General features: G+C 39.6%; 62 protein-coding genes (2 of these 62 running past the window's edge). 37 read left to right on the top strand and 25 right to left on the bottom strand.

The features are described from left to right. Positions 1 to 634, top strand: partial view of an SOS response-associated peptidase gene (locus IEV27_RS12445; RefSeq protein ID WP_188377824.1) — the 3' portion only. 32 nt of this gene lie to the left of the window's left edge; the window shows 634 of its 666 coding nt (coding positions 33-666); its start codon lies beyond the left edge, outside the window; it ends in the stop codon at positions 632 to 634. A gap of 101 nt (positions 635 to 735) precedes the next feature. Then, positions 736 to 2,571, top strand: coding sequence for a putative bifunctional diguanylate cyclase/phosphodiesterase (locus IEV27_RS12440; protein ID WP_188377823.1), 1,836 nt, complete (start codon positions 736 to 738; stop codon positions 2,569 to 2,571). A gap of 39 nt (positions 2,572 to 2,610) precedes the next feature. On the opposite strand, the gene IEV27_RS12435 is transcribed toward IEV27_RS12440, so the two are convergent. Beyond that, the gene (locus IEV27_RS12435; RefSeq protein WP_188377822.1) at positions 2,611 to 3,990 is read right to left on the bottom strand and encodes an alanine/glycine:cation symporter family protein; all 1,380 of its coding nucleotides are present in this window, start codon (positions 3,988 to 3,990) and stop codon (positions 2,611 to 2,613) included. 243 nt (positions 3,991 to 4,233) lie between these two features. Between IEV27_RS12435 and IEV27_RS12430 the strand changes: the two genes are divergently transcribed. From IEV27_RS12430 to IEV27_RS12420, 3 genes are read left to right on the top strand one after another with little or no spacing between them, the layout of a single operon-like run. Next, entirely contained in the window at positions 4,234 to 4,698 is a 465-nt protein-coding gene (locus IEV27_RS12430; RefSeq protein WP_188377821.1) for a low molecular weight protein-tyrosine-phosphatase, read from the top strand. Between the two features lie 12 nt (positions 4,699 to 4,710). Then, positions 4,711 to 5,040 carry a YtxH domain-containing protein gene (locus tag IEV27_RS12425; RefSeq protein WP_188377820.1) on the top strand — a complete coding sequence of 110 codons (330 nt, stop codon included), beginning with the start codon at positions 4,711 to 4,713 and terminating at the stop codon, positions 5,038 to 5,040. A gap of 29 nt (positions 5,041 to 5,069) precedes the next feature. Beyond that, positions 5,070 to 5,891 carry a YihY/virulence factor BrkB family protein gene (locus IEV27_RS12420; protein WP_188377819.1) on the top strand — a complete coding sequence of 274 codons (822 nt, stop codon included), beginning with the start codon at positions 5,070 to 5,072 and terminating at the stop codon, positions 5,889 to 5,891. A gap of 726 nt (positions 5,892 to 6,617) precedes the next feature. On the opposite strand, the gene IEV27_RS12410 is transcribed toward IEV27_RS12420, so the two are convergent. Further along, entirely contained in the window at positions 6,618 to 8,528 is a 1,911-nt protein-coding gene (locus IEV27_RS12410; RefSeq protein ID WP_188377817.1) for a heavy metal translocating P-type ATPase, read from the bottom strand. A gap of 269 nt (positions 8,529 to 8,797) precedes the next feature. Between IEV27_RS12410 and IEV27_RS12405 the strand changes: the two genes are divergently transcribed. Together IEV27_RS12405 and IEV27_RS12400 are read left to right on the top strand one after the other, a co-directional pair. After that, the gene (locus tag IEV27_RS12405; RefSeq protein ID WP_188377816.1) at positions 8,798 to 9,673 is read left to right on the top strand and encodes a transporter substrate-binding domain-containing protein; all 876 of its coding nucleotides are present in this window, start codon (positions 8,798 to 8,800) and stop codon (positions 9,671 to 9,673) included. Between the two features lie 12 nt (positions 9,674 to 9,685). After that, positions 9,686 to 10,378, top strand: a complete 693-nt coding sequence (locus tag IEV27_RS12400; RefSeq protein ID WP_188377815.1) for an amino acid ABC transporter permease — start codon at positions 9,686 to 9,688, stop codon at positions 10,376 to 10,378. A gap of 44 nt (positions 10,379 to 10,422) precedes the next feature. Here IEV27_RS12400 and IEV27_RS12395 read toward each other — a convergent pair whose 3' ends face one another. Then, positions 10,423 to 11,310 carry a TIGR03943 family putative permease subunit gene (locus tag IEV27_RS12395; protein WP_188377814.1) on the bottom strand — a complete coding sequence of 296 codons (888 nt, stop codon included), beginning with the start codon at positions 11,308 to 11,310 and terminating at the stop codon, positions 10,423 to 10,425. An 11-nt stretch (positions 11,311 to 11,321) separates the two neighbouring features. After that, the gene (locus IEV27_RS12390) at positions 11,322 to 12,314 is read right to left on the bottom strand and encodes a permease (protein WP_229735267.1); all 993 of its coding nucleotides are present in this window, start codon (positions 12,312 to 12,314) and stop codon (positions 11,322 to 11,324) included. Between the two features lie 186 nt (positions 12,315 to 12,500). On the opposite strand from IEV27_RS12390, the gene IEV27_RS12385 reads away from it, so the two are divergent. The 4 genes from IEV27_RS12385 to IEV27_RS12370 all read left to right on the top strand — a co-directional run bounded on the left by IEV27_RS12385 (position 12,501) and on the right by IEV27_RS12370 (position 15,723). Beyond that, the gene (locus tag IEV27_RS12385) at positions 12,501 to 13,277 is read left to right on the top strand and encodes a metal ABC transporter ATP-binding protein (protein WP_188377813.1); all 777 of its coding nucleotides are present in this window, start codon (positions 12,501 to 12,503) and stop codon (positions 13,275 to 13,277) included. Beyond that, entirely contained in the window at positions 13,277 to 14,134 is an 858-nt protein-coding gene (locus tag IEV27_RS12380) for a metal ABC transporter permease (RefSeq protein ID WP_188377812.1), read from the top strand. Before IEV27_RS12385 ends, IEV27_RS12380 begins: the two co-directional genes overlap by 1 nt. After that, positions 14,131 to 14,541, top strand: a complete 411-nt coding sequence (locus tag IEV27_RS12375; RefSeq protein ID WP_188377811.1) for a Fur family transcriptional regulator — start codon at positions 14,131 to 14,133, stop codon at positions 14,539 to 14,541. Before IEV27_RS12380 ends, IEV27_RS12375 begins: the two co-directional genes overlap by 4 nt. A gap of 129 nt (positions 14,542 to 14,670) precedes the next feature. Then, positions 14,671 to 15,723 carry a metal ABC transporter solute-binding protein, Zn/Mn family gene (locus IEV27_RS12370; RefSeq protein WP_188377810.1) on the top strand — a complete coding sequence of 351 codons (1,053 nt, stop codon included), beginning with the start codon at positions 14,671 to 14,673 and terminating at the stop codon, positions 15,721 to 15,723. Positions 15,724 to 16,162: 439 nt separating this feature from the next. Here the strand turns inward: IEV27_RS12370 and IEV27_RS12365 are convergent, their stop codons facing one another. Beyond that, the gene (locus tag IEV27_RS12365) at positions 16,163 to 17,320 is read right to left on the bottom strand and encodes an MFS transporter (RefSeq protein ID WP_188377809.1); all 1,158 of its coding nucleotides are present in this window, start codon (positions 17,318 to 17,320) and stop codon (positions 16,163 to 16,165) included. 166 nt (positions 17,321 to 17,486) lie between these two features. On the opposite strand from IEV27_RS12365, the gene IEV27_RS12360 reads away from it, so the two are divergent. The 3 genes from IEV27_RS12360 to IEV27_RS12350 all read left to right on the top strand — a co-directional run bounded on the left by IEV27_RS12360 (position 17,487) and on the right by IEV27_RS12350 (position 19,431). Beyond that, the gene (locus IEV27_RS12360) at positions 17,487 to 17,879 is read left to right on the top strand and encodes an OsmC family protein (protein ID WP_188377808.1); all 393 of its coding nucleotides are present in this window, start codon (positions 17,487 to 17,489) and stop codon (positions 17,877 to 17,879) included. 87 nt (positions 17,880 to 17,966) lie between these two features. Further along, a complete protein-coding gene (locus IEV27_RS12355) occupies positions 17,967 to 18,581 on the top strand; it encodes a YczE/YyaS/YitT family protein (RefSeq protein WP_188377807.1) in 615 nt (204 codons plus the stop codon). A gap of 55 nt (positions 18,582 to 18,636) precedes the next feature. Further along, positions 18,637 to 19,431 carry a YfkD famly protein gene (locus IEV27_RS12350; protein WP_188377806.1) on the top strand — a complete coding sequence of 265 codons (795 nt, stop codon included), beginning with the start codon at positions 18,637 to 18,639 and terminating at the stop codon, positions 19,429 to 19,431. Here the strand turns inward: IEV27_RS12350 and IEV27_RS12345 are convergent. Beyond that, on the bottom strand, positions 19,423 to 20,283 hold the full coding sequence (locus IEV27_RS12345; RefSeq protein ID WP_229735265.1) for a mechanosensitive ion channel family protein: 861 nt from the start codon (positions 20,281 to 20,283) through the stop codon (positions 19,423 to 19,425). The two genes, IEV27_RS12350 and IEV27_RS12345, sit on opposite strands and share 9 nt — an antisense overlap. Positions 20,284 to 20,437: 154 nt before the next feature. Here IEV27_RS12345 and IEV27_RS12340 point away from each other — a divergent pair, with 154 nt between their 5' ends. The 10 genes from IEV27_RS12340 (at position 20,438) to IEV27_RS12295 (ending at position 30,414) form a co-directional block, all read left to right on the top strand. Further along, positions 20,438 to 20,584 (top strand): SE1561 family protein, encoded by a 147-nt coding sequence (locus tag IEV27_RS12340; RefSeq protein ID WP_188377805.1) that lies wholly within the window; start codon positions 20,438 to 20,440, stop codon positions 20,582 to 20,584. A 116-nt stretch (positions 20,585 to 20,700) separates the two neighbouring features. Continuing rightward, the gene (locus IEV27_RS12335; protein ID WP_188377804.1) at positions 20,701 to 22,017 is read left to right on the top strand and encodes a Na+/H+ antiporter family protein; all 1,317 of its coding nucleotides are present in this window, start codon (positions 20,701 to 20,703) and stop codon (positions 22,015 to 22,017) included. A gap of 89 nt (positions 22,018 to 22,106) precedes the next feature. After that, the gene (gene pdaA / locus IEV27_RS12330; protein WP_188377803.1) at positions 22,107 to 22,880 is read left to right on the top strand and encodes a delta-lactam-biosynthetic de-N-acetylase; all 774 of its coding nucleotides are present in this window, start codon (positions 22,107 to 22,109) and stop codon (positions 22,878 to 22,880) included. A 70-nt stretch (positions 22,881 to 22,950) separates the two neighbouring features. After that, positions 22,951 to 23,820: a DNA-3-methyladenine glycosylase family protein gene (locus IEV27_RS12325; RefSeq protein ID WP_188377802.1), complete on the top strand. Its 870-nt coding sequence runs from the start codon at positions 22,951 to 22,953 to the stop codon at positions 23,818 to 23,820. Between the two features lie 150 nt (positions 23,821 to 23,970). Continuing rightward, entirely contained in the window at positions 23,971 to 25,833 is a 1,863-nt protein-coding gene (locus IEV27_RS12320; RefSeq protein ID WP_229735364.1) for an ATP-binding protein, read from the top strand. A 261-nt stretch (positions 25,834 to 26,094) separates the two neighbouring features. After that, on the top strand, positions 26,095 to 26,943 hold the full coding sequence (locus IEV27_RS12315) for a YitT family protein (RefSeq protein WP_188377800.1): 849 nt from the start codon (positions 26,095 to 26,097) through the stop codon (positions 26,941 to 26,943). A 553-nt stretch (positions 26,944 to 27,496) separates the two neighbouring features. Next, entirely contained in the window at positions 27,497 to 29,071 is a 1,575-nt protein-coding gene (gene mbcS, locus IEV27_RS12310) for an acyl-CoA synthetase MbcS (RefSeq protein WP_188377799.1), read from the top strand. Positions 29,072 to 29,083: 12 nt separating this feature from the next. Then, positions 29,084 to 29,380 (top strand): GNAT family N-acetyltransferase, encoded by a 297-nt coding sequence (locus IEV27_RS12305; protein WP_188377798.1) that lies wholly within the window; start codon positions 29,084 to 29,086, stop codon positions 29,378 to 29,380. A gap of 258 nt (positions 29,381 to 29,638) precedes the next feature. Then, positions 29,639 to 30,064, top strand: a complete 426-nt coding sequence (locus IEV27_RS12300; protein WP_188377797.1) for a hypothetical protein — start codon at positions 29,639 to 29,641, stop codon at positions 30,062 to 30,064. A 92-nt stretch (positions 30,065 to 30,156) separates the two neighbouring features. Beyond that, entirely contained in the window at positions 30,157 to 30,414 is a 258-nt protein-coding gene (locus IEV27_RS12295; protein ID WP_188377796.1) for a hypothetical protein, read from the top strand. On the opposite strand, the gene IEV27_RS12290 is transcribed toward IEV27_RS12295, so the two are convergent. Further along, positions 30,411 to 30,683 carry a hypothetical protein gene (locus tag IEV27_RS12290; protein ID WP_188377795.1) on the bottom strand — a complete coding sequence of 91 codons (273 nt, stop codon included), beginning with the start codon at positions 30,681 to 30,683 and terminating at the stop codon, positions 30,411 to 30,413. The two genes, IEV27_RS12295 and IEV27_RS12290, sit on opposite strands and share 4 nt — an antisense overlap. Before the next feature lie 1,003 nt (positions 30,684 to 31,686). Between IEV27_RS12290 and IEV27_RS12285 the strand changes: the two genes are divergently transcribed. Beyond that, positions 31,687 to 33,312 (top strand): BCCT family transporter, encoded by a 1,626-nt coding sequence (locus IEV27_RS12285; protein ID WP_188377794.1) that lies wholly within the window; start codon positions 31,687 to 31,689, stop codon positions 33,310 to 33,312. A gap of 44 nt (positions 33,313 to 33,356) precedes the next feature. Here IEV27_RS12285 and IEV27_RS12280 read toward each other — a convergent pair whose 3' ends face one another. The 3 genes from IEV27_RS12280 to IEV27_RS12270 form a co-directional block, all read right to left on the bottom strand. Beyond that, a complete protein-coding gene (locus tag IEV27_RS12280; protein WP_188377793.1) occupies positions 33,357 to 34,055 on the bottom strand; it encodes a DUF5694 domain-containing protein in 699 nt (232 codons plus the stop codon). 19 nt (positions 34,056 to 34,074) lie between these two features. After that, entirely contained in the window at positions 34,075 to 35,016 is a 942-nt protein-coding gene (locus IEV27_RS12275; RefSeq protein WP_188377792.1) for a TIGR03571 family LLM class oxidoreductase, read from the bottom strand. Between the two features lie 559 nt (positions 35,017 to 35,575). Continuing rightward, entirely contained in the window at positions 35,576 to 35,935 is a 360-nt protein-coding gene (locus IEV27_RS12270) for a PilZ domain-containing protein (protein WP_188377791.1), read from the bottom strand. Between the two features lie 163 nt (positions 35,936 to 36,098). Here IEV27_RS12270 and IEV27_RS12265 point away from each other — a divergent pair, with 163 nt between their 5' ends. Next, a complete protein-coding gene (locus IEV27_RS12265; RefSeq protein ID WP_188377790.1) occupies positions 36,099 to 37,892 on the top strand; it encodes a M3 family oligoendopeptidase in 1,794 nt (597 codons plus the stop codon). A gap of 5 nt (positions 37,893 to 37,897) precedes the next feature. Further along, the gene (locus IEV27_RS12260) at positions 37,898 to 38,194 is read left to right on the top strand and encodes a 4a-hydroxytetrahydrobiopterin dehydratase (RefSeq protein ID WP_188377789.1); all 297 of its coding nucleotides are present in this window, start codon (positions 37,898 to 37,900) and stop codon (positions 38,192 to 38,194) included. A gap of 32 nt (positions 38,195 to 38,226) precedes the next feature. Here the strand turns inward: IEV27_RS12260 and IEV27_RS12255 are convergent, their stop codons facing one another. Genes IEV27_RS12255 through IEV27_RS12245 form a run of 3 tightly spaced genes read right to left on the bottom strand, consistent with a single transcriptional unit; the run spans position 38,227 to position 40,601 of the window. Next, positions 38,227 to 39,153: an RluA family pseudouridine synthase gene (locus IEV27_RS12255; protein ID WP_188377788.1), complete on the bottom strand. Its 927-nt coding sequence runs from the start codon at positions 39,151 to 39,153 to the stop codon at positions 38,227 to 38,229. A gap of 18 nt (positions 39,154 to 39,171) precedes the next feature. Further along, positions 39,172 to 39,798: a response regulator gene (locus IEV27_RS12250; protein ID WP_188377787.1), complete on the bottom strand. Its 627-nt coding sequence runs from the start codon at positions 39,796 to 39,798 to the stop codon at positions 39,172 to 39,174. Beyond that, positions 39,795 to 40,601 (bottom strand): sensor histidine kinase, encoded by an 807-nt coding sequence (locus IEV27_RS12245; protein ID WP_188377786.1) that lies wholly within the window; start codon positions 40,599 to 40,601, stop codon positions 39,795 to 39,797. The genes IEV27_RS12250 and IEV27_RS12245 overlap by 4 nt, the downstream gene beginning before the upstream one ends. Positions 40,602 to 40,810: 209 nt before the next feature. Between IEV27_RS12245 and typA the strand changes: the two genes are divergently transcribed. Beyond that, positions 40,811 to 42,652, top strand: coding sequence for a translational GTPase TypA (gene typA, locus IEV27_RS12240; RefSeq protein ID WP_188377785.1), 1,842 nt, complete (start codon positions 40,811 to 40,813; stop codon positions 42,650 to 42,652). 138 nt (positions 42,653 to 42,790) lie between these two features. On the opposite strand, the gene IEV27_RS12235 is transcribed toward typA, so the two are convergent. The 3 genes from IEV27_RS12235 to IEV27_RS12225 all read right to left on the bottom strand — a co-directional run bounded on the left by IEV27_RS12235 (position 42,791) and on the right by IEV27_RS12225 (position 45,394). Next, entirely contained in the window at positions 42,791 to 43,546 is a 756-nt protein-coding gene (locus IEV27_RS12235; RefSeq protein WP_188377784.1) for a FixH family protein, read from the bottom strand. Positions 43,547 to 43,657: 111 nt separating this feature from the next. After that, positions 43,658 to 44,338: a bacillithiol biosynthesis deacetylase BshB2 gene (gene bshB2, locus IEV27_RS12230; protein ID WP_188377783.1), complete on the bottom strand. Its 681-nt coding sequence runs from the start codon at positions 44,336 to 44,338 to the stop codon at positions 43,658 to 43,660. 66 nt (positions 44,339 to 44,404) lie between these two features. Continuing rightward, positions 44,405 to 45,394: a potassium channel family protein gene (locus IEV27_RS12225; protein ID WP_188377782.1), complete on the bottom strand. Its 990-nt coding sequence runs from the start codon at positions 45,392 to 45,394 to the stop codon at positions 44,405 to 44,407. 138 nt (positions 45,395 to 45,532) lie between these two features. Here IEV27_RS12225 and nadE point away from each other — a divergent pair, with 138 nt between their 5' ends. The 3 genes from nadE to msrA are packed head-to-tail and all read left to right on the top strand — an operon-like array spanning position 45,533 to position 47,613. After that, positions 45,533 to 46,282 (top strand): NAD(+) synthase, encoded by a 750-nt coding sequence (gene nadE / locus IEV27_RS12220; RefSeq protein WP_188377781.1) that lies wholly within the window; start codon positions 45,533 to 45,535, stop codon positions 46,280 to 46,282. Positions 46,283 to 46,288: 6 nt separating this feature from the next. Beyond that, a complete protein-coding gene (locus tag IEV27_RS12215; protein ID WP_188377780.1) occupies positions 46,289 to 46,846 on the top strand; it encodes a cysteine hydrolase family protein in 558 nt (185 codons plus the stop codon). 56 nt (positions 46,847 to 46,902) lie between these two features. Next, positions 46,903 to 47,613: a peptide-methionine (S)-S-oxide reductase MsrA gene (gene msrA / locus IEV27_RS12210; RefSeq protein ID WP_229735263.1), complete on the top strand. Its 711-nt coding sequence runs from the start codon at positions 46,903 to 46,905 to the stop codon at positions 47,611 to 47,613. A gap of 33 nt (positions 47,614 to 47,646) precedes the next feature. On the opposite strand, the gene IEV27_RS19980 is transcribed toward msrA, so the two are convergent. From IEV27_RS19980 to IEV27_RS12195, 4 genes are all read right to left on the bottom strand, one after another. Continuing rightward, positions 47,647 to 47,778: a hypothetical protein gene (locus tag IEV27_RS19980; protein ID WP_268235660.1), complete on the bottom strand. Its 132-nt coding sequence runs from the start codon at positions 47,776 to 47,778 to the stop codon at positions 47,647 to 47,649. Positions 47,779 to 47,969: 191 nt separating this feature from the next. Beyond that, complete coding sequence (locus IEV27_RS12205) at positions 47,970 to 48,284, bottom strand: DMT family transporter (RefSeq protein ID WP_188377779.1); 315 nt, start codon at positions 48,282 to 48,284, stop codon at positions 47,970 to 47,972. A 2-nt stretch (positions 48,285 to 48,286) separates the two neighbouring features. Beyond that, a complete protein-coding gene (locus IEV27_RS12200; protein WP_188377778.1) occupies positions 48,287 to 48,637 on the bottom strand; it encodes a DMT family transporter in 351 nt (116 codons plus the stop codon). Between the two features lie 3 nt (positions 48,638 to 48,640). Next, positions 48,641 to 49,231: a TetR/AcrR family transcriptional regulator gene (locus tag IEV27_RS12195; RefSeq protein WP_188377777.1), complete on the bottom strand. Its 591-nt coding sequence runs from the start codon at positions 49,229 to 49,231 to the stop codon at positions 48,641 to 48,643. A gap of 177 nt (positions 49,232 to 49,408) precedes the next feature. Between IEV27_RS12195 and IEV27_RS12190 the strand changes: the two genes are divergently transcribed. Further along, positions 49,409 to 49,639, top strand: coding sequence for a hypothetical protein (locus IEV27_RS12190; protein WP_188377776.1), 231 nt, complete (start codon positions 49,409 to 49,411; stop codon positions 49,637 to 49,639). Between the two features lie 103 nt (positions 49,640 to 49,742). After that, on the top strand, positions 49,743 to 50,489 hold the full coding sequence (locus IEV27_RS12185; protein WP_188377775.1) for a PAS domain S-box protein: 747 nt from the start codon (positions 49,743 to 49,745) through the stop codon (positions 50,487 to 50,489). A gap of 38 nt (positions 50,490 to 50,527) precedes the next feature. Here IEV27_RS12185 and IEV27_RS12180 read toward each other — a convergent pair whose 3' ends face one another. Beyond that, positions 50,528 to 51,010, bottom strand: a complete 483-nt coding sequence (locus IEV27_RS12180) for a hypothetical protein (protein WP_188377774.1) — start codon at positions 51,008 to 51,010, stop codon at positions 50,528 to 50,530. A 137-nt stretch (positions 51,011 to 51,147) separates the two neighbouring features. On the opposite strand from IEV27_RS12180, the gene IEV27_RS12175 reads away from it, so the two are divergent. Beyond that, entirely contained in the window at positions 51,148 to 51,567 is a 420-nt protein-coding gene (locus IEV27_RS12175) for a GNAT family N-acetyltransferase (protein ID WP_229735261.1), read from the top strand. 44 nt (positions 51,568 to 51,611) lie between these two features. Here IEV27_RS12175 and IEV27_RS12170 read toward each other — a convergent pair whose 3' ends face one another. The 4 genes from IEV27_RS12170 to IEV27_RS12155 form a co-directional block, all read right to left on the bottom strand. After that, positions 51,612 to 52,382, bottom strand: a complete 771-nt coding sequence (locus IEV27_RS12170) for an SDR family NAD(P)-dependent oxidoreductase (RefSeq protein ID WP_188377773.1) — start codon at positions 52,380 to 52,382, stop codon at positions 51,612 to 51,614. Between the two features lie 65 nt (positions 52,383 to 52,447). Then, positions 52,448 to 53,221, bottom strand: coding sequence for an ABC transporter permease (locus tag IEV27_RS12165; protein WP_188377772.1), 774 nt, complete (start codon positions 53,219 to 53,221; stop codon positions 52,448 to 52,450). Continuing rightward, positions 53,199 to 54,122 carry an ABC transporter ATP-binding protein gene (locus IEV27_RS12160; RefSeq protein ID WP_188377771.1) on the bottom strand — a complete coding sequence of 308 codons (924 nt, stop codon included), beginning with the start codon at positions 54,120 to 54,122 and terminating at the stop codon, positions 53,199 to 53,201. Before IEV27_RS12160 ends, IEV27_RS12165 begins: the two co-directional genes overlap by 23 nt. A gap of 3 nt (positions 54,123 to 54,125) precedes the next feature. After that, a complete protein-coding gene (locus IEV27_RS12155) occupies positions 54,126 to 54,344 on the bottom strand; it encodes a PLD nuclease N-terminal domain-containing protein (RefSeq protein ID WP_188377770.1) in 219 nt (72 codons plus the stop codon). Between the two features lie 339 nt (positions 54,345 to 54,683). On the opposite strand from IEV27_RS12155, the gene trpE reads away from it, so the two are divergent. The 3 genes in view from trpE to trpC are tightly spaced (each overlapping or abutting the next) and all read left to right on the top strand, a layout consistent with a single transcriptional unit that may run on beyond the window. Further along, positions 54,684 to 56,192, top strand: coding sequence for an anthranilate synthase component I (gene trpE, locus IEV27_RS12150; protein WP_188377769.1), 1,509 nt, complete (start codon positions 54,684 to 54,686; stop codon positions 56,190 to 56,192). After that, a complete protein-coding gene (gene trpD / locus IEV27_RS12145) occupies positions 56,189 to 57,211 on the top strand; it encodes an anthranilate phosphoribosyltransferase (protein ID WP_188377768.1) in 1,023 nt (340 codons plus the stop codon). Before trpE ends, trpD begins: the two co-directional genes overlap by 4 nt. Then, positions 57,204 to 57,248 carry the beginning of an indole-3-glycerol phosphate synthase TrpC gene (trpC, locus tag IEV27_RS12140; RefSeq protein ID WP_188377767.1) on the top strand. 717 nt of this gene lie beyond the right edge of the window, so 45 of the gene's 762 nt are visible here — the first part of the coding sequence; it begins with the start codon at positions 57,204 to 57,206; its stop codon lies off the right edge, out of view. Before trpD ends, trpC begins: the two co-directional genes overlap by 8 nt.

Genomic DNA, 57,248 nt, shown 5'->3' with positions numbered 1-57,248 from the left:
AGATGACATTCAGCGCCAGTTCGGTTTAGAGGTACCGATACCTGAATTTGAGCCCAGGTATAACATTGCACCCGGGCAGAAAGTATTAGCTATTATAGATGACGGGAAGCAGCGGCGGGGCGGTTTTATGTACTGGGGACTCGTACCGTCATGGGCTAAAGATCCAAAGATAGGTTATAAGATGATTAACGCACGCAGTGAAACTGCCCACGAAAAGCCAAGCTTTAAAAATTTAATGGCTGCCAAGCGTTGCTTAATCCTTGCTGATAGCTTTTACGAGTGGAAGAAAGAGGACAAAGATAAAATTCCATTTCGTATAATGCCGAAAAATCGCGAGGTATTTGCTTTTGCCGGTCTATGGGATCATTGGAAAACGCAAGAAGAAGAGCGGTTCACGTGTACCATTCTTACAAAGGAAGCGAATGAATTCATGGAAGACATCCATCATCGGATGCCAGTGATCTTACCGAAAGAGCGTCAAAACCATTGGATTGAGCCAGTGCAATGGCAGCCAGGAGATGCTGCCCAATTTATCGAACAACTAACGATCGATGATCTCTATGCTGAACAAGTAAGCACATACGTTAATTCGGCCAAAAACGAAGGCCCTGAATGCATACAGCCTATTACTTAAGGAAGTAATTTTGGACGAAGAATGAATAAGATGATTCTAGCCGTCTATTTTTTCATCATGGTATAATTAATTTACGTCAGACTGCCTCGGAGGGAAATTACGTGAAAGAATCCAGGTTCCTTGCGAAATACCAACGCTTGTATCAAGAGTTGGTCCAATTCTCAACTGATTCTTCTTATCAAAAATCACTAAATAGGTATCACGAGCTGGTAAAGGAATATGTTCAGGAGAGTTCAGATTTGAGGGAAGAATTACAAACAATGGAGCACATGAGAACAGATTTTTCTAGAACTATGGATGCTCTTGTAAATTTAGTATTCAAGGTTAAATATGATGAAGCTTCGGGAGAATATTATTACGTCATGTTCGAAGGGAAGCTTGCTCACGATATTGGTTTGACATCAGACGTAGTGAAAGGGAAATCACTGGCTGAACTCTTTGGCATTGAGCAAGCGTTATTCTATAAGTCTCAATATCAAAAAGCTTTTCAAGGAAAAACCCTTTCCTATAAACATTGTTACAATGATCGTTATTTTCATACGACCTTATCCCCAGTTAAGGAGCAGAAGAAAATTACAGAAATTATTGGAAGTACTGTAGAAGTAACTATGTATGAAAAAGCTGAATCAAAAATAAAGTATATGGCTGATCATGATCCTCTCACAACCCTGCCTAATCGGCGCAAACTACACGCAGATTTAGAGCAGTTGATTGATATACCCTCTACTTATCCTCATGTAACCCTCATGTTTTGTGATATTGATCGCTTTAAATATATTAATGATGCTTTAGGGCATGTAGCAGGAGATCAAGTGCTTCAAATCGTTGCCCAACGCATACAATCCTGTTTACGTGATCACATGTCTTTGTATCGTATGTCTGGCGATGAGTATATGATCGTAGTGACTGACGATGTATGGGCCTCGAATCTTATTCAACTTGGTGAAAAGGTTCTTGATGATATAAGACAGCCTATTACGTTATCAGGAAAAGAAATAGTTGTAACGTTAAGCATAGGGGTCGCTTCCACTACATGCAATGCCAGCACTTCCCAGGAATTAATTGCTCATGCCGATATGTCCAATCATTATTGCAAAGTCCAGGGGGGAGACCGGGTTTTAGTCTATACAGACAAAATGAAAGAATCGTACAATCAACTTTTCTCCTTAGAAAGCGACTTGCGTAAAGCAATTCTCCACAAAGAACTAAGCCTTATATATCAACCTAAAGTGGACGTTTCTACTGGTTATTTAAATGGACTTGAAGCTTTAGTACGGTGGAAACACCCGGAAAAAGGATGGATCTCGCCTGGTGAGTTTATTCCTTTAGCCGAAGAAGTTGGGCTCATTGCTCAAATTGATGAATGGGTGCTTTATGAAGCTTGTAGGCAGAATAAAGAATGGCTAGATCGTGGGTTTGCTCCTGAGCGGATCGCCGTAAATATTTCAGCTTCTGAAATTCAACAGCTTCATTTTGCTGAAAAGGTTGAGCGAGTGTTAAGAGAGACAGGACTTCCTGCTAAGTTTCTTGAAATTGAGGTAACCGAAAGTAGTGTGATGCAAAACACAGAAAATTGCATGCAGACGATGCAGAGCTTAAAAGTGTTAGGGGTTACGCTCTCCATGGACGATTTCGGCACAGGGTATTCCTCGTTAAGTTACTTAAGGCAATTTCCTCTTCACTATTTAAAGATTGATCAGACATTTATTAGAAGCGTGCGCACCAATCCAAGCGATGCTGAAATCGTGAAAGCCATTATTCAGTTAGCAGATGCGTTTAAGCTTGGGGTGATTGCTGAAGGGGTAGAATGTGAAGAAGTGTTAAACTTTTTAAAAGAGAACCAGTGTGAAACTTATCAGGGGTATTATTATAGTAAACCCCTTCCTCCTGAAAAAGTCGAAAAAATGTTAAGTATAAAGTCTGAATATCGTTCATAAGTAAACCCGTCGTTCTAAAAAGAACGACGGGTTTTAAAATTATTGGGCATTGGCGCGTGCTCGTTTTTCTTCTTCTTTTTCTTGCTTGGCAACTTTTAAGAACCTATTTGTTTCAGCAGCTACCACTCCTGATAAGAGGAGAAGGCCGATTAAGTTTGGAAAGGCCATTAAGCCATTCATGACGTCTGCGAATAACCAAACGGTATCCAGTTGTGCGACAGCCCCTACAAGAACAAATAAGACGAAAACAATCTTATAAACAGGCAGCGCACGATCGCCTGTTAAATAACCGAAACATTTCTCTCCATAATAAGACCATCCGACAATGGTAGAGAAAGCAAAGAAGATGACTCCGAATGTGACGATGTACATCCCCATATCTCCTAAGAATACTTGGAAGGCACTTGTGGTCAAATCTGCACCGTCACCATTATATTCTGTACCAAAAGCCATGACGATGGTTAGTCCAGTCATTGTACAAACTAGAATGGTATCAATAAATACCTGTGTCATAGATACTAACGCCTGACGCCCAGGGTAGTCTGTACGAGCAGCGGCTGCAGCAATAGGTGCTGAACCGAGACCAGCTTCGTTGGAGAATACACCACGAGCAACACCGTAACGGATAACGGTACCTAAAATACCCCCACCCACGGCGTTTGCAGAAAATGCATCAGAGAAAATTGTGCCAAATGCTGGGCCGACTAAATCAAGGTTTAAAATAATTATAATAAGTGCCCCGACCACATAAAAAACGGCCATAATAGGTACGAAAAATGCTGTTACTCTTCCAATACCTTGAATACCGCCAATAATAACTAATGCAGCAAAAATGGTTAATAAAATTCCTGTTATCCATGGATTTATGCTGAACGTGGAGTCCATTACGTCAGAAACTGTGTTCGATTGAACCATATTTCCAATACCAAATGCGGCACATGCACCAAATAAAGCAAATAAGACGCCTAACCATTTCTGTTTCAGACCGCGTTCTAAGTAATACATTGGACCACCAGACATTTTTCCGTTCTTATCAGTTACCCGGTATTTTACGGCCAGGATAGCCTCCGCGTATTTCGTTGCCATTCCAAAAACGGCTGTGATCCACATCCAAAATACAGCTCCAGGACCTCCTAGCACGACTGCTGTAGCTACACCGGCAATGTTACCAGTACCTATGGTTGCTGCTAGCGCTGTTGTTAAAGCTTGATAATGGGATATATCCCCTTTCTCGTCTTTTTGTTTCTTGCCGGGCTTAAAGGCAAGTTTTAGTGCATAGGGTAAGGTTTTAAATTGTAGAAAGCCAAGCCGGAGTGTTAAATAAACCCCTGTACCTACTAATAAAATTAGCAAGACAGGCCCCCAAACGAATGCACTTGCTGCATCTAGAAAGCTGTGAATTGCACCCACTTCTCCCATTTTCATCCCCCTTTTTAAATAAGTAGTAAAAGCATGTATATATATAAAATATTCCGAAAATTCTTGTAGAATGTCAAGCTAAATTCCAAATATAGTTACAAATATTTGGTTTAATATGAAAAGATTTAGGTTAAGAAATATTATAATGTATACGAAGTGAATGGGTATAGCGCGTAAAATTTGCTTGTTTTTTCGTGATATAATGAAAATGATATGATTTGGGAATGATGGGGGAATATAAAGATGATTAAAGTGTTATTCGTTTGTTTAGGAAATATTTGCCGCTCTCCGATGGCTGAAGCAGTATTTAGAAAACTGGTTGAAAGAGATGGCCTAGAGAAAGAAATTATGGTCGATTCAGCAGGAATCGGGCATTGGCATATCGGGAAAGTCCCGCATAAAGGAACGCGTAATATCCTTGATGAAAAAACAATTACGTACGAGGGAATGACAGCCAGGCAGGTAGAACCAGCTGATTGGGATCGTTTTGATTATATTATTGCGATGGATCAGCAAAACTTATCTGATTTAAATGGGATTAGAGAGAAAAACGATGTGGAAGTTAAGCTGTTTATGGATTTTGTTAAGGATGAGGATGAAAAAGATGTACCGGATCCTTATTTTACAGGAAACTTTGATTATGTGTACGAGTTGGTCGAAGCTGGCTGCCAAAGCTTATTAGAACATATTAAAAAAAAACAATTTTAAGGAGGAATTATAATGGCAGAAAATAAATTGATCACAGGGATTGTAACAGGAGCACTTATCGGAGGAGCGATTGTCCTGTTTGATAAAAATACTCGACAATATGTAATGGATAAATCTAAAGGTGCAGGGAGTTGCTGCCGAAATTATATACAACAGCCATCAGAAGCCATCCACGACTTAAGATTGAGCTATGAATCCTTTTCTAAGAAATTGAATAATGGGATTGATGATGTATTAGTACTTCTAAAAAAGACGGAGGAAGCATTAAATAAAATAGGAGAGATGGACGAGAAGGTGAATAATAAATTAGAATCGGTAGACAATTCTAAAGAAGCCTCTTAGGTGGATAGGCAAAGGGGGAGTAAGAGAATTTGATACGCTTTAGTAAAGAGCTGTTTAAACAAATAGGAGATAATGACGTCCCAGGATCTGCAGCTCAACTGGCATACTTTTTTTTGCTGTCTCTTTTTCCATTTATGATTTTTCTTATCACATTATTGGGTTATTTAAACATTGATGAAGAGAGAGCGCTTCTATTAATCAGCACATATGCTCCCCCAGATACGTATGAATTAATTTCGGAAAATGTCACAGAGATTTTAAGGGATCGCAACAGCGGCCTGTTATCTATTGGTATCCTAGGCACCCTGTGGGCAGCTTCAAACGGAGTTAACACTTTGATTAAAGCTTTTAATCGTGCCCATAGTGCAGAGGAAGAGCGATCGTTTTTTGTGTCGAGAGTGATTTCTATATTATTGACCATTGCTATGATTGTGGTAATTGGTGTAGCTTTTTTGCTTCCGGTGTTAGGAAGTGCCATTGGGGTTTACGTATTTTCCATCTTTGGCTTATCAGAAGACTTTTTACAAGCATGGGAAACACTGAGGTGGGTTATTTCATCCATTGTGTTTTTTATTGTACTCTCGTTCTTATATTTAATGGCGCCAGATCAGCCGATGAAAATAAAAGAGATTACAATGGGAGCTTTGTTTGCCACTGTGGGATGGCAGTTAGTGTCTTTGCTATTTTCTTTTTATGTAGAAAACCTAGGTAATTACTCAGCCACTTATGGAAGCTTAGGCGGGGTGATCGTCTTAATGATTTGGTTTTACTTATCGGGAATTGTTATTTTAATTGGTGGAGAGATCAACGCTCTTATTCATAAAAAACATAAAGGTCGACATCCATATTAAAAGAAGATAGCCATTAGGCTATCTTCTCAGCTTGTAGAGAACCCTTAAAGAGTGTAAATTTCCTTGCGTTAGAGAGAGTAAAGGGTTGTAGGAAACGACCCCCTTTCCGCGGGCGAATGGTGTGCCTCCTCGGGCTTTATCAGCCCTCCGGGGTCACACCTTATTCACATTTCCCGCAGGAGTCTCGTCGTTTCCTACAACCCTTTTTCGAAATAGATCACTGGCAAAATCATTTACTCAAACTGCGCCCTTATGAAAACAGCGTTTGCAAAGGGCATTCACATTACGAGGGTTTCAAGATTCCATTCGGGTCAAAGGAACGGAAAAAGTGCCGTCTTAGCTTTTTTGACAACTTGATTTTTTCTGATTTCCTTCATTTTTCACCGCGCAAATTTATTATCCTATAGACAAGAATGTATATAGGCGGTGGCTTTTGTTTCAATCCAGAAAAGAACGACAAAACGAAATGGACATCGTGACGATTGAAGAACTCGTGCCCGAGAACCATATACTGCGAAAAATGGACCACTACATAGATTTCTCCTTTATCCTCTGCAGGAAAATGGAGTTACCACATGAGAAAAGAGAAGATTGAGAGTAGTTTGCAGATTCCTTTTTCAGTGGCCTCAAGGGGGCCTTCGCTCTTAGTGGCAAGAAAAAAAGCTTGCGGAAAAATAGGGGTTTTTCTACAAGCTGAAGAAGATAGCCCTAGGGCTATCTTCTTTTTTATCGAAGCAGGCGCAAACCATTCAATATCACAAGTATTGTACTCCCCTCATGGCCAATGACTCCTAAGGGAAGGTCGAGCACCTGAAGAAAGTTGCTGATAATGAGAAGCATAATGATACTTATTGAAAAAATGATATTTTGCTTAACAATTTTATTCATTCGGTGAGAAATAGTAATGGAATCCGTAAGTCTAGATAAATCATTTTTCATGAGCACAAGATCAGCTGTTTCTAAAGCTACGTCTGTGCCTTCACCCATCGCAATACCCACATTGGCTGTGGCCAAAGCGGGGGCGTCGTTAACGCCATCTCCTACCATCGCAATCTGGGTATAACGCTTGCGAAGAGATTGTAACTCGTTCACTTTATCTTGCGGCAAGCACTCAGCGACATAATGGTCAATGCCTGCCTCTTCAGCAATTGATTTTGCTGTAGTAGGGTTATCTCCTGTTAACATTAAAGTATAGATGTTATTTTTTTGGAGTCGAGAAATTAATTTCTTTGCTTCAGGTCGAACGGTATCTTTTAAAGCAAATAATCCGACTGTTTCTTTTGAATTGGCTACAAAGACGATGGTTTTACCTTCACTCGCTAACTTCTCGGCATAGGCAGCGACCGATTCGTCTGGACTTGCAATCTCTGCATTTCCTACCATCCATGTTTCATCGTCAATATCTGCCTTGACCCCTTTACCTGGAATATCTCTCGTTTGTTGAATGGATAGAGGGGTGGGCTCGTACTGATTGGTATAGGTTACGATGGCTTTGGCTAGTGGGTGATTGGATTGTTCTTCTATGGCTTTGGCGACAGATAGGACGGATTGAGGTTTCAGCGAGTCCCTGAACCAAACATCAGTAACTTCTGGCTCCCCTTTTGTCAATGTACCTGTTTTATCGAAAGCGATGGCTTGAATGTGGGCAAGGTTTTCTAAATGCATGCCGCCTTTAAAAAGGACTCCATTACGAGCGCTGTTAGAGATGGCTGACAAAGTAGCTGGCATGATCGAAGCCACTAATGCACAGGGGGAGGCAACAACTAACAAAATCATGGCACGATAGATCGTTTCAACCCATGACCAGTCAAATAAGTAATGAGGCAAGAAGAGCATAAAGGCAACCGTAATAAGCACGACTTTTACGTATCTGCTTTCAAATCGTTCAATAAAAAGCTGAGTATGTGATTTTTCACTTTGTGCCTTTTTCACCATCTGAATAATCTTTTGAAAGAGAGTATCCTCCGTGAGTTTTGTAATTTCGACATAGATGCTTCCATTTAAATTTACCGTTCCAGCAAAAACTTCTTTTCCATTTTCTTTAGATACAGGAAGCGATTCTCCTGTGATGGCACTTTCATCAATTGTTGTACTTCCTTTAGTAATGATTCCATCTGAAGGAATTCGTTCTCCAGCTTTAATAAGAATGTGGTCTCCAATTTGCAACGTATGCGTATCTACATTAATAACGCCTTGAGGGGTTACTTTCCATGCTGTATTTGGTTGTAAATCCATGAGGGAGGCGATTTCCTTATCGCTTTTGTTCATTGTGTAAGTTTCAAGTGCACCACTTAAGGCAAAGATGAAGATTAGGATAGCGCCTTCGGTCCAATATCCAATCGATGCACTTCCAATGGCGGCAAAAATCATTAATAATTCTACATTTAGTTGTTTTTCTTGAATGGTTTCCGTTATGCCTTCCTTAGCTTTGGCATATCCCCCGATTATAAATGCTGCGACATGTAATGAAATATAGGCAGTAGAGGATAAAGAGTTAGAAAAAATTGCAGCCACAAGCAGAATAAGGCCGCTGGATAAAGCCGCTATTAATTCAATGTGATTAAAGAATTTGTGAGAGAACAAGAGGTTTTTTTGGGTAGTGAACAGACTTTTTTTAAGAGAGAAACTGGTGGGCATATTCTCAACTCCTAAAAATCAGTGTTTATGGTGTGCTAATAGTAAAGAAAATCGTAATTGTTGAACTTGAGGAAAAAGGGTAAATTAGAATAATTATAATTTAGTATATGTTATTATGTTATCACAGTTCATGGCGAAGTCAATTTAATTTTACCTCAGAGACGAATCAATTACTTAAAAGGCTAAAAATTTTAAGCACCAAGGTTGATATTAAGGTAGACCTGTTGCTATATTGAGTAGGTATGAATTTAAAGAAGGGTGGAAGAAACATGCGTAAATGGCTTTTATCTATACTTATTCTCACATTAGCTGTTGTATTGATGGCTTGTGGTTCAGATGATAACGAAGAATCTTCAAATGAAGAAGAGGCAGCATCAGGCGACTCTAAGTGGGAAGAAATTCAGGAAGAAGGAGAGCTTGTCGTAGGTACATCAGGTACATTATATCCAGCTTCTTTTTATCCAGAGGATTCCGATGAGCTTACAGGGTATGATGTAGAAATTATGAAAGAAATTGCTGACCGCCTTGATTTGGAGATCTCTTTTGAAGAATACGGCGTAGATGGTTTGCTGTCAGCCATTGACAGTGGCAGGGTTGATGTAGTGGCAAACGATATGGAAGTGACGAACAGTCGTGACGAAAGCTTTGATTTTAGTGAGCCTTATAAGCATTCTTATGCAACTATGATTGTACGTGAAGATGATTTATCAGGTATTGAGACGCTTGAAGATATAGAAGGCAAGGTACACGGGGGCGGAGCAACGACTGTATTTGCTCAAATTGCAGAACATTATGGTGCAGAGATCGAGTCGTATGGTAATGTAACGAATGATGTGTATCTGCGTGATGTAGAGAATGGACGCACAGATTTAATCATTAATGACTATTACCTGCAATCGCTAGCCCTACAAGCACTTCCCGAGCTTGAGGTTACTCAGCATCCAGACCTTCAATTCCATCCTAGTGATTCTGCTATTGTAATGGGTGAAGGCGAAGAAGAATTAAAAGAAAAAATGGATGAGACGTTAAACGAAATGCGTGAAGATGGTACATTAACTGAACTATCGGAAGAGTTCTTTGGTGGCAAAGATGCCTCGCAGGAACCTGAAGAAGATGTAGAAGAAATTGAAGGGCTTGATTTGTAAGGGTGTTCTTTCATGTTCTCCATGGATATTAACGAAATAAGCATAGAAAAATTGTTTGTCCCCGAACGAGCTTGGGAAAATCTTCCTTTTGTATTAGAAGGGGTACCCTATACGGTTTTAGTAGCGGTTCTTAGTATGGTCTTAGGGCTTATTCTAGGGTTCTTTCTCGCCTTAGCCCGGCGGTCGAATACCCGCCTGTTACGCTGGCCTGCGAGGCTTTATATATCGTTTATGCGAGGTACTCCTATTCTCGTTTATTTATTCGTGTTGTACTTTGGCCTGCCGGTTCTTGGTATTACGTTTTCCGGCCCAACAGCTGCAGTCATTGGTTTTGGAACAAATAGTGCGGCGTATATTGCTGAAATCAATCGTGCATCATTAGCCAGTGTGGCTCGTGGTCAATGGGAATCAGCCCGTGCTTTAGGTTTTACCTATTGGCAGACGATGCGGAGGATTATTGTTCCTCAAGCGATAAGAATTGCGATTCCTCCGTTAGCGAATGTTTTTCTTGATCTATTAAAAGCAACTTCTTTGGCGGCTATGATCGCGGTGCCGGAAATCTTAAATAAAGCACAGATTGTAGCGGGGCGGACGAATGATTCAATGACGTTATATATCTTAGCGGCTCTGATTTATTGGCCGCTTACTATGATATTTTCGACACTTCAAGATTATTTGGAACGAAGGTACAATAGATATTTGTAAATGCTAAACAAACCAGCTTCCAATGAAGGCAGCTGGTTTGTTTTTTATCCTGCGAACTCGAATTCTTCATATACATAAGGTTCTTTAGGAACGTCGATGGTCTTAATATCGGTGGGCTCAATCATTGGAAGCTCCCAGTTATTATGTTCCACTTTTTTTACAGTCCCCGTTATTTCTACCCACGTGTCATTTTTATATTGATTGAAGTCTTCTCCGTTCCCTTGAATAAGAAGTCCGTAGATTCCTCCGTCAGCCACACAGCAGCTGATCCCAAACCGTCCCACAACCATTCGGTCATCGGGAAATCCGTCTTCACGAAACACAAAACCCTTCATTGTCACTTGTTTACCTACATATTCATCAACTTGCTCTTCCAATAACGATATGGTACCGATATAGTCATCTTCTGTTAAGGTGAAGCTCTCAGCTTCAGATAACTTTTCTTGTAATTCTGGATACCGCTCTGTTGTCGTTAGAATGGCAGGATCATCTAATGCGTCTGTTGAAGAATCACTATTTGATTCGTTCGCTTCACCATTGGATTTCTCGTAATCATCACTCGGTGAAGCTGAATTAAGCTGATACTTAAACCCTTTATTAGAAGCTTGAGAGCTTCCTAAGACGTGGTCTGAGAAAAGCATCCCTGTAAATATGGGGATGATAAATAAGGAATAAACGAGAATCGAGCGTACTTTCGAACGTGAGTAATCATGATCATGCCCACAGTCACAGTCGTGGTCATCCTCGGAATCACTCTTAAAGAATTGAATCATTCCCAGAATAGCAATAACACCTAATGCAAAATACATATAAGGCATCATACGGGGGGCAATAAACTTTTGAATATCTCCAGAAATAAGGAGTTTAATAATAAAAAGTCCAAAGCCCAGTAAAATCACGCTGCGTAAAAAATAATGAGTGTTTCTATTCAAAACAACCCCTCCTACAAGTAAAGTAGATCAAATAGTAATGTGATGATATAAGCGGTAATGGTTACGATCACAACAAATGCAAAAACAAATCTTTTTCTAAAATAAGCAGCCATTAAAATCGTATTTTTTAAATCTGTCATTGGACCATAAACGAGAAAACCTAAAAGCGAGCTGCGTGAGAATAAGCCATTAAATGATGAGGCGACGAAAGCATCGGCTTCTGAGCAAAGTGAAAGGAAATAGGCCAGTCCCATCATTACGGCTGGACCTGTAAAAAAACCGCTTCCGACCCCAATTAATAGATCTCTGTCCATAAATGTTTGAATGATACTAGCGAGCAATGCACCGATAATTAAAAACTTACCCATATCAAAAAATTCATCGCTCGCATGATAAAATGTTTCCGCAATTTTGTTTCGATGCTTATGATGGTCATGGTTAAGACTTCCCTTAGCTTCTTTGAGCTGCCAGCTGTTACCGAATCGCGCATAAACAACACCGCCAATAATGACAGCAACTACAAACGCCAATCCCATTCTTGCCCAAGCGACAGTTAAATCGGTTTGAAATGCATAAAACGTAGACAAAAATACGATAGGGTTTAACACAGGAGCAGATACAAGGATCACAATTCCTACGTGGAGGGGCATTCCTTTCTGGATAAGTCTTCTCACAATAGGGACAATAGCACATTCGCAAACTGGAAAAATAGCTCCGATGGTGACTGCTGGAAAAAGAGCGAGTATTGGATTGGAAGGAATAAAACGCTCGAGTGTTTCTTCTTTAACGAAAGACTGAATCAAGGCAGAAGCAAATACCCCCAATAATACAAAGGGAATAGCTTCCAGTACTATGCTGAGAAAAATCGTATTAACATCTAGTAAAGCAGGCATAAATGAAGTAATCAGCGTCGTTGGAAATAAATCTCCGTAAATAAAAAATAGAAAAAACAGGAAAAGAAGTATGTATCCCCATTTTTGATTTGCAGCTTTTTCTTGATACAAGGCTTGTCCTCCTTTAATATAAAGATGATGCAACTTTAATCGTAATTATTACTATTTGTGAGACGGATACTATTTTTGCGTGATTTAGTAGATTTGTCAATAGGATAATGACAGGATGTTTTACTTCACTATATGTACGTATTATAATTTAATTCGTAATGATTATTATTATGAGAGGGATTTTATATGAAACGAGATAAAATCATAGAAATGGAGCAAGTCTCTTTTAAATATGAAAAAGAATGGGTAGTCGAGAGAGTCGACTTAACGATTGAACAAGGCCAATTTTTAGGACTTGTAGGACCAAACGGTTCAGGAAAATCAACGTTAATTAAGCTTATGCTAGGGATCAATAAACCTGACCGAGGGGCGGTTAAGTTGTTTGGTCAGTCGATTAAAAATTTTAACCAATGGCAGGAAATTGGTTTTGTTTCTCAAAAAGCCAACAGTTTTAATTCCGGATTTCCCGCTACTGTATTAGAAGTAGTAAAGACGGGGCTTGTATCAAGAATTGGAACCTTTAAATTTTTTAATCGTAAGCATAAGGAGAAAGCGATAGAAGCGCTGAAAACAGTTGAAATGGAAGAGTATGCGAATAGCAACATTGGGGAGTTATCCGGTGGCCAGCAGCAGCGCGTATTCATTGCGCGAGCATTAGTGAGTGATCCATCACTGCTTATTTTAGATGAACCGACTGTTGGAGTAGATGCTAAACACGTGACGGCCTTTTACGATTTATTAAGAAAGTTAAATCAAGAAAAAGGAATCTCCCTGCTTATGGTTACGCATGACATCGGGACGATTACGGAACATGCAACTCACGTAGTATGTATGAATAAAACGGTTCATTTCCACGGAGCTTCTGAGGAATATAAAGAGTTTGATAACGAAGACTTAAATCGGTTATATGGTCATTCCGTTCAGCAGCTGACACACAATCATGAGCATGAGGTGAGCCAGTAATGATCGATAGTTTTTTTCAGTACGAATTTCTACAAAACGCTGCGATTACAGGGATCTTAATCGGAATTGTAGCACCATTATTAGGCGTGTTTATTGTCGTAAGACGACTGTCATTGATTGCCGATGCCCTTTCACACATCACCCTGACAGGAATTGCCGCCAGCTTATTAATAGAAAAAAGAGTAACCGGCATTAACGAATTGAACCCCGTTTATATGGGGATGGTCTTTTCGGTTGGAGGAGCTATTTTAATTGAAAAGCTGCGTAAACTTTATAAACACTATGAAGAGTTAGCCATCCCAATCATATTATCTGGTGGTATTGGGGTAGGCGTTATTCTTATTTCATTGGCCGATGGGTTTAATACAGATTTATTTAGCTATTTATTTGGCAGCGTCACAGCGGTGAGCAGCTCAAATATGTGGACCGTCTTCTTTATAACAGTTGCTGTTATTACAATTGTCATTCTTTTTTATAAGGAATTATTTGTTTTATCGTTTGATGAAGAACATGCATCAATTGCAGGAGTAAATGGACGCTGGATTCATTTGTTATTTATTGTTATGGTAGCACTAGTTATCGCCTCCTCTATGCAGGTGGTCGGCATTCTTCTTGTATCAGCGCTTATGACCTTGCCTGTAGCAGCTGCTTTACGAATCGCAGCCAGCTTTAAACAAACCATTGGATTATCCATTGCTTTTGGTGAGTTTTCGGTTATTTTTGGATTAATATCTTCATACCACTTAAGTGTTCCTCCAGGTGGAACGATCGTTGTAATTGCGATTATGGTGTTAATTATGGCCATTCTCTATAAGAAGGTAAGAAACCATCTTTATGTAAAGGGTGACACAGTATGAACCTTGAAACTGCTATTCAAAAACTAAAAGAAAAAGGATATAAAAAGACGCGGCAAAGGGAACGAATCCTTGAAATCTTTGTAAATCAAGACCAATATATTGCTGCAAAGACTATAATAAAAGAGATTCAAGAAGACTTTCCTGGCGTGAGCTACGATACCATTTATCGTAATTTGTATTTACTGACCGATGAGGAGATTTTAGAGTCTACGGAGCTTAGCGGGGAGAAGCACTTCCGTTTGGGCTGCGATACACATGGGCACCATCACCATTTTATTTGCACGGATTGTGGAAAGACGAAGCCGATTGATTTTTGCCCGATGGAAAGCATCAATGAGAATTTACAAGGTTACGATATAGAAAATCATAAATTTGAGATTTACGGAAAGTGTCCGGTTTGTCATTAAAAGAGGAAAAAGGTCTAGAGTCCCCAATTAGACCTTTTTTCTTTGTTTCTTTTAAAAAGTAATGATTACTGTTTACAAACGGTAACCATTACGATATACTTTTTTATCGAAGAGCAAGGAGGAGAAACAATGAAGAAAACAATTGGCTTACTATTATCCATTTTTATACTTATCTTGGGCGCCTGTGGAGAACAGACAGAAGATGCAGAAACAGGCGATGAAGGAGAGCAACTTAAAATAAATACAACGGTTTACCCTCTTCAATACTTTACTGAACGTATTGCTGGAGATGCAGCTGAAGTAGAAACGATTTTACCACCAGGGTCAGATGCCCATTCCTATGAGCCATCAACGAAAGAAATGGTGGAGATGGCTGAAGCTGATGCGTTTATTTATAACGGAGCAGGTTTAGAAACGTATGCAGAAAAAATTTCTGAATCGATCAAATCAGAGGATGTAGAAATTGTTGAAGCTTCCAGCGGCATCGATCTTTCATCTGGCTCTCATGATCATGGAAATGAAGAGGAAGAGCATGCTGATGAAGGCGAGCATGAGCATGAAGAGGAAGAGCATGCTGATGAAGACGAGCGTGAGCATGAAGAGGAAGAACATGCCGGTGAAGAAGGAGCTGAAGGAGAAGACGGTCATAACCACGGAGAAGAAAATCCACACGTTTGGCTTGATCCAATACGCTCCATTCAAATGGCTGAAAACATAAAAGAAAAGTTAATTGAACTTCAGCCAGATTCAGAAGAACAATTTGAAGAAAACTTTAACGCACTTAAAGCTGATCTTGAATCTTTAGATGAAGACTTTCATGAGCAAGTAGAAGGGAAAGAGAAGAACGAGATTATTGTGTCTCACGCTGCCTATGGTTATTGGGAAGAAGCTTATGGTATTGAGCAAATTGCAGTCTCTGGCTTAAGCCCATCAAACGAGCCTTCCCAAAAGGAACTGGAAAAAATTATTGAAGTAGCGGAAGAACATGAATTGAATCACGTGTTGTTTGAGCAGAACATCACACCTAAGGTTTCTGAAGTCGTTCAAAAAGAAATTGGTGCTGATCCACTGCGTATTCATAACCTTTCTGTATTAACTGAAGAAGATATTGAAAATGAAGAAGATTATTTTAGTTTAATGAAACAAAACTTAGAAGTGTTAAATGAAGCCTTAACAGAATAAAAGAAAGCTGTGTAGTCAGCTTGTGGAGAACCCCCTGGTTTTCCGCAAGCTTTTTTCTTGCCGCCAGGAGCGAAGGACCCTTCCCTTTCCGCGGACGAGCGCCCGAGCTTCCTCGCAAAACCCACGCTCGGTGATCTCGTCTCACTCGTTCTTCCAAGGAGTGGAAGGGTCCTAGCTCCTTGGAAATCCCTTAAGTCAAAACAACACTCTCCTCCGTCTTGCTCATCATCCTAGCTAGGTGGAGGGCCATTTTTTTATGTTTTATAGGCAGCCATCATCAACGTCTATTCGTAAAAAGAGATAAAAGTGCATACTAGAGAAAGTGACGGACAACCCGCGTTTTTACTTGTTCCTTTCCCAAGACACTAATGGAGGAACCTAGGAACATGATATCTCTTGCAGTCTGTGCAGACGTTTATAGATTGCACAGCTTTTTCTTTTATTTATGATGGGGACTTCGTTTTACGATCGTAGCTATAAGCACGATGATCAAAAGGATTACAATGGTATAGAAAAGAGACACACCAGGAAAAAGATCTATAAATATTCCTGTTAAAAACGGACCTCCAATGCTGCCTAAACTAAAGGACATGCCGCACAAAATATTACCAGCTGGTAAAAGCTCTTTAGGTAAAAGGTCGGTCATAAAAGAAATTCCTAAAGAGAAAAGCGAGCCTACAAATAAACCGCCAATGGCAAAGGTTGCAAACAGTCCTATGATAGATCCTTCTAAAAATGCAGCCATAGTAAAGGCGATGATGCCGCCCAGCACCACACTTATAATGATTTTTTTCCGGCCAAAATGATCGCTAAGTGCCCCAAGTGGTATTTGTGATAACAAACTTGCGGCGGCGAATGCAGGAATGATAAAGGAAAGCATCGTAACGTCGTGACCTATCCTCATTCCATATACAGGGAAAATTCCGTGCAGCGTAGCTTCTAAAAACCCGTACGTCATAGGAGGCAAGAAGGCGACCCAGCCCATTCTGATGGCGGATCCAAACCGTTTAAATGAGCTAGTGCCATGAGCTGTGGTGTACTCGCCGGGGGGCATTTCATTCCTTACCCACCACATCGTTCCCCATACCATAAAACTCAGGAGGGCGGATAGAACAAACGGTAAATACATACTAATAGAAAGAAGGTTGGTCATAAGGGGGCCTAACGTAAAGCCAACGCTGAAAAACAAGCCGTAGTAGGCAATACTCTTTCCTCTTGATTTCTCTTCAGCTGTAGCCGTGATCCACGTTTGCGTTCCAAAGTGCAGAATTTGATCTCCTATTCCAACCATCATTCGAAGAGCAAACCAGAACCAAAGCGATTGCCATATCGGGAAAAAGGCTAGGGAGACGAAAACCAGTGCCCCGCCAAACATAATGACAGGCTTATATCCAAATCTTTGCAATGGTTTCTCCATAAAAGGAGAAGAAATTAAAATACCTATATATAATGCTGTCGCGTGGATACCGTTAATAGAGGAGGAAACTCCATTTTGCTCAAGAATAACGGCGAGTAAAGGAAGTAACATTCCTTGTGAAAAACCAGAAATCGTAACAAGACCGATCAGTATCCAAAATCGTGTCTTTTTTGATACCATATGTAAGACCTCCCCCGAACCATTGTATAAATAACATCTTTTTAATCCTAAACGATAGGACGAACTTCAAGCAACAGATTCAGCTAGGAATAGGTTAAATAGGAGGAGAAAACGGTTACTATACACATAAGGGGACGAACTATAAGATTAAAGGAGGGGTTAGGGTATGGATTTTTATATTAAAGAAGGTGGAGTACGTACATCCTTTGATTATGGTCAGTTGGAAATTTCAGGAGACGAAGCATTTGGATTTCGCCCGTTCCAGCTTATGGTAGCTTCTGTGGCAGGATGCAGCATTGGGGTGTATCGAAAAATTCTTGATAAGCAGCGAATCAATTATGAAGACATTAAAGTGACAGCAGATGTGACCCGAAATGCAGACGAAGCCAATCGTATTGAGCGTATTCATCTTCATTTTGTTGTTAAAGGTTACCGCCTCAATCAGGATAAGCTACTAAAAAACTTAGAAGTGTCTAGTAAGAATTGTTCGATGGTGCAGTCTGTAAAAGGCAGCATCGAGATTGAAGAAACGCTTGAGTGTATCGAATTGAGCAAGTAAAATAGAAAGGGCCTATCCAATCTTTTGGATGGTGCTCTTTTTTTGTTTAAATTTGAAACCATTTACATAATAGGGGGGGTGGCTGACATGAGAGCTTTTGTAATCAAAGGATTTTTCTACTTATTAGGGTTAATCATTATTTCTTTAGGTATTTCATTGACCATTAATGCAGAGTTAGGAGCAGGGGCATGGGATGCTATGAACGTTGGGTTAACGGAGACCTTCGGATTAACCGTAGGAAATTGGGTTATTATTATTGGGGCTATTCTTATTGTAACCAATGCATTAATCGCAGCAGAACGGCCTGATTTATTAGCGGTCATTACCATTATTATCGTTGGAAAAATGATTGACTTCTGGTTAATTACCGCCTTTACGGATATGGAGATCACTGGATGGTTTTATCAAGTCATCACATTAATTGCCGGAATCTTTATAATTGCGGCAGGGGTGGCTTTGTATCTACAACCAAAATTTTCACTTAATCCCATTGATAATTTCATGGTGGCTTTACAAAAAAGATTTGGCTTAAGTCTGACGGTATCGAAGACAATAACCGAGGCATTTGCCTTGGTTTTAGCTCTAATCCTGGGTGGCCCTATAGGGTTGGGTACAATCATTATTCTCGTTTGTATCGGCCCCTTTATCCAATTCTTGGATCCTAAAGCAGAAAAAGTTATGAACCGTTTACTCTCTTCATAAGAATAGGGTTTGACCATTTTTCACAAGATAAAGAAAAAGAAAGGTGGTCAACACCATGAGATTAAAATGTGTAGGACTTATTGTACTTATTAGTATTTTCTCATTTGTTCAGCCGTTAAGCGGCTTTGCTGAACAAAAAGAAAATAAAGAACAATCTGAAATTCCTAGCCATGTTCTCAATATAGCTAAAGATAACACGTACCCAAATTCTACTGAGGATCAAGAGGTTTTGGAGGCTGAAAAGCTTACGGATGAATTAATTAATAACTCGGACGTACGAATTTCAAACCCAGAGCTGATTGAAATGTTGAACGAAACAACAATTCGCCCTTCGCCTTTTGCAGTAGGCTATCGAGGGGAGATCTTTTTAGGAAGATGGCCGTTGTCTTACGAGTCGAAAGAGAGAAATACAAATTGGGAATATCAGGAAATAAATGTGAATGAATTAAATAATCAGGGTGGACAAAAGAACGAAGAGATGAGTTACGAACAAAAAGAAGAAAAACACATAAAGGGCGGCCTTACGACGAAAGCCACCCACAGTGATCAAATGATGAAGCTTATTCTTCTGGAAGCTCAAAATAACACGAAGCTTCCTTTATCCTTTCAAAGTGTGATTGGAAGAGGAACAAAGCAAAATAATAAATACGCCGTACCCGTAAATAAAGTAGGTAAGCTGCACGCTTATGCCCCTGCACTCAATGAAAAAGGGGAAGTAGCCTTTGGAGATGTGTACATCCAATTAAAAGGTTCTAAAATGAGCATCGATGTTAAAAATGTTACTAGACAAGGAATTGGAGCATGGATTCCTATACAAGACCATGTAAGCTTTTCCTTTGAACTACAATAAATCTTTATCTTGATTAGCATTCACTTGTACGCGCTGCTCTGCCATAGCAATTTGGTGATCATACATTGCTTCGGCTAGGATGTAGCGCGTTTCTTTTGATGCTGTCCAATAAACGAGGTCTTGAACTAACCCTGTCACTGTATATTGATATCCGCGGTGCTCATGATTTAATGAGGACATCCCGTACACTTGAAAAGGTTCGACGACATCCCCTTTAAGATCTTTAAGTAAATACTCATGGAGTTCTTCGTTTAGCCTTACACAGGCTTCTTCTAAAACTGAAACCACCTTTCTAGGATCTTCGTTAAAGGTTGTCGTAACATGTTCGATAACCCGCATATGTTCGAAATTGTAGTTTTCAATTGTAGTAATTTGCCCGTTACTAATCGTTAATAATTTTCCGCTCCACTCTCTAATCTTTAAAAATCGTAACCCAATATCTTCTACTGTTCCATGAAATTTATCATTCAGTGTAATAAAGTCACCTTTATGAAGCTGCTTCTCATAGAGAAGGAACAGCCCGGAAAAAAAGTCCTTAATAAGACTTTGTGCACCAAAACCAATAATAAGACCAAGCACACCAGCACCAGCTAAAATACGTCCAATCTCAATCCATTCGGAAAGCACAATAAAAATGAAACTGAGCACGGCTGCATAATTAATTAAAGAATACATCATTGCTTCTAGAGTATTGACTTTTCTAGCTTCGATGAAGGAAGCTTTGGAAAAGAAAGTTCGAAGCAGTTTTCTCAGTAAGAAAACCATTATAAAGATGGTAACCGCGGTTACCAGAATTTTTATTACGGGTGAGCTGGTAAGTATTTGTGCATATTTGTTATCTAAAAAGTCCAAAACTGAACCCTCCTATCTAACTTGTGTCGTATTATAGCAGTTCTTTTCGAAAAGGTGTAGGATATGAGCAAAAAGGGATAGACATGGGTATCCCTATATACTATGATAGGCAAGGTGGAAACAAACGATACCTTTATAAAGGAGTGTCTCATACGTGTCACAGCAGGAAAAAATTAGTGATCTAAAAGTTAAGCTATCCGCGTTTATGGAACGCTTAGATGAAATAGAGCCGGAAGATACATCTGTAGAAGATGTAGATGAACTGATCCAAATGCTTGAAGAATTAGAGCGTAAATTATAGAGAGAAAATAATGGTAAACTCTCATTGGAAAATGAGGGTTGATTTTTTGTGATTACTACTTTATCATGGTAAATCGCTAATGTGATAAAAAGAGTTTTTGAGAGGAGATTATAGTTATGGCACTTGCTGTCATTGTGTCAGTGTTAGTACTGACGATATTAAGTTTATTAAGAGTCAATGTCATTATTGCCATCTTAGCTGCTGGACTTACAGCAGGAGTGATGAATGGTCAATCCATTATGGATTCCCTCGACTTATTAGTAAGTGGGATGGGAGACCAGGCTAGTGTGGCTTTGAGTTATATTTTACTTGGAGCGTTTGCTGTAGCCATCACGCATTCAGGCATTACAAGTATTCTTGTAGGTTATTTATTACGTGTACTTAAGGATATGAGAACATTTACAGTACTTGTCATTGCATCGATCGCGAGTCTTTCCCAAAACGCTATTCCTGTGCATATTGCTTTTATTCCTATATTAATACCACCATTATTGCAATTGTTTGATCGTATGAAACTAGATCGCCGTGCTGTTGCTTCGGCTTTGACATTTGGTTTAAAAGCTCCGTATGTGATGCTGCCAATTGGCTTTGGTCTAATTTTTCACCAAACGATTCAGGAATCAATGGACACGAATGGGGTAACGTTAACCATTCGGGAAATTGCTCAATCTTTACTCCTGCCTGGGTCAGGTATGATTGTGGGGTTGCTCGTCGCCGTTTTTGTAACATATCGTAAGCCGCGTGAATTGAAGGAAAGTGAAGCAGGACATGATATTCGATTTGGCGAGTCATTAGAGAAGTTAAAGAGTGCTAAATTTAATAGTAAGCACGGCTTTACACTGGTAGCAATTGTAGTTACTCTCTTTATTCAAGCTTATTATGAGAATTTAGTATTAGCAGCTTTAGCTGGGCTAGTTCTTATGTTTGTTTTCAAAATCGTACCTTTTCGTTTAGGGGATCGGGTCGTAACAGATGGTATTGCAATGATGGGAACCATTGCTTTCGTCATGCTTATTGCCGGCGGATACGCGAACGTTTTGACAGAAACGGAATCGGTCACAGCTTTAGTGGATGCAAGTTCAGAATATATTGGTTCCAGCCAAGCGTTTATCGCTTTTGTCTTACTTTTAGTAGGCTTAGTCGTAACAATCGGGATTGGGTCTTCATTTGCAACCGTTCCTATCTTGGCCGCATTATTTGTACCTATTTGTATTGGAGCAGGTTTTTCACCGATGGCGACAGCCGCATTAATTGGAACAGCTGGAGCGCTAGGTGATGCTGGTTCACCTGCTTCTGACAGTACGTTAGGTCCGACCTCTGGTTTGAATGCTGATGGAAGACACCACCACATTTGGGACACATGTGTGCCGACATTCCTGCACTTTAATATTCCATTATTTATTTTTGGCTGGCTCGCTGCATTAATGCTATAACTTTTCTGACGTACGGTAATATTCCGTGCGTCTTTTTTAATAGTATGTTTTTTTCAACGCATACTAAGAAAAAAGCAGGTGATTAGCGCATGTCTAAATATATTTTGATGGTCGTTCTGTTTTTATTTTGCTCACCCATTTTCGCCAGTGCAGAAGGATGGGGATTTGAAAAAGATAAAAATGGAAATACACCTGATGTGGGGCGTTACGGCCCAATGATCGATGAACACGATGGTTTCTTTGTTGATCAATCAGGGGAAAAAATAGTTTATTTTACTTTTGATAATGGATACGAACAAGGATATACAGATGAAGTATTAAATGTTCTAAAGGAACAACAAGTTCCTGCGACGTTTTTTGTCACCGGTCATTATATTAACAGTGCTCCTGATTTAGTGAAACGGATGGTGAAAGAAGGGCATATTATAGGTAACCATTCGTGGTCACATCCTGATTTCACTACGATTTCCAAAAGTGAAATGAAGCACGAATTGGATCAAGTCCAATCAGCTGTAGAAAATCTAACCGATCAAAACACAATGACCTTTCTTCGACCGCCACGAGGTACCTTTAATACGAATACCTTAGAGTGGGCTCGAGAATTAGGGTATATTCATGCCTTTTGGTCGATCGCATTTGTGGATTGGGAAACCAACCGTCAGAAGGGGTGGGAATACGCGTTTAATAACGTCATGGAACAGATTCACCCTGGCGCCGTCATTCTACTTCACACGGTATCTGAAGATAATGCCGAAGCATTGGACAACCTCATTAACGAATTGAGAATGCGTGGGTATCAATTTGGCAGTCTTAACGATTTGTTAGTGAAAAAATTACTTCCTTTTCCAATCGTAAGTTTATAAGTTTGATACAATAAAGACCTGGCTATGTCAAAATAGTCAGGTTTTTTTATAAAGATTAGAGGTGAATGTGATGTGGAAAGAAAAAATAGAATCAGTGACAACCTATGATTTTGACTATACGCTGCAACGGTGGGCTTTTGATCCCCTTACGAAGTTAGATTTAGAAGAAAGATGGGTAGCTATCCCGGTCAAACTTCATAATGAAAACCATGTTGTTTATGTAAAAGGAATCGGTGCGACTTCGGATCCGAAGTTTGAAATAAGCAGTAATAGTGAATTAGTAAAAGAAGAGTTATTTCAGCATATTAATTGGCTGTTTCAATGGGAAAGAGATCTGAACAAAGTTCACGAGCATTTCCAAGCAACGAACTTAGAGAATTTGTTTAACGAATATTCTGGGACCCCTATCGTGAAAGACTTCCATCTTTATGACTGCTTAATTAAAGTGATTATCCATCAGCAGCTTAATATGAAATTTGCATATAGGTTAAGCACAAGATTTGTTGAGAACTTTGGATATAAAAAAAATGGGGTATGGTTTTATCCTTCTCCAGAGACGGTTGCTCAATTGGAATACAGTCAGCTAAGAGAACTTCAGTTTAGTCAAAGAAAAGCAGAATACGTCATTGATACTTCTCGATTAATTGCTGCTGGGGAACTTGACTTAGAGGGGTTAGCTGAACAGTCTAATGATGTGGTAGTAAAAGAAATGACAAAAATCCGTGGAATTGGCCCGTGGACAGCAGAGAATTGGCTTATGTTTGGTGTTGGACGAGAAAATTTATTTCCTAAAGCAGACATTGGAATACAAAACGCATTGAAGAAATACTTTGATATGGATCGCAAGCCTGAATTCCAAGAAATGGTGAATTTGAGTAAAAACTGGGACCCCTTTAAGAGCTACGCTTCCTTAACTCTATGGAGGAGTATTGAAGGTTAAGTTTATTAACTCATTTAAGCTATTTCGGTTTTTCTACATTTTTTTCACGAAAGAATATATAATTTCATATTCAAAAACTCCAATATATAAGTTATAATGAAATCCATATTGGAAAATATTGAATAGTAAAGAAATGAGGTCATAATTTTGGTGATAAAAGAAAGGTATTTCGATCATCTTTATAGCGGAGAATTGCTTGCCGTCCTGGAGGTTAGTAGTACTCCAGCATGTCTTCTAGATGTTCATCACCAGACCGTTACACTTAATCGTACATTATCCACGGAACTTATGATAAGTGAAACCAAACTTCATCTATCGAACTGGCTCTCCCTGTTTCAAATCCATGACCGTGGTGAAATCTATCGTGTGATTCATCAGTCTTCAGAATGGAATGAGACGGAGATAGGTGTGTCTATTCAAATTGCAGACCAACTTAAGGCATTTTCATGTAAAATGCTCCACCTTTCCAACGGGAATATTGCTGTGATTTTTTCCCCACCCACAAATAAAACTAACAAATCTTCCCAAAAATCCATTCAAGATCCAAAAAGAAACCCATTACCTTCATGTACTGTATTAAATTTAACAGAGGCCTTCACGACACAAGCAAGTTCAACGAGAACTTCGCAAGTAAAAGATCGATTAGTTCAAGCTGCTGATTATTTCCCATACGGATTAGCGATGTTAAACAGCAACTGGGAAGTGATCTATGCAAACCCTAAGATGGAACAAATGGCAGGTTTAAAATTATCCGAATACTATCGAAAAAAATTATGGGATTTGTTTTCTGTAAATGATTACAATAGTTTTTTCCAACATTACTTGCGGGCTATGGAAACTCAAGAGCCTGTAGAATTTCAAGGTGAAGCGTGTAAAACAGGTATCATTATGGAGGTTACGGCCGTCCCTAGTGAACAAGGAATTACGATTATTGCAAAAGACGTCAGCCGCTATAACCTTCAGCTTGAATCAATGAAAAAGACAGAGGAACGTTTCAATTTACTCTCCAGCAATATTAAAGAAGCATGTTGGATCTGCTCCCCTGATTTAGGTGAACTTCATTATCTTAGTGACGCTTTCACTCATATTTACGGAGTAGACAAACATGTCATTATTAATGACCCTCCACGTTTATTTAACTTAATAGATGAGGAGTATCTAGATATCGTTAAAGAAGCTGGTATCATTATGACTCAAAAAGAGCATCAGGTAGAATACACGATTACAACTCCGGCCGGTGAAAAAAAGTGGATTCGAATGAGAGGGTTCCCTGCAGAAGATGAAGGACGTAAGTACGTTGTTGGAATCGATGAAGAAATAACTCAAATAAAAGAAATGTCTCTATTAGAAGAAAAGTCACGGCAGCTTTCAATTATTACTCAAATGGCAGCCGGAGTAGCTCATGAAATCAAGAATCCTCTAACAGCCATTAAAGGATTTTTACAGATCGGAGCGGCGAATCCTGACTTACGAGATAGTTACCACGATATTATTTTGGATGAAGTGAATCGGATTGAGTCGATTGTGCAAGACTTTATGATGCTTTCCAAACCGAAATCTTCGGTTCAGCTGGAGTATGTAAACTTAGAAGCCATTATTTCTTATGTCAGTCGATTACTAGACCCTGATTCAAGCAGTAAAGAAGTGATGATCTATCATTCTTGCGACTCAAACTTGAAAGGGTTCTACAGTGAGCCTAAACGATTGAAGCAAATTCTGATTAATTTAGTTGCGAACGCTATGGAATCTTTAGGTAAAGATGGAGAGGTTCAAATTGAAACGGTCGTTCAAGACGATGAACTCATTATATCAGTCATTGATAATGGCCATGGCTTATCAGAACAAGAGCTTTCAAAATTAGGAGAACCTTTTTATACCACGAAAGAGAAAGGTACAGGCTTGGGTATAATGGTTACTAAAAAGATGATAGACGATCTAGATGGTCAAATCAGATATCAAAGCAGTAAGGGAGAAGGAACATGCGTGACGGTACGATTACCTTACAAAACGTAAAGAACAGCTGGAATCAGCTGTTCTTTTTTTATGTTATTAAATGTCGTATTGCCCGGGAAATTATAAGAAAAACTCGATATTTATGCACGTTTTCACCTTAATAATTTTCACAATAATTTATTATTAATCGCTTACATGAAAGTATTTATAAATTTTTCTTCATAACGGTTTACAAGTTCTAAAAAGCCTTCTATAATCCCGTATGTACTATTCGTTGAATCAATGTATAAACGTAATTTAGATATAAAAGGAGGCTTACTGATGACAAAAAAACTACTTTCCTTTCTACTCATGAACCTGGGAGCATTCGCCGTAGCCGTAAACGTTCACTTCTTCCTATCTCCTAATGATTTAGCAACAGGTGGAGTAAGTGGTCTTTCTATTGTTCTTAATCAGCTATTTCCTGATTTAACGCTGGGAACAATTATGATTTTACTCAATATAGTCTTATTTATTGTTGGTTTTATCTTTTTAGGGTTTCAATTTGGAACAAAAACAATCTATGCCAGCTTCGCCTTATCATTTATGGTTTGGGGATTAGAAACGTTTTTTCCTATGGAGCAAGCCTTAAGCGATGATTTACTCATTCAATTAATTATAGGGCAAATTATTGCAGCTTCTGGCATGGCTTTAGTTTTTCATCAGGGAGCCTCCACTGGCGGAACCGATATTATTGCAATGATTTTAAATAAATACTTTTCCGTAGAAGTAGGAAAAGGCGTACTATTTTCCGATATTGCTATTGCGACTTCTTCTATTTTTATCTTTGGGCCAGCAGTTGGTATGTATGCGTTCTTTGGAGTAATACTAAATGGTCTAGTGATTGACTATGCACTTCAGCAATTCGATAATAATAAAGAAGTCGTTATTATTAGTCGTGAAAGTGAACAAGTGCGTGAATTTATCGTTAAAAATTTAGGCAGAGGGGCTACGATTCATTTTGCTAAAGGGGCTTTTAATCAAGAAGATAAAGAAGTAATTACAACCATCCTGAACCGTAGGGATTACTCTAAACTTAAGAAATATATGCTTGCAGTTGATGAAAAAGCGTTCATTACTGTTCACTCTATGAATGAGATTTTAGGTCAAAATTTCAAACGTTTAGCCTAATGTTTCGTGTTGGTGAAAAACTTTAGATGGATATGACGGTTTCTTGTCTGGAAAAAAGAAACCTACTACCCTTCAATTTCCATAAGGGTACAGGTTAAGTGGTAATTTTCTATATTATTGTAAAAGGGTTGTAGGGAACGAAGAGGTTCCCTACAACCCTTTTTCGATAAATAGCCACTAGTGAAAATGAAGGATAATGCCGTGTCCTAATGGTTCAGATCCTTTCAGGGCATCTATTATACGATGGTTCCGTTCGCCTCATGATATAAAAAGGAAAGGAAAAAGTGACGACTCCTGCGGGACGAGCAGACAGGAGAAGCCCCGGAGGTCGCAGACCGAGGAGATTTTCCGTCTTGCCCCGCGGAAAGCGGCGCTTTTTTCTGGCCTTTTCTCCAGACCCTAGGAACCACGGAATACTATGTTTTTCGACAGCCTGAAACCATTAGAACCACTGTTCTAATCGTTTTTTATGGTGTGATGTTAATTTTAATAATTTTGAAAATTTGATATAATAGATTCGGTTCTACGTAATTCGATAGGAGGAGGAACGTACATGAAACGAGAAGAGTTAATAGCACCTCAGCAGTATAATCTAGTGGAGGAAATTGAGAAATATACAACAGATCCTACTAGAAAAGCATTACAATGGCTGAATAGTGAAGGGCAAAAAGACGAAATTACATACGTCGAGTTAATGAAGAACGCCAATAAAATTGGACGCACTTTTTTAAACCATGGGTTAGAAAAAGGGGATAAAGTCCTCGTTATGATTCCAAGGCTCATTTCTGCTTATGAAGTATATATCGGTGCTTTAAAAGCTGGCCTAGTTGTTATTCCAAGTTCTGAAATGCTGCGGCCAAAGGATTTATCTTATCGTTTATCCCACGGGGAAGCAAAAGCGGTTATAAGTTATGAAGCTTTTACTGAGCAATTTGAGGGCGTAGATGAAATGAAAAATGTAACCGCTTTCTCAATTGGCGGTGATAAAGAAGGTTGGTTAAGCTTAGATTCCCTAATGCAGGACGAGTCAGAAGACTTTCAAATGGCAGAAACGAATCGAGATGAAATGGCTTTCCTTTCTTATACCTCAGGTACAACCGGAAATCCTAAAGGCGTAGTCCACACACACGGCTGGGGGTTTGCTCATTTAAAGACAGCTGCTGATCAATGGCTGGCTATTAAAGATGGAGATACCGTATGGGCTACAGCAGGACCTGGGTGGCAAAAATGGGTATGGAGCCCATTCCTATCTGTATTAGGTACGGGTGCAACGGGGTTGATCTATCAAGGGAAGTTCGATCCTAAAACCTACCTTAGTTTAATGGACGAGTATAAAGTTAACGTATTGTGTTGTACACCAACAGAATATCGTCTTATGGCAAAAGTGGATCAATTAGAGGATTACAGCTTAAGTGAATTGCATAGTGCTGTCTCCGCTGGAGAACCCTTAAATCGTGAAGTTATATCTACATTTAAGAAGCATTTTAATGTAACGGTTCGTGATGGATATGGGCAAACGGAGAACACGTTATTAGTCGGTATTATGAAAGACATGGAAGTAAGACCTGGATCAATGGGGAGACCTACACCAGGCAATAAGGTAGAAATTATAAATGAATGGGGGGACCCCGTCGAACCTGGAGAAGTGGGGGACATAGCGGTACATTTGGAAACACCGGCTTTATTCAGAGAGTACTACAAAGATCCTGAACGTACAAAAATGGCGCAACGAGGAAATTATTATATTACAGGGGACCAAGCTACGAAAGATGAAGAGGGTTATTTTTGGTTCGAGGGTCGAAGCGATGATATTATCATAAGTTCAGGTTATACGATTGGACCTTTTGAAGTTGAGGATGCATTAGTGAAGCATACGGCTGTACAAGAATGTGCTGTTGTAGCCAGTCCTGATGAAGTTAGAGGGAATGTAGTTAAAGCTTTTATCGTCCTTCAAGAAGGCTGTCAAGGAGACGAGGGACTAGTTAAAAACCTTCAGGACCACGTGAAACATTTGACGGCGCCTTATAAATACCCAAGAAAGGTGGAGTTTGTAGCAAGCCTGCCTAAGACCACCTCAGGTAAAATAAGAAGAGTGGAGCTAAGAAAACAGGAACAAAGTTCAATTTAAAGGACCCATTCTATGCTTAGAGAAGCTAAATTAAAAGACTATGCTCAGTTAGCTGAATTAATGGGAACACTTGGCTATCCTGCTGATTGTCAATCGATGAGAAAGCGGCTTACTAACATTTTAGCTAATCCTCACTATCAAACTTATGTATTTGAAGAAGAGGGGAAGCTGCTGGGAATGATCGGAATGATGCACAGTCTGGCTTATCATACCGATGACACTCATGTTCGAGTGATTGCATTTGTTGTTGAAGATGCGGCTCAGGGAAAAGGAATTGGACGCTTATTAATGAACCAAACGGAAGAGTAGGCAAAGCAGAAAGCAGCGACCCGAATTACTCTCAATAGTGGGAACCGTACAGAAAGAAATAAAGCGCACTCTGTTTACGAACATTTGGGTTTTGAAGCAAAAGCCACGGGTTATTACAAAAATATTGAATATCAAAACTCCTAAGCTTAAAGACTTAGGAGTTTTTTATATGCAAAAATCGTAAAAATTGGGAATTTAGTGAAACTATTTCCAACGCCTTATCGTATATATTAAGAGAGATTACATAGAGGTGAAGTTATGAAGAAAAGTATTGTTATTCTGCTATCGCTGGGTGTACTAATTGCATTTGGGGTCTACTATATAAGCGAGCATTACTTTTTTAATCCTGTTACTTTTGACAAAGATCAAGTTACTCCTCATAGCTGGACGGATTACGAACGTCCTTTAGAAATCACAATATACTCTTTTGAGGAAGAGAGGGAAAGTGAAACCATTGACGAAGAGGAAGACATCCGTGAGTTTATCTTAGAGTTAAAAGAAAGTCCTTCGTCTGAAGCAGACGCCACCGCAACTGATGTTAGGGGGGGCCTTACCCTAACGGCCAACGACCGTACGTTATTAGAGGTTTTATTTTACCCGAATCATTGGGAGGTATTAAAAAGAGAGGGGCCGGCGTTTGAAATTACTGATTCCTTAAAACAATTGGTTGATCGGTTTGAATAACCAGATGGTTTTTGCACCATCTGGTTATTCACTTTTATTTACTGATTCTGATATACTTAACTTTATTGGATATAGTAAAATGAGGTGACAATATGAAAAATAGGTTATTTACACATATTTTTAATATAGCAGTTGGTCTTCTTTTAATTATTGAAGGTGGAGTGTATATCTTTACAAATAATAATGAAGGGGATCTTCACTTACAAAGCATTATAATGACCGTCCTTTTATTCATGGCTTGGGGCATGTCTTATCGTAAACAAGCGACGAGTGACAATCAAAATGCCTGGCTCATTTTCACGATCATCATAATGATTCCTATGATCCTTCCCTTTCTCTTTTTTATTTAAAACAGCCAGCGAACGAGACCGACTACACTTAATAGCAGACCGAAAGTCATATAAATATAACCGAAAATTTGATGCTTTCCTTCCTCGCTGCTTATCTCTACAGAACCTGTAAAGATAAGGAACATAATGACGAGGATATAGAGACTTAAGTATGTACTTTGCCAGTTGTCGTTACCTAGTAATAGCCAGAGTCCAACTGGAACCGCTGAAAACATAGGGATATATAATGGATTGATAAATGACAAAGACTCTCTTATTTTTTTGAACATATTTCATTCTCCCTTAAAGTAGTACCCATCCTACCAGGCTTCCCGCTGTACCAAACCAAACGGCATAAAATAGATTTCAAAGCGTAACTCGATAAGGGTTACGCTTTATTAATGGGCTCATTATCGTAAGTGTTGTATTATACGTACCCGCAGCGTCACTTGCTAAGATCACTAATGGATGTCCCAAACATACAAGCCTCGTTTGCCCGCCAAACGCTAGAAGGATAAGTGAAATTAACACGGTAAATAAAAAGACCAATTTACTATTAAAGAAGCAGAAGCGTTTAGCTGAAAATTCCTCCTGTAGTTCTATAGTAATGGATTCACTTTAACATTTAAACCATCCACCTCCCCAATAAAGCTAACAATTCAAAATAGCCTACTCCGTTAATGGTCACCTTTAAAGCTATAAAAATTTCAATGTGGACGAATTAGCACAACACATCCCCTTTAGTGAACTTCGACAATAATTTTTCATAATGATTGGCCCGGAGCTTAACAAATTTTTAAGTCTGTATCATATCCTCCAATTTGTATCATGTTATTGATATGGGGCAAAAGAATACCAGAGGCTCAAAATAATATAGAGCATTTAAGAGTATCCGGTTGTTAAAGTTAATGACGAGATCCCTCGAAACGTACGTGTTCCTTTTTTAAAAGAAAACAAGATGGTTAAAATAGGTGAAAAAACTGCTATAAATAAAAGTTTTACCTATATTGATAGCTACAACCTCCCCTCCTTATTACGATCCATTTACTCTTATCGACAGTTATTTGTCGAATTACGTCAAATTATCTAGATAAATGGCGGATGTTCGTTTCTTTTTGAAGGGAGAGGGTAATATAGATACTAAGCTTATTTGTCCTCTGTAATTACATCTGTTATACTCTTTCACTGTATTTGCTTCCCCCTAAATATCTACTTCATTCTTCGCTTTACAAAAGAATCACGGTTAACTTATGAGTAAAAAGAAAATAAGAAAAAAGAAAGGGACGATTTGGTGTGAATACAAAATTAATTGATTGGGGTACGTTTATAGGTGCACTCATTCTCTTATTAGGTGTAACCATTCCTCTTATTTTATTTCCTGAGGGTGGTAAAGAAGTAGTAAACCAGGCGAATACTTTTGTAAGTGGTAACTTTGGCGTTATGTATATGATTATGGGTTTATTAATTTTTGCTTTTCTATTGTTTGTCGCTTTTAGTAAAAACGGTCAGATTAAATTGGGTGACGAAGGCGAAGAGCCCGAATTTAATACGTTTTCCTGGGCTGCTATGCTATTTGCCGCTGGGATTGGCTCTAGTATTTTATACTGGGCCGTAATCGAGTGGGCTTATTATTATGAAGGTCCTCCATTTGGTGTTGAGGGAGGTTCTCCAGAAGCCATTCAATGGTCAACGGCTTATGGTATTTTTCACTGGGGACCGATTGCATGGGCGATTTATACCCTGCCAGCTTTACCCATTGCCTACTTCTATTACGTAAGGAAGAAACCTGTACTTAAAGTGAGTGAAGCCGTTCGCCCAGTACTAGGCCGCCGAGTTGAGGGGCCTTTAGGCACGGTGATTGATGTATTGTTCATGTTCGGTTTAATGGGAGGAGCCGGCACAACTTTAGCCCTTGGTACTCCGATGATTGCTGAGGGGATTAGTGACTTAACAGGGGTTGAAGTAACACTAGGGTTACAAGCTTTTATTATGCTGATATGTACAACGATCTTTGCCATTAGTGCTTACTCTGGACTTCGAAGAGGAATTAAAGTTTTAAGTGATATTAACCTTTGGCTTTCTATTTTTATTTTAGCTTTTATTTTCTTTGTCGGACCTACGCGGTTTATTAGTGAAACGACGTTTAATTCACTAGGAATTATTATGGACAACTTTTTCAAAATGGCGACATGGATGGAGCCATTTGCTAACATAGGCGATTTTGAAGAAACCCTATTTCCAGAGTCTTGGACTGTTTTCTACTGGGCATGGTGGTTAGTGTACGCTCCGTTTGTTGGTTTGTTCGTTGCTCGTATTTCTCGTGGACGAACGATTAGACAAATGGTGCTTGGTACGATGATTTACGGTACGCTAGGCTGTATTCTATTCTTTGGAATTATGGGGAACTTTGGATTGTACATGCAGCTGACAGGCCAGCTGGACGTCATCGGTTTCCTTGATACAAACGGAGCTCCAGCTACGATTATTGAAATTATGAATCAGCTGCCTCTGGCGAAGTTCATCGTATTAATCTTTACGATTTTGGCGATTATCTTCTTAGCGACAACGTTTGATTCATCCTCTTATATCTTAGCTGCTGTTGTGCAGAAGAAGGTAGAAGGAGAACCATTACGCTGGAATCGTCTATTCTGGGCATTTGCTCTTTGTATTATGCCTTTAACCCTTATGTTCTTAGGAGGATTAGAGACATTACAAACGGCAAGTATCGTAGGTGGTTTTCCGCTTATTTTCATTATGTTTTTACTTGCCTGGTCCTTTATGAAAGCATCTAATACTGATATTAGAGCCTCTGACAATTATGAATCTCCTACAATTCATATTGAACGGTGGAAACGTAAAGGGAAGAAGAAAAAACGTTCTGCTTTAGAAGTGTTGGAAGATCGAAAAGACGAGGATTAAACTTTTTAAAAACGGCAGCCCTGCTACTGGGCTGCCGTTTTATTTTAGGGAGCATACTGAATATATGATGAAAGAGTAAAGTCCTTACTATCGGATAAGAATTGACGGATCAAATGAAGATGATCTCCGCCAATAATAACGAGGATTCGGTCATTTGGCTCCGCTATTCGTGATAAATTAGCGGAAATTGCTAAGTCACGTTCATGCCATTGCTTTAACCATTTCACTCCTATTTGATGTTGGCGATCACCAACGCGGCTCAGCTTCATATACACTCGCTGCAGCTGTGAAATATAGGCAGGATCATTAATAGAACGCAGGATTGTAAGTAAGGAAGAAGTATCTTCCATTTCTTTTAGGATTTTTTGCACGTCAAGAATTTCTTTAAAGAGTGCAGTCTGATGTTCTTTGGCCCATTCAAACACTTGATTGAGTGTAGGTTTCGACATATCGACAATTTCGTCGATCGGGTGTAAAGCAGGAAGTTCAAAATAATGAGCTAATGGAAAAGCAAACTGTTCCACTTCATCGTAGCTGGGAATTAGATTTCCTTCGTTATATTCAGCAAACTTTCGATCAAGCTCTTCTTCAATAAGAAAAGGTTTTTCTACAGCGATTTTTGTTGGGTGAAATGCTTTAAGTGCCTCCACGACTTCATGGATATTTTCTTTTTGATGATTGACAATATCAGGTTCCATCGCTAAGTGGAGGGTACCCATGAGAAGTACTTCTGGTTTGTTCATTACGATAAGACCACCTTTATCATTGGAAATGAGGGATAACTTCTTTGCCTATGTCATGAATGACTTCTTCCACATGCCTTGACCCTGCAGATAAACCGAATATGATATGATTCACTCCTGCCAGCCGATATTGCTCTAAGATCTTTATTAGTCCTAGTACGCCCGTACGATAGCCGGCAGGAATTTTTTCAATCGGGCTATATCGGTCTTTAACTAAGTCTATAGGAAGCGGCATAATAAATGGGCGAAAAACGTCCCCGTGGCAGGAGCGGACTTTTTCTCTATATTGTTGAATCAATGCAATTTGCTGACTAGGACGCTGGGGATAGAACATCCATCCGTCTCCATGTTCAGCTACCCAATCTAGTGTTTGTTGACAATATCCTGTCATGAGCATAGGGATCTTGTGCGCGGGCTTTGGTACAAGGTTGGACTTATTCATTGTGCCAAACCTTGAGCTAAATGTTGGAAATTCTGTATCAAGCGCAAGGTTAAGATCATGAAAAGCTTCTCGAAACCATTCGCTGCGCTCCATAATGGGAATGCCTAAGCCTTCAAAATCCTTACGTCGGTCTCCAGACGACACTCCAAGTATAAAACGATCAGGAAATAAATGATCAATACTCGCTATTTCTTTGGCGGTTCTAAGAGGGTGCCGCAAAGGCAGAACAGTGGCGGCTGTTCCAACTTTGATTGTTGAAGTATGACTTGCCAAATACGTCGCGTAAATAAAACTATCAAAAATTTGACCGGTTGCTGGGTCCTCAAACGTTGGATCTTCCAATAACACATCTTGTAACCAAAGAGCTTGAAAGTTTAGTTTTTCAGCCAGTTGAACTCTTTCCACCTGATGTTCCATTGTAGGCGGTTGATTACGATAATTTTCGAGTGGGATTGATAAGCCAAAGCTAAGTTTATTTTCTTGAAATAAGTTCGTGTAGCCTTCGTGGTATTGTGTCATTTGTTTCACCTCATCAGGTTTAGTATAGTAGAGGCTATTGTAAAACAAAAGATATTGAAATGTTACATGAGAAAAACCCATTTCCTTTGAAAGGAAATGGGTTTTATTATAATAAGTTATTAGTATTAGACAATATAGATTAGTACGTATAACAAGCCTGTCAGAAATGCAGAACCACCTACACCATAGATAAAATCTGTAGAATCGTATTCAGCTTTGTGTCTCATTTTTAAAAAGCCCCTTTCTATGGATGATTTCCTACTAAGCTAGTGACTGTTGTACTAAAAGGTTTCCCTGATGAAAATAATCTTAAACTTTCACTGATCATTTTTTCTTACTACTTAATAGTTCGACAAAATGTTACAAAAAGTTTCATTTATGTAACGATAATGTTTCAATTATGTTACAAACTTAGTGTAACACAACCGAAAATAGATGAAAACCTTTTTTTTAGGTTAATTATGGTACCAGGTACAATAAGTTGATTGTGGCGTACCTGGTACCCAGAGAAAAAAGAGAGAAATAAAATAGGGGTAGAAAACACGAAACCAACAGCTGGTCAGCTGTTGGTTTCGTGTTTTTTGTATTGTTTGAGGAGATTAATGATTTCTTGTTGGTGATCGTCTAGGAGAGTAAGTCCGTAGTGATAGGTGTCACCTGCTTGTTTCCCCCATACGATCTCGGCCTTCCAATCAAATGATTGGTGGAGGAAGGCTGGATTCAATAGTAGACGAACGTTTTGATTGAAAGGAATTTTTAATGGTGTAGAAAGAAGCATACCATTGGGACTTAGATTTAAAATATAGCCGCTCCCGTTTGAAGTCTCAACGGGATGACCTTTAATTTGTATGATGGTAAATGTAGTGGGAGGAGGGGACTGGAATGTATACCGTAAGCTTTCCTGTCGTTGATAGCGCATCATGACATCTTCCTCTCAATTAGGGTAGCTAGTGATATTCTATTTATATGGTAGACCAATTTGAGCTATAGGAAAAGAGTATTGTTAGGCGTCTATGTCAATAGTATGGAAAATTCTGATACAATTAAAATAATCAATAGGAACACGAAAAGAGGGAGAATGAATGGATAGGTATGAACCGACTTGGGATCTAGATACCATTTTTCAAGGGGGAAGTGAATCAGAAGAACTTAAAAATTACGTGAGCACGATTGAGAATAAATTATCAGAATTACATAACTTAGTCGAACGGTTTACGCCGCCAAAGATTGACGAACAGACGTCTGAGCTTATGGAGCTTATCGAACGCATTCAGGATGTTTCTATGCGTGTAAGACAGTTCAGTGCTTATATCAGCTGCCTTTCTGCTCAGGATGTCAATGATCAAGCTGCTCACCGCTGGGTCACAACGAGAAGTGAGTTAGGAGCTAAGTTTAAAAATATCCAAATCCAATTTGACCAAAAATTAGTCCAGATCGACACAAACATTTGGAAAACGATAATAAAGGATCTTGATTTTTCAGAGGTGGCCTTTGTGTTAGATGAGCGAAGGGAGAAAGCAAAAGATAAATTATCACTCGAGCAAGAATCGATTATTAATAACTTAGCTGTAGATGGGTATCATGGGTGGAGTCAAATGTACGATACGATCGTTGGGAAGATGAAAATAAAGTACGACGGAGAAGAACTTTCCGTAGGGCAAGCTTCCAATAAATTAAGTGATGCCGACCGCAGCGTTCGAAAAGAAGTTTTTCAAAAGTGGCAGCAGGCGTGGGAAAACGAAGCGGAATTATTCAGTCAAACCTTAAACCATTTAGCCGGATTTAGGCTGCAAACGTATCAGCATCGAGGGTGGGATAACCCTCTAAAAGAGCCTCTGGAGTATAACCGCATGAGTGAAAAAACATTAAAAGCGATGTGGGCAGTGATTATTAAGCATAAAAAGCACTATAAGCGTTTTTTAGAAGTAAAAGCACAGTGGCTTGGAGTAGAGAAACTGAGCATTTATGACGTCCATGCCCCTATTGGGGACTCGGCTCAAAAGATGGATTATAACGCTGGTGCGCAGTTTATTATTGAACACTTTAGAAAGTTTAGCCCGCTCATGGCTAAGTTTACAGAGCAAGCTTTTGAGAATCGGTGGATTGAAGCAGAAGACCGCCCTGGAAAGAGACCGGGAGGCTTTTGTACAAGTTTTCCTCATAGTAAAGAAACACGGATTTTTATGACATATTCTGGAACGCTATCGAACGTTGCCACCCTGGCTCATGAACTCGGTCATGCCTATCATCAGCATGTGATGAACGATTTGCCGGGTCTTAATCAAGGCTATGCGATGAATGTAGCGGAAACGGCTTCCACCTTTGCTGAGATGATTGTAGCCGACGCAGCAGTAAAGAATGCAAAAGATTCAAAGGAAAAACTAACCCTGCTTGAAGATAAAATTCAACGAAGTGTCGCTTTCTTTATGAATATTCATGCTCGATATCTGTTCGAAGTACGTTTTTATAACGAGCGAAAATCGGGTACAGTACCTAAAGAGAGATTGAATGCGCTCATGGTCGAAGCTCAGGAAGAAGCTTATCAAGAGGCATTGTCTGAATACGATCAAACTTTTTGGGCTTCGAAGCTTCATTTTCATATTACAGGGGTTCCTTTTTATAACTTTCCGTATACATTTGGGTACTTATTTAGCCTTGGGATTTATGCGCAAGCTGTAAAGGAAGGGCCAGTATTTGAAGAAAAATACATCGCCTTACTACAAGATACAGGAAGCATGCGCGTAGAAGATTTAGCTTTGAAGCATTTAAATGTAAATCTCGAGGAAGAAGATTTTTGGGAACAAGCGCTGCAAATCTGTATAGAAGACGTGGAAGAATTCATGAAACTTAGTGATCTCTTACATTCTAAGGAGTGAAATTGATGGAGGAAAGAATACCAGAAGATAAGAAGCAAGAAAGAGTAGAGAGTTTAGATCATTGGAAACTGGAAGATGATAAGTTTATCGTGAAACGGTATCGATTCAAAGATTTTTTAAAAGGCGTTGAATTTGTGAATGCCGTTGCTGAGTATTCTGAAGATATTCAACACCACCCCTTTATAAGCATTGATTATAAAATGGTGACGATGAAACTGACTTCATGGAACGCTAAGGGATTGACGGAACTGGATATTGAGTGCGCTCATAAATATGATGAGTTTTATAAAAGAATGTCTTAAAGAAATAGCCGCTCCTGATGAGCGGCTATTTTTTATTCAAGGGATCGGACATGCTCTTCTTTAAAAAGCGGGGTATCTTTAGGCGGCATAGCTAAACATTCTATGTTCTCTTCTGTAAATGGGTGGATAAAAGAAAGTTTTGCAGCGTGCAATGCTTGTTTATACGAAGTATGAGCATCTCCTCCGTATAATGTATCGCCTAATAAAGGATGTCCAATAAAACTTAAGTGAACACGAATTTGGTGAGTTCTTCCTGTATTGAGCTGAAGCTTTAGCAAGGAAGCTTTACGTTTGGGATCATAGTCCAGCACTTCGTAGTTTGTTTCTGCCGGCTGCCCTCCTTTGGAGACTCTTCTTCTCACAGGATGGTGCCGGTCTTTGCCGATCGGCTGGTCGATCGTTCCCTTTTTAAGTTTTACTTTTCCGTGAGCCCAGGCGATGTATGTGCGTTTAATTTTTCGCTCTTTTAATTGTTGACCTAATGTAGCAATCGCTAATTCATGCTTGGCAAAAAGAATGGCTCCAGATGTATCTCGATCTAAGCGATGTACATATTTTGGAGTAGCTTCAATACCGTTCATTTGAAAGTAAAAAGCTGCGGCATTGACTAGAGTATTCGTCTGATCCGGCTGGTTAGGGTGAGTGTCGATCCCCACTGGTTTATTGATGACGAGCAGGTGATCATCTTCATAAACAATATCAATATCCATAAAAGTGGGAACGACTTCAAGTTCTTGAGGCGCAAACACTTGAATACGTAAACGGTCGCCCGCTTCTACGTGTGTCTGCTTCCAATGTTTGGATTCATTATTCAAAGTAACAGATCGTTCGCTTCTAAATTTATGGAGAAGCTTTCTTGGTACAAGCAATTCTTTTTTCATGATTCGTTCAATCGTATAACCCTGCCACTTTTGCGGAATGGTAATCTCGATCCATTCGCCTATTCGTTTAGTTTTCATACATACTTCCTTTCTAAATTACAGCCAGTGCTTTTCGTAAGCCAGGCGAGCCAGCTCTACACGATTCTTTATGTTTAATTTGCGTAAAACGCTTTTTAAATGATTTTTCACTGTATTTTCAGTGATAAAAAGCTGCTTAGAAATTTCTTTATTCGTGGCTCCCATTGCAGCCAGGCTCATTACTTCAAATTCTCGCTCCGATAATGGAGGCTTTTCAGATGGTTTATTCGTAAGTTTCGTCAAGGTCTGCTCGATTAAATCTCTCGACAAGTCCCCATCTTTTAAAACGGCTTCCATATAGCTTCCCCATTCTGTGGGACGAACGCTTTTTAACAAGTATCCTTGTGCGCCTTCTTTCAGCGCATCAAAGAGGTGTGTGCTCTCTTCTGAGACCGTTAAAATAATTATTTTCGTGGCTGGATTTGCTTGTTTTATTCGTTTTGTTGCTTCTAACCCGTCCATTCCTGGCATGTGAATGTCCATTAAAATTAAGTCTGGATGTAGTCGGTCAGCTTGTTCAATGGCTTGCTGCCCATTAACGGCTTCTCCTACAATTTCGTATTGAGGGGAGGAAGAGAGAATCGTTCGGATGCCTTCCCTGGCATCTGCGTGGTCATCTGCAATTAAGATTTTGTATGAACTCAATTCGCTTCCTCCTTTCTCGCTAAGCGTAATATAGTTTGCTCATTTTCACGATTGATGGTCAACTTCCATCCAACAGATTGAGCACGATCTTGCATCATCTCGATTCCATAATGAGAACCATGCTTGTCAAATGAAGAAGGTTCAGTTCCGTTATCGATCACTTTTATTTCCTTAGGAGATGCGTTGATCGTCACTCTCGTAACATTTTTGGCGTGTTTGAGGATATTCATGATAGCCTCTCGTATGATCCAAAAAAATTGGACTTTTTCCTCTGAAGAAAAGCTTGATTCAGAGGCTTGCCAATCTAAGTAAAATTCAACCTCAGGTTTTTCACTGTTCAGCTGCTCAATTGTACTCTGAATCGCCGATTTCCAGTTTGTAATGTTAGGTGTCCTCAACTGTTTAATAGAATGTCGGACGTTTTCCTGAAGACGATCTATGGTTAATTGAATCTGCTCATACGTCTGAGGTTCATTGTTTTTCTCGAGCTGGTCGATTTTAACAGACAGTAAAAACAAGGACTGGGAAATCGAATCGTGTAATTCTCGAGAAATTTCCTGCCGCTCGTTAATAATAGCTTGCTTCATTTTTTCTTGTTCTAATTCATGCTGGTTCCGTTCTAGTATTTGAAATAATTTATAGTTAATGAAGACGGAGAATAACAAGACAATCAATGGAGTCATCCAGTTTCCTAATTCCATTGAAATGTAGGGGAGCAGCCATTCGTGACGAATGAATTCCCACAACCCTATAACAAGGGCCGGTACGATGAAAATCATCCACTTAATTTGCTGAGTATTCAACGATAAACGTCCTCTCACGCGTTTTTTATACCACAGATATTGTACAAGGTTCGATAGAGGAACAAAAGACTTACTACCATAAGTGGGCATGTTTTTGCTTATTATGTGTAAAAATTGACAAATAAGTGTACATTACCTAGTGTTATGGTTATAAATATGTTATACTAGATAAGTTGAATAATTAGCATTGTGAAAGAGGTGTGTGCTTCATGCAACACAGAAACGATATTCGTAACATCGCGATCATCGCACACGTTGACCATGGAAAAACAACGTTAGTGGACCAAATGCTTCACTATTCCGGAACATTCCGTGAAAACGAACATGTAGATGAGCGAGCAATGGACTCTAATGATTTGGAAAAAGAACGTGGTATTACGATTTTAGCTAAAAATACCGCCATCAATTATAATGATGCACGAATCAATATTTTAGATACACCGGGTCACGCCGACTTTGGTGGAGAAGTAGAACGTATTTTGAAAATGGTTGATGGTGTACTGTTAGTGGTAGACGCTTATGAAGGCTGTATGCCTCAAACGCGTTTCGTGCTGAAAAAAGCACTCGAACAGAAATTAACACCAGTTGTTGTATTGAACAAGATTGACCGCCCGAATGCCCGTCCAGAGGAAGTCGTGGATGAAGTGCTTGATCTATTTATTGAGTTAGGTGCGGATGATGAGCAATTAGATTTCCCTGTGGTCTACGCTTCAGCGTTAAACGGAACATCTGGTGATGAGCCGGAAGACCAGAATGAAACCATGGATCCGATCTTTAAGCTGATCATGAACAACATCCCTGCTCCTGTAGATACAAAAGAAGAGCCTTTACAGTTCCAGGTAACTTTACTTGATTATAATGATTATCTTGGTCGTATTGGAGTCGGACGTGTATTCCGCGGCAGTATTAAAGTAGGGCAGCAAGTTTCCCTCATGAAGAAAGATGGAAGCGTGAAGAATTTCCGTATTTCTAAGCTGTTCGGTTTCATTGGCTTAAAGCGAATTGAAATTGAAGAAGCTCAAGCCGGAGATATTATCGCTCTAGCTGGTTTAGAGGACATTAACGTTGGAGAAACCGTATGCCCGCCAGACCATCAAGAAGCAATGGAGATCCCGCGTATCGATGAACCTACTCTGCAAATGACGTTCCTTGTAAACAACAGTCCTTTCGCAGGACGTGAAGGGAAGTACGTGACGTCTCGTCAAATCGAAGAGCGTCTTCTAACACAGTTAGAAACCGACGTAAGTTTACGTGTAGATCCTACAGACTCTCCAGATGCGTTTATTGTATCTGGACGTGGTGAACTTCACCTATCTATTCTCGTTGAGAACATGCGTCGTGAAGGCTTCGAGCTTCAATTATCTAAGCCTAAGGTTATCCTTAAAGAAGTTGATGGGCAAACATGTGAGCCAGTAGAGTACGTGCAAATTGACACACCAGAAGAATACCAGGGTGCTGTAATGGAATCCATCGGTCTTCGAAAAGGTGAAATGCAAGATATGGTGAACGATGGAAATGGGCAAGTTCGCCTTGAATTCCTTGTACCTTCTCGTGGATTAATCGGTTATTCTACAGAATTTATGACCCAAACACGTGGTTATGGAATTTTAAACCACACATTCCATGGGTATGCACCATTAGCTAAGGGTCAAGTTGGAGGCCGACGTCAAGGAGTTCTAGTTTCCCTTGATAAAGGAAAAGCGTCAACTTACGGAATTATGAACCTTGAAGATCGAGGAGTTATTTTCGTTGAGCCAGGTACAGAAGTGTACGAAGGAATGATTGTAGGAGAGCACAATCGTGATAACGACCTAACGGTTAACATTACGAAAGAGAAGCACTTAACTAACGTGCGTTCTGCTACAAAAGATAATACAACAACGATCAAGAAAACTCGTCAGCTGACCCTTGAAGAAGCGATCGAGTATCTAGATGATGATGAGTATTGCGAAGTAACGCCGGAAACGGTTCGTCTTCGTAAGAAATACCTTAATAAAAATGAACGTGAAAAAGCTGCGAAGAAGAAAAAACTTCAAAACGCTGACGTTTAAATCGAAGGGAAGCAGACTACTGCGGTAGTCTGCTTCTTTTTTATGAACATTTCTGGGGATTTATGAACAAATGGGAGAAAATATGAACATTTCACCCGCTACACACTCGGATACAAAAAAACTGATCGCGCATAACGATCAGTTTACTATTATTTCTTCTTCTTTATGTCCGTGAATATCTTCCTCAGGTTTTTCATAGTGGACGTTTATCAAGTAATCACCAGTGGAAGGGAATTCAAAGGCAGCTCGGTAAGCTCCTGGTTCAACTTCTTCAGCATCAATAAATTCGTGTTTGTCCAATTGATTAGAGCTGATTTCGAAGCTCACTTCTCCTTCTTCGAAAGGCTCTCCGTCTTGTTCGATATGGGTCATCAGTTCAGAATCCTCATTAGAAGAAAAGTCTTCATCCTTCATGAAGTGAACGGTGAACTCCTTCTCATCATGGTCATGCCTTGATTCTTCTTCCATATCATGTTCATGACTGCTCTGCTCTTCACCGACTTGCACTTCAACTTGAGGCATGGTGTGGACGTTTCTAGCTTGTGTATGGGCAATCACTTGATAGGTTCCATCTTCATCAAAGGAGTAATTAATTTCATAGAGACCTTCTTCTTGATGTTCAGCTTCAATTGTCTCAGACTCGTCTTCTCCTTGTGCGTCATTCCATATTTCAAATTCTACATAATCAGCATCAGTGATAGGATCATTATTAGCTGTTACAATCGCTTGAATAGAAGTTTCTTCTCCGACAGGTAAAGGCTCGTCCTCAAACACCACCTCAACCTCAGGCTGCACAATTTCTTCATCTTCCTCACTGGAAGATTCATTATCTTGAGAGGTTCCACAAGCGGCTAAAAAAATAATACTTATAAATATAATCCAATGTTTTATCATGTGATGAACTCCTTTTCTTACACTAGAAATAGAGTATCATGTTTTTCCAGTGAAAGCATATGACCCAACAGGGCTATTTGTAAACTAAATTGAAAAAAGCTGACCTTTTGGTCAGCTTTCGTCTCCCCATTTGTACGTATAAAACTTTTCATGATTGACCCATTTTAACGCTTCTGGATCGTTCTTTTGAATGCCTTCTTCCAGCATTTCAAGCATGCGAGCAGTTTGAGAAATATGAGCACGCATCGTGTTCAACTTATCTTCTTGCACATGGCGGATGTCATGAACAATATCAGGTTTTCCTAATTCTTCTTCTGTATTATTCGCAAAAGCGACCGCATGAAGTTTAGGGCGAAGGTCTGGTTCAATCTCTCCCAGCGCATTCACTACAGCCCGAGCTGTTGCTTCATGGTCGGGATGTACAGCGTACCCAGGATAAAAGCTTATGACTAGCGATGGTTTCAATTCATCGACTAAGTGTGCAACTAAATTTTTCATCTCTTCGTCGTCTTCAAATTCTAACGTTTTATCCCTTAAGCCCATCATTCGTAAATCTTCTAATCCCATAGCTTCAGCAGCTTTTTTTAATTCTTTCTTACGTACAGCAGGAAGGCTTTCGCGAGTAGCGAAAGTCGGCATGCCCAGGTTTCTTCCCATTTCGCCAAGCGTTAAGCAAGCGTAAGTGACAGGGGTTCCTTGTTTTATATAGGAAGTGATCGTACCTGACACTCCAAACGCTTCGTCGTCTGGATGTGGAAAGATCACAAGTACGTGATGTTCATTTTCAATCATTAAGAGGTCACTCCTTGAGAATGGTTCTATCTCTCCATTATTACGTAAATAATCGGTAATGGAAAGCTATTTGTTTTGGCTCGTAAAAACATCTATATGTTCTTTTTCTCCAAATAAAATAAGTACATCGGTAGATTGTAATGTTTCATTTGCATCAGGGTTGTTAAGAAATTCACCATCATCCCTTTTTAATCCTAGAAGAGTAAGATCAAATTTCTCGCGAAGCTTTAATTCAGAAATTTTGTTTGCATTCAGTTGATCGCCAACGCGAAAATCTTCCATTTGAAAGCTGCGGTTTTCTGCATGAATGATGGAATCAATGTAATGCATACTCACGGGTTTTATTAATGATAATGCCATTCTGCGCCCTCCAAGATCAGAAGGGTTTACCACATGATCCGCACCTGCACGTTTTAATTTATCTTCTGTTTCACTTACTTCAGCTCGTGCAATCACTTCAACTTCTGAGTTCAATCCTTTTGCTGTTAACGTGATGAAAAGGTTCAACGAATCGTCTGAAGTTGTAGCAATTAATCCCTTTGCCCGCTCGATTCCGGCTTTCTCTAACACGTGGTTTTGTTTAGCATCATCAATAATATAAGGCACACCTTCAGGAATCCTTGAAGCTACGCTTTCATCCGTATCAATAACAACAATATGATATTGATGACTCAGAAATTCTTTTAATACTTGTTCTCCAACTCGTTCATATCCGCAAATAATGTAGTGATTCTCCATTTTATCAATTTGGTTGTTCATCTTTTTCCTCTCCCATTTATTAGATAAATTTCCTTCAATTAATATAGAAGCTACGTAGGTGAGCAAGTAAGAGCTTAAACCTAACGTAATCGGAATGAGAATCATAGCCACAATCTTTCCTGCGTTGGAGTTTGGGATATAATCCCCATATCCAATGCCTAAGATAGAAATAATCGTCATGTATAGACTATCAAAGATAGGCAAGTTTTCAGTCAGCATTAGACCAATAAGAAAAGCTATGATAAAAAATAATAATACCCCTGTGAATAACCAAGCACTTTTATATTTTGTCAGCATTCATGAAATCCTCTCTTTCCTTCACTCTTATCATTGAATAGCCGGAATAAACGTGCCGTAAACTAATTATTCACGTTTACTCCCATATTTTTTCAGGAACATAACTACGAGAAGTAATAAGAAGAGAGGAGATCGATTATGGAGAAGCGTGTGGAATATTTAGTGAATTGGCTTAAGGATAAAGTTGATGAAGCTGGGGCTAAAGGTGCTCTTGTAGGTGTAAGTGGAGGGATAGATTCAGCAGTAGTGGCTTATTTAATTAAGAGAGCTTTTCCCGATAATTCTCTGGGCGTATTGCTCCCAATTAATAAAAAAGTAGAAGACCAGCCGGATGCTTTAGCGGTAGTAGAGAACGCCGGGCTGGACTATGCAGGCATTGAACTGACGAAATCCTATGAGGAAACGTATGGAACAATAGAGGACGAATTAAAAAACAAAGGAGATTGGAATGAAGATAACGCTCAACTAAGAGGAGCAAATCTACAAGCTCGTTTAAGAATGTCCACCCTTTATGCAGTAGCTCAAAACTACGGTTATTTAGTCGTAGGTACGGATAACGCCGCGGAAGACTATACAGGTTACTTTACAAAATACGGGGATGGAGGAGTGGACCTTGTACCCCTTATTCATATGAGAAAAGAAGAAGTGAGAGAGATGGCAAGATATTTAGGAGTGACGGACGCTGTCGTAACTAAAAAACCAAGTGCAGAGTTGTGGGAAGGTCAATCTGATGAAGAAGAAATGGGGATTTCCTATGACGCGATTGACGCTTACTTAAGAGGCGAACAAATAAGTCCTGAGGATGAAGAGACACTTAGAAACCTCCATAGTAAAAGCGAGCATAAAAGACAAGTACCAGCAGGACCGTCGAAGTTTGAAGAGGAGTGATAATAATTGGCTCAAAATACTGCATTACTCATTATTGATATGATCAATAAAATGGATTTTAATGGAGGAGAAGATCTTTTAGAACACTCGAAGGATATTGTCGGCCCTATAAATGAACTTAGAAAACAAGCAAAACAAAATGGGATGCCGGTGATTTATGTAAATGATAACTTTAATCTATGGCAAGATAACGTAGATGAGTTGATCCAAGAGTGTAAACATGGACCGGGAGAAACGATCATTAATGAAGTTCTGCCTGAGGAAAACGATTATTTTATTATAAAACCGAAACACTCTGGTTTTTTTGGTACTCAACTCAGCATATTGCTTGAGCAGCTAGAGGTTAAAAAACTTATATTAACAGGAGTAGCAGGTGACATTTGTGTCTTATTTACAGCTAACGATGCCTATATGAGAGATTATGATCTTTGGGTCCCTAAAGACTGTGTGGCTTCCGAAAAAACAAGTGATAATGATAACGCACTTCAAATCATAAAACGATCACTCTTCGCGAATATTCAAAGCACGAAACAGACATCAATTGAGCAAGCCTTTAAAGAATAGTAAAGCCTTATGTGTAGGTAGCTCCGGGTACGCGTGGTAAGATATAGGGAGACTTCATGAATGAGGTGAACCATAACAAAATGAAAAGGCATACCAAATGGTGGTTAGCTGCTCTTGTCACACTCATGTTAGGTATTCTTGTACTCCCGGAGGCTTATGCTTATTTCACCCAAAGAAGTTACGAAAGTGAAGCAATCGCAGAGACAGATGTTCCTCAAGGTTATGAAGTGGCCACGTTTGCAGGCGGCTGTTTTTGGTGTATGGAGCCCCCTTTTGAAAAACTAGCGGGTGTGGATGAGGTTGTTTCAGGTTATACGGGAGGCGAGCAAAACAACCCTACGTATGAAGAGGTCGCTGGTGGTGAAACGAACCATGTAGAAGCGGTACAAGTGTATTATGACCCTGCTGTTATTAAATATGAGGATTTGTTAGCTGTGTTCTGGAGACAAATTAATCCGACAGATGATGGCGGACAGTTCGTGGATCGAGGAGCTCAATATACAACAGGAATTTTTTATCATACAGAGGAGCAAAAACAAGAGGCAGAGCGTTCTAAGGCTGGCCAAGAAGAATCGAATCGATTTGACGGTGAAGTCATTACTCCTATCAGAGAAGTGAATTCCTTTTATCGTGCTGAAGAATACCATCAAGACTATTATAAAAAGAACGAATGGCGCTATGATTATTATCGTGGTAATTCCGGAAGAGATGAATATTTAGAAGATGTGTGGGGAGACGATCGTGATCTTGAACTTCCTTTAAAATAAGAAAAGCCTCTTGAGTCTAAGCTCAAGAGGCTTTTAAAATTGCTGTTCCGATGATTCGTCATTAGACGTTTCTTCTGGAGCAGGATTAGTGTCAAGGTCAGAGTAACCTACATAACTAAAACCAATAACAATCGTTAATAAAATACCTAGTAATAATCTTCTCATTTTAAAAATCCCCCTGATGATTCATTTCACTAATTTAGACGGCTCTGATTTCAAAGAACCCTACACCTAGTGTAGACATTTTGTACTCATATCATGTTCGTCGAATTATGTCTAATATTAGGAAATACAGTATATAGTTTACTGACATTTACCTCAATTTGCAACAGAAGAACAGGCATTTTTTCAAAAAATTAAGAAACAAGTTTTAGGCCAATAACCCCAGTGATGATGCAGGTCACGAAGAAGATTCTTTTCATATTAACTTGTTCTTTGAAAAATAATATACCTAAAAGTACAGTTCCAGCTGAGCCGATTCCTGTCCAGATACCATAAGCTGTCCCTATAGGGAGTTCCTTTAAAGATAAGGACAAAAAGTAAAAGCTTAAGCCACCTGAAAGTAAAGCAAACAAACTAGGTTTCAGCTTGCTGAGTCCATCAGAAAGCTTCAGGAAAAACATACCCATCATTTCACCCATACCTGCAATAATTAAAAACATCCAAGCCATCGTTATCCCTCCTGAACGGTGTGAACCGATTCTTTTGGACCATCAGAAAGTTTCAGACCAATCACACCCACAATTAAAAGAACAATAAAAAAGACCTTCCCAGTGCCTGCTCCATCACCAAGAAATGTCATGCCGATTACGGCGGTACCTGTTGCACCGAGGCCCGTAAATAGGGCGTAGCCGGTGCCTATATCCACTAAACGCAATGCTTTTGTGAAAAAATAGAAACTAATAAAAATGAAGATGACTGTCGCCACTGATATGAAAGGTCTTGAGAAACCTTCCGAGAGCTTAAGACCAATTGCCCAGCCTACCTCAAATACTGCACCAATTAATAAATAAACCCATGCCATTCTTTATTCCTCCTGACTCGCTGCTTGAATTCCAAGCCAGAAAATTTTAAAACTTGCTCTCTGTCTTTCGACAAGGGTAGCTCGGTCATAAAAATTTTCTTCTAAAAATAACCCATCAATAATTGTATAAAATGCAGAAGTCAGTTCATTCAAGTGAAGCGGACGAATGACTCCAGAATCAATTCCTTTTTGAAAAATAGGGCCGATAATTTTAATCACTTGTTCTTCTGTACGAACAAATACTTGATGAATCTCATCTGCAAATTCTTCCGGTGGGAAAAAGGTGAAACGTTTAAAGAAAGCTCCCTCCGTTGAATAGGACATATGATCCACATATAAATTAAATACTTCGTGAATTTGTTCTTTTATACAACGATCCTTCGTATACTCTGTAAATCCTTTTAAATGATTTAATTCTTTCTGTGCTACTTCGTCTAAAACTCTCAAGAAAATGGCTTCTTTACTTGAAAAATGGTTATAGAGAGAAGGTTTTTTAATTCCTACTTTATCTGCGATATCCGCAAGGCTTGTATTCTGATAGCCTGAGTGAGCGAAGCACTCGAGACTAGCGTCAATAATTCGTTGTTCGGTCATACGATCACCTCAATTGAAACTAACTAACGGTCGTTAGTTATAATTTAACATCGTAATGTGCTTTTGTCTAGCAATTGTTTTGGCATCCACGTTTATTTTTTTATAGGAAGGGAAGTGTCAAACTAGAGCGTAAATTGTCGGAAAATTTGGCCATATTTTAAAAAGGGATGTGTCATCATGAATACGTATACACTTGATCGTTACGAAGGGATGCACGCCATACTGATTGAGACAGAGCGAGTGGGAAATGAACTGATGGTTTTTAAAGAACGGCTGATCGAGTTTGCCCAGCCAGGAGATATTTTGGCCATCGATTTTGATCATATGGGTAATTTAAGGCATGTAGAAATAGTCAGCAAACAAAGAAAACATAAGGATGAGCCTTTAACTGATCTTGAAGGCGTTTAAAAGCACCTTTTTCTATAAAAGGTGCTTTTTCTTATTTTTTATTGATTTTTTGACAAGAACCTCCATAATAAATAGTAAGAATATTCCGACAGGGGGATGGGGCATGCTTCTAAAACATGCGGTTGACTTATTAGATGAAGGTGTCGTAATTACGAGTCAAGATTTTGTCGTTACTTATGTGAATCCGGCTTATCTTCATATGTTTGATCTTCATAACGAAGAATTAATTGGCAGGAGCCTTCAGGACTTATTTCCTGACGAAGAAAAGTCTAAACAAATTACGATTCAGTCGATTACAGAGAAAAAAGAACTAAGTGTGGAACGTCTTTCTTATCCATGGCGAGGAAAAGAAATGATTTTGCAAGTGTACACGAAGCTCTTCGAACATGAAGGTGAGATGTATGTGATTACAAGAATATTCGATCAAACAGAAGTGGCCAAAGAGGAAAAAGAATTGGTACACATGATTGAAGAAATGACGGCAAATGTTGTTACCATTGCTAAAGGGTACGCTTTACTTCCATTACAGCCAATTTTACGGGAAGAACAAAAACATATTCTTCTTGACCGAGTACCAGAACAATGCCGCAGCCAGAATATTAGCAGGCTGGCGATTCAGTTTTCTGGAATAACCGATATAAATAATGAGTGGGCTGTTTTACTTAAAAATTTAGTAATGAATCTTCAACTGCTGGGAATTGAAGTTGTGTTAGCTGGTTTACGTCCTCAAGTTGTCATGCAATTTACTCAAAACGGAATTCAACTCGAGGGAGTAAAATCATTTATGAATGTTCAGCAAGCAACAAAGTACTTTCTCGAGACGGGATATCGTCCAGCATTCAAAACATAAAAGCCTGTGAGAAAATAAAACTCACAGGCTTGGTTCATCTAAATGGAGTTGGCGATATCGAGCGCATCTTCTAAACGATTTTCTTCATCCATCGGAGAATAAGCCATTTGATAAATAACATTCTGTTCATCATCATACCATTCAAAAAATACAGAAGCTTCTCGTTCTGTCACCCCTGCAATAGCCCCGGAGTCCAACGTCATTCGAGTGTCAGATTCCTGTAAATTATTTTCTGGATTGTAGACTGTCGTTACGGTCAGTTGGTCCGCGTCCGTAGACACATAATTCACTTCGACTTCATGTTCTACAGCAGATGCTTCAACATCTTCCAAGTTAAAAGGAAGTTCAGTCGGAAGGCCCAGGGATTCTTGTTCTTCTTTTGTTAAAGAATCTTCGACAGGTTTACCGAATGCTTCTGGATGATCTTCTTTTAATGAAGCTAAAGAAATATCTTCTCCAGATGAACATCCAGCTATGATGAACGTTATGGATACCAATAACGCAGCAATCAATTTTTGCATAATAAGTCACTCCTAAGTGGTGCTAGGTATCTTCCAAACATTCATTTTAGCATATGTTCTTCTTTAAGGTGGATAAAATTGCAGAATTGTGAAACGAAAGTCACCGTTGGTTCGTTAGGTATAAGGGAGAAAAAAATATGAGGGGAATGAAGCAGATGAGTGAGATTTCCGTTCGTTCGTTTCAGCTTAATGATTTTGATGCGATCCATGAGTTGAATAAGCAGGAAGGGTGGAATCAGTTAGTTGAGAAGAAAGATGAAACCTTCCATGGCTGGATTAATTCTGAGCCAGCCCTTGTACTTACAAAAAATGATGAAGTCATTGGATATTTAAGGGGCCTTACGGACGGGGCAGTCAGTTTGTTCGTGTGTGAATTATTGATTCGCAGTGATCATCGTGGGCAAGACTTAGGACAAAGGCTAATTGAAGAAGCGCACAATTGTTATCCCAGTACAAGAGTGGAACTATTAGCAACAAGTGAATCAGAAGGCTACTATTCACAAAAGCGCTTCAGAACATTTTACGGATTTAGGAAAGCTGCTGAAGAATTTATATAATTTATAAAACAAGATCCGTCTGAGTGTAAGACGGATCTTGTGGTTTATGAATCCATATAATGAGCCAGCTTGGCGGCAACAGAACGAGGGATGAGTTTGGTTGAAACTGCCATTGAGCGATTGAGTGTGCCCGGGATGATCACTCGTTTTCCCTTTATAAATCCTAAAAATCCTTCATTAGCCACGTCTTTTGGTGTCATCGTACGCTTAACCAGCTTCGTTTCCTCTGCGTTTGCATTTTTAAAAAAGTTGGTATCGGTAGCACCTGGACACAGTGTAGAAACGGTAAGCCCAGTACCTCTCAGCTCTTCACGGAGAGCTTCAGTAAAGGAAAGCACATAAGCTTTAGAGGCATAATAGACTGCCATGCGGGGACCTGGCTGAAAAGCAGCCACGCTCGCTACATTCAGCACTCCTTTTGGTATATTTAAAAAAGGTGCTTTTTTCATATCCGGTAAAAAGTAATGAGTAAGCTCAGTTAAAGCATGTACGTTCACTTGCAGCATATTCTTTTGTTCCTTTAATGAAAGTTCTTCAAAAGCTCCATTTAATCCAAAACCTGCATTGTTGACTAATACTTCTACGGTTTTTCCTTCCTCTTTTACTTTATGATAAACGTTCTCTGCTCCATTGGGATGAGATAGGTCTTCAGCAATCACGGTTACAGGATGATCGTTTAATTCTGTTTTTAATTGCTGAAGCTTGATTTCTGAGCGGGCTACTATAATTAATTCATAGCCAGCTTTAGCAAATAAGTGGGCTAATTCATATCCTATGCCGCCAGAGGCACCGGTAATTAATGCAGTCGGTTTCACAAAATCTCTCCTTTTTGAACGTGCTATCCATTTCATACCCTCATTGTGTGTTAGTGAACCATCCGTTAGACGACTTCCTTATTTTTTAATGTATAGCTAGCTATGACTAAAAGAGTGATAATCAATCCGACGGTAACTAGGGAAGTCCACCAAAGCTCCTCCGGTATATTGCCGGTTGTAAGAACTTCACCTATGTAGGATGTGATAAGGGAAGGGATCCAATTCGCTGCATACTGAAAAATTTGTCCAATAATTTGGAGGGCGATTAGAAAAGCAATGGTTAGGAAAGCCACTACACCTGGAACTTTTACTAAAGTGTTCATCATGATATTGACCGTTACGATAAAAATGATCCACAAACTATAAAAAGCAGCAGCCGTGAGGACATGACCGAATGGAATCTCTTCGAATAAAAGAGAGACATAATACCAGCTGGAAAGCATACCCGCTGACACAGCCGTTACGCAAATCAATGAATAATTCATCCATTTTGCCGTGACGTAAGTAGAATAACGAATCGGCTTAACGAGAATGAGTTCAGCTACACCACTTTTTCGTTCACCGGCGATTGTTCCCATAGAAATTAATACAATAATAGCTACTCCAAGCATATTAAACTGTCCTATGCTCATCATAAGCACGTCAACTGCAGGGGGAGAAGGGATATCGATAATGGCACCTTCAGGAAGTCCGCCGACGGCATCAAGAATCTGTGGCATGTAATACGTCGTGAGCGGGTCCATCAGTCCTAACAGAATAAAAACGAGAGGGACCCAGATCCATTTAAAATTTCTCCAAGCTTCTAATGATTCACGGTTAAATACGGTCAGCCACTGCATGCTGATCCACCACCTTCATAAATAACTCTTCAAGTGACATCTTACCGACCTCAAAATGAACCAGAGGCCAGTGATGTTTAGCGGCTATATCGATGATCGCCTGCCGAGCCCCAGCCAAGTCATCTACATAAACGTGAACCTCTTCCTTTTTCGTTTCTAAACGATTAACACAGGTAAGACTTCGAAGACTCTCCAGGTAGGACTGAGAGTCAGATTCATCAAAACGAACAACAATTTTATTTATGGCATGCCGGCGTCTTACTTCCTCAAACGATCCAGACTCTATGATATGTCCGTCATTCATTAATAAAAGGTGATCACTTGCTTCTTCTGCGTCATTAAGAATATGAGTGGAGAAGAGCAGCGTTGTTTCTTGTTTTAGTTCTTCCATTAAATTAAGGACGTCTCGGCGTCCAATTGGATCTAAAGCTGAGACAGGTTCATCAAGCATTAACAGCTTTGGCTGATGAATCATCGCTTGAGCAATTCCAAGACGCTGTTTCATGCCGCCAGAATATTTGCCTATTCGTTTGCTTCCTGCCTCCCCTAGTCCTACTCTGACTAATAACTGATCTGCACGGTCATTAGCGGTGGATTTAGTTAAGTTCGCTAATCTTCCCACGTAAACTAAAAACTCTTTCCCCGTCATCCACGTATGGAATTGAGGATGCTGCGGAAGGTAGCCAATTAGCTGGCGAATATCTTTATGTGTACGACCGGCGAGGTGAATCGAACCGCTCGTAGGATGAATGAGTCCAGCCATCATACGTAAAGTAGTTGTTTTACCTGCCCCATTAGGGCCGAGAAGTGCCACGCATGTTTCTGGTTTAAGTTCGAAAGAGACAGCGTTAACTACTGTGTCTCTCCCAAATGTTTTTGTTAGCTCATTGGTTTGAATCATAGGTTAATCATCCCTTCCGAAGATGAAGTAAGCAATAGGACCGAGAATGTTAAAAAATAGAATGATGAGTACCCAAAGCCATTTTGGTCCGTTTGTGTATTGAGTTTTTGCTAAACTAACTAGAGCGGTTACAACTAAAATCAGTTGAATAATAATAATGGGAGCTAATAAGGCGATATTATCATTAAAAAACTGAGCGGCAGACTGCGATAATAAAATCATTTGATCCCTCCTTCATTATAAGTACGTTTGATAACCTTTGAGGTTTCGTTTTATTGTATGTTCCCAAATACTATGTCAACCGATCACATTAAACTTTAACTTTTGGTTCGGTTGACATTATTATCAGAATTTTATACACTGTTTGAAAGTCTAAAGAGTAAGAGTAGAGAATGAGATTAGATGAGTTGAGGAAGAAGGATGAGCTGAGTGAACTGAGGAGTCGACGGACGCAGGAGCTGTCAGATGGCCTTAGTCAATTTTTACTACCCTTTTTCATCCCACATATATAATCCCTCAACGTCTCATTTTCCATAATGAATTATGGAGAGGTGAGCGCAGATGAGTTTAACAACAAAGGAATCATTCCTTCAAGATGCGAAGGACTACCACACGATTCCAGTTTCCCAGTCCTTTTATACAGACACTTTAACACCGATTCACATGTTTCACGCGTTACGTGATGAAGCTGTATATATGCTAGAAAGCCAAGACCCTGAATCGCCATGGTCTAATTTCTCATTCATTGGTTTAGATCCAATGATAGAAGTGAAACAAGTAGAGGGATCTTTTGTGATTGAAGACTTTCATCATCATAAAAGCTGGACAGCGGGATCCTTTAAAGAAGCTTTTGAGCAGACAGTAGATGATTTAAACGTCAAACAAGCTGAAGTTCCTCTTCCATTTAAAGGAGGAGCTGTAGGTTATATCGCTTATGATGCGATTTCAGATTATGAGCCCGTACCTTACGCAGAACCAGATCATATCGATCTTTCTAATTATCATTTACTATTCTGTCAAACGCTGATTGCGTACAATCATAAAACGAAAGAAACGACGATTTTAACGTTTTCCCGGATCAACGGGGAGGCCCCTGATCGTAAATACAACGAAGCAGTCAGTCGACTTCAGAACGTAAGCCAGCGATTAAAAGAAAATAGCTTCTTACCAGATCTAATGCTCACGGACGAGTCATCTGACTACTCCATTGAGCTCATTAGTAATTATAAAAAAGAAGATTTCAAACGTGATGTTGAAAAAATAAAAGAGTACATTTTAGCGGGCGACGTTTTCCAAGCGGTGCTATCCCAGCGTTTTCAAACGAGAACAGAACGAAGCGGCTTTGAACTTTACCGTATATTAAGAAAAGTGAATCCATCACCTTATATGTTTTATTTGCATTTTGAAGATGTAGAAGTGATGGGAAGTTCACCTGAGCGCCTGTTAGAAGTTCAGGACGGCGAGCTTGAAATTCACCCAATTGCCGGAACAAGAAAACGAGGAACTACAAAGGAAGAAGACGATGCACTGGCGGAAGAGCTTTTAGCCGATGAAAAAGAACAAGCCGAACACCGGATGCTCGTCGACTTAGCAAGGAACGACATGGGGCGAGTGGCTGAGTTTGGATCGGTGAAGGTATTCGATTATATGACGATCGGCCGGTTCTCAAAAGTGATGCACATCATTAGTAAAGTAACGGGACAGTTGAAAGAAGGCGTATCACCAATAGATGCCCTTATTTCCGCTTACCCGGCAGGTACTTTATCCGGTGCACCGAAGATCCGCGCGATGCAAATTTTACGAGAATTAGAACCAACCCCACGTCATTTATATGGTGGCGGTGTTGTTTATTTAGGGTTTGATGGAAATATAGACTCGTGTATTACGATTCGAACGATGACAAAAGTAGGTGACCAAGTTTACGTTCAAGCAGGAGCAGGAGTGGTCGCTGATTCAGATCCCGAATCCGAATATCAAGAAACGATTAATAAAGCAAGTGCCTTAAAACGCACGATAGAGATAGCTGAGCAAGCATTTGAGAAGAGCAGAGAAGGAGTCGAGACGAAATGAAAAACATTTTAAGCGAAGTAGTAGAAGGTAAAACGTTAACGGAAGACGCTGCTTATGAAGCCATGAATGAAATTATGCAGGGCAACGTGACGACAGGACAGCTGATGAGTTTATTATCCGTTATTCGTCATCGCGGAGAAACTGTAGAAGAAATGACAGGATTCGTTCGTGCCATGCGTGCCAATATGACGAAGCTGGACGTAGACCATGATGACATCGTAGATACGTGCGGTACTGGCGGAGATGGCAGCTCCACTTTTAACATATCTACTGCTGTTTCGATTATTTTGGCGTCGATGGATGTGAAAGTGGCTAAACACGGCAACCGTAAAGTGTCTTCTAAAAGTGGAAGTGCTGATGTATTAGAAACATTAGGCATCCCTATTGATACAACACCAGCAGAGGGAGCGAAAGCTATTTCTGAAAAAGGGATGACCTTTATGTTCGCCCCTAATTATCATCAAGCGATGAAGCATGCCGGGCCAGCTCGTCAGGAATTAGGCTTTCGTACGGTCTTTAATTTATTAGGCCCAATGTCTAATCCGGCGAACGCCAAACGTCAGCTTATCGGCATTTATGATACGGCTTACGCTGAAAAGATGGCCGAAACGCTGAACAAGTTAGGCTCAAAGCACGTTCTTCTTGTGACCGGCCGTGATGGACTCGATGAAATCACGATCACGGGTGGAACAGATGTTGTAGAGCTTAAGGATGGAGAAATTACACGCTTTACTCTTACTCCAGAAGATTTGGGATTAAAGAGCGGAGAATTAAAGGATATTCAAATTAATACGACCGACGATAGTGCGCGCATTATCGAACAAGTATTGCGAGGTTCAGCAAACGAAAGCGCAATGACCATTGTGACGATGAATGCAGCAGCAGGATTATATGTTGCTGGAAAAGCAGCAGATCTACGCGAAGGCGTTCAGCGCGTGCAGCAAGCGATTGAAAGCGGCACAGTGTATAATTATTTCACATCGATTCAGGAAGAAAGGGAGCGACGTCAGTATGCTTGATACCATCTTAGCGATCAAACAACAAGAAATCGAACGA

The sequence above is a fragment of the Halobacillus andaensis genome, assembly GCF_014636475.1.
GTDB classification, from domain to species: Bacteria; Bacillota; Bacilli; order Bacillales; family Halobacillaceae; genus Halobacillus_A; species Halobacillus_A andaensis.
Note: the sequence above shows the minus strand (reverse complement) of the source record. Positions and strands in the feature narration are given on the sequence as shown.

Coding starts and splice junctions, on each gene's coding strand:
- IEV27_RS12435 (WP_188377822.1), bottom strand. CDS start 3,990: ATGGGAGAAGTGGGTGCAATTCACAGCTTTCTAGATGCAGCAAGTGCA.
- IEV27_RS12430 (WP_188377821.1), top strand. CDS start 4,234: ATGATTAAAGTGTTATTCGTTTGTTTAGGAAATATTTGCCGCTCTCCG.
- IEV27_RS12425 (WP_188377820.1), top strand. CDS start 4,711: ATGGCAGAAAATAAATTGATCACAGGGATTGTAACAGGAGCACTTATC.
- IEV27_RS12410 (WP_188377817.1), bottom strand. CDS start 8,528: ATGCCCACCAGTTTCTCTCTTAAAAAAAGTCTGTTCACTACCCAAAAA.
- IEV27_RS12405 (WP_188377816.1), top strand. CDS start 8,798: ATGCGTAAATGGCTTTTATCTATACTTATTCTCACATTAGCTGTTGTA.
- IEV27_RS12400 (WP_188377815.1), top strand. CDS start 9,686: ATGTTCTCCATGGATATTAACGAAATAAGCATAGAAAAATTGTTTGTC.
- IEV27_RS12385 (WP_188377813.1), top strand. CDS start 12,501: ATGAAACGAGATAAAATCATAGAAATGGAGCAAGTCTCTTTTAAATAT.
- IEV27_RS12380 (WP_188377812.1), top strand. CDS start 13,277: ATGATCGATAGTTTTTTTCAGTACGAATTTCTACAAAACGCTGCGATT.
- IEV27_RS12375 (WP_188377811.1), top strand. CDS start 14,131: ATGAACCTTGAAACTGCTATTCAAAAACTAAAAGAAAAAGGATATAAA.
- IEV27_RS12370 (WP_188377810.1), top strand. CDS start 14,671: ATGAAGAAAACAATTGGCTTACTATTATCCATTTTTATACTTATCTTG.
- IEV27_RS12365 (WP_188377809.1), bottom strand. CDS start 17,320: ATGGTATCAAAAAAGACACGATTTTGGATACTGATCGGTCTTGTTACG.
- IEV27_RS12360 (WP_188377808.1), top strand. CDS start 17,487: ATGGATTTTTATATTAAAGAAGGTGGAGTACGTACATCCTTTGATTAT.
- IEV27_RS12355 (WP_188377807.1), top strand. CDS start 17,967: ATGAGAGCTTTTGTAATCAAAGGATTTTTCTACTTATTAGGGTTAATC.
- IEV27_RS12350 (WP_188377806.1), top strand. CDS start 18,637: ATGAGATTAAAATGTGTAGGACTTATTGTACTTATTAGTATTTTCTCA.
- IEV27_RS12335 (WP_188377804.1), top strand. CDS start 20,701: ATGGCACTTGCTGTCATTGTGTCAGTGTTAGTACTGACGATATTAAGT.
- pdaA (WP_188377803.1), top strand. CDS start 22,107: ATGTCTAAATATATTTTGATGGTCGTTCTGTTTTTATTTTGCTCACCC.
- IEV27_RS12325 (WP_188377802.1), top strand. CDS start 22,951: ATGTGGAAAGAAAAAATAGAATCAGTGACAACCTATGATTTTGACTAT.
- IEV27_RS12315 (WP_188377800.1), top strand. CDS start 26,095: ATGACAAAAAAACTACTTTCCTTTCTACTCATGAACCTGGGAGCATTC.
- mbcS (WP_188377799.1), top strand. CDS start 27,497: ATGAAACGAGAAGAGTTAATAGCACCTCAGCAGTATAATCTAGTGGAG.
- IEV27_RS12305 (WP_188377798.1), top strand. CDS start 29,084: ATGCTTAGAGAAGCTAAATTAAAAGACTATGCTCAGTTAGCTGAATTA.
- IEV27_RS12300 (WP_188377797.1), top strand. CDS start 29,639: ATGAAGAAAAGTATTGTTATTCTGCTATCGCTGGGTGTACTAATTGCA.
- IEV27_RS12295 (WP_188377796.1), top strand. CDS start 30,157: ATGAAAAATAGGTTATTTACACATATTTTTAATATAGCAGTTGGTCTT.
- IEV27_RS12290 (WP_188377795.1), bottom strand. CDS start 30,683: ATGTTCAAAAAAATAAGAGAGTCTTTGTCATTTATCAATCCATTATAT.
- IEV27_RS12280 (WP_188377793.1), bottom strand. CDS start 34,055: ATGAACAAACCAGAAGTACTTCTCATGGGTACCCTCCACTTAGCGATG.
- IEV27_RS12275 (WP_188377792.1), bottom strand. CDS start 35,016: ATGACACAATACCACGAAGGCTACACGAACTTATTTCAAGAAAATAAA.
- IEV27_RS12270 (WP_188377791.1), bottom strand. CDS start 35,935: ATGCGCTATCAACGACAGGAAAGCTTACGGTATACATTCCAGTCCCCT.
- IEV27_RS12265 (WP_188377790.1), top strand. CDS start 36,099: ATGGATAGGTATGAACCGACTTGGGATCTAGATACCATTTTTCAAGGG.
- IEV27_RS12260 (WP_188377789.1), top strand. CDS start 37,898: ATGGAGGAAAGAATACCAGAAGATAAGAAGCAAGAAAGAGTAGAGAGT.
- IEV27_RS12255 (WP_188377788.1), bottom strand. CDS start 39,153: ATGAAAACTAAACGAATAGGCGAATGGATCGAGATTACCATTCCGCAA.
- typA (WP_188377785.1), top strand. CDS start 40,811: ATGCAACACAGAAACGATATTCGTAACATCGCGATCATCGCACACGTT.
- IEV27_RS12235 (WP_188377784.1), bottom strand. CDS start 43,546: ATGATAAAACATTGGATTATATTTATAAGTATTATTTTTTTAGCCGCT.
- bshB2 (WP_188377783.1), bottom strand. CDS start 44,338: ATGATTGAAAATGAACATCACGTACTTGTGATCTTTCCACATCCAGAC.
- IEV27_RS12225 (WP_188377782.1), bottom strand. CDS start 45,394: ATGCTGACAAAATATAAAAGTGCTTGGTTATTCACAGGGGTATTATTA.
- nadE (WP_188377781.1), top strand. CDS start 45,533: ATGGAGAAGCGTGTGGAATATTTAGTGAATTGGCTTAAGGATAAAGTT.
- msrA (WP_229735263.1), top strand. CDS start 46,903: ATGAATGAGGTGAACCATAACAAAATGAAAAGGCATACCAAATGGTGG.
- IEV27_RS19980 (WP_268235660.1), bottom strand. CDS start 47,778: ATGAGAAGATTATTACTAGGTATTTTATTAACGATTGTTATTGGTTTT.
- IEV27_RS12205 (WP_188377779.1), bottom strand. CDS start 48,284: ATGGCTTGGATGTTTTTAATTATTGCAGGTATGGGTGAAATGATGGGT.
- IEV27_RS12200 (WP_188377778.1), bottom strand. CDS start 48,637: ATGGCATGGGTTTATTTATTAATTGGTGCAGTATTTGAGGTAGGCTGG.
- IEV27_RS12195 (WP_188377777.1), bottom strand. CDS start 49,231: ATGACCGAACAACGAATTATTGACGCTAGTCTCGAGTGCTTCGCTCAC.
- IEV27_RS12190 (WP_188377776.1), top strand. CDS start 49,409: ATGAATACGTATACACTTGATCGTTACGAAGGGATGCACGCCATACTG.
- IEV27_RS12185 (WP_188377775.1), top strand. CDS start 49,743: ATGCTTCTAAAACATGCGGTTGACTTATTAGATGAAGGTGTCGTAATT.
- IEV27_RS12180 (WP_188377774.1), bottom strand. CDS start 51,010: ATGCAAAAATTGATTGCTGCGTTATTGGTATCCATAACGTTCATCATA.
- IEV27_RS12175 (WP_229735261.1), top strand. CDS start 51,148: ATGAGGGGAATGAAGCAGATGAGTGAGATTTCCGTTCGTTCGTTTCAG.
- IEV27_RS12165 (WP_188377772.1), bottom strand. CDS start 53,221: ATGCAGTGGCTGACCGTATTTAACCGTGAATCATTAGAAGCTTGGAGA.
- IEV27_RS12160 (WP_188377771.1), bottom strand. CDS start 54,122: ATGATTCAAACCAATGAGCTAACAAAAACATTTGGGAGAGACACAGTA.
- IEV27_RS12155 (WP_188377770.1), bottom strand. CDS start 54,344: ATGATTTTATTATCGCAGTCTGCCGCTCAGTTTTTTAATGATAATATC.
- trpE (WP_188377769.1), top strand. CDS start 54,684: ATGAGTTTAACAACAAAGGAATCATTCCTTCAAGATGCGAAGGACTAC.
- trpD (WP_188377768.1), top strand. CDS start 56,189: ATGAAAAACATTTTAAGCGAAGTAGTAGAAGGTAAAACGTTAACGGAA.